The 50,950-nt window shown below is 73.2% G+C and carries 45 protein-coding genes and 1 other RNA gene; 26 read left to right on the top strand and 20 right to left on the bottom strand.

The features are described from left to right. Nucleotides 1-529: 529 nt before the first annotated feature. Complete coding sequence (gene yaaA, locus AC0693_RS08010; RefSeq protein WP_478801247.1) at nucleotides 530-1,330, bottom strand: peroxide stress protein YaaA; 801 nt, start codon at nucleotides 1,328-1,330, stop codon at nucleotides 530-532. A gap of 112 nt (nucleotides 1,331-1,442) precedes the next feature. Between yaaA and AC0693_RS08005 the strand changes: the two genes are divergently transcribed. Both AC0693_RS08005 and rnpB read left to right on the top strand, forming a co-directional pair. After that, complete coding sequence (locus tag AC0693_RS08005; RefSeq protein ID WP_478801246.1) at nucleotides 1,443-2,897, top strand: RNB domain-containing ribonuclease; 1,455 nt, start codon at nucleotides 1,443-1,445, stop codon at nucleotides 2,895-2,897. Between the two features lie 94 nt (nucleotides 2,898-2,991). Further along, an RNA gene (gene rnpB / locus AC0693_RS08000) (RNase P RNA component class A) lies at nucleotides 2,992-3,393 on the top strand. Nucleotides 3,394-3,464: 71 nt separating this feature from the next. Here the strand turns inward: rnpB and AC0693_RS07995 are convergent. From AC0693_RS07995 to AC0693_RS07980, 4 genes are all read right to left on the bottom strand, one after another. Continuing rightward, on the bottom strand, nucleotides 3,465-4,826 hold the full coding sequence (locus tag AC0693_RS07995) for a bifunctional RNase H/acid phosphatase (RefSeq protein ID WP_478801245.1): 1,362 nt from the start codon (nucleotides 4,824-4,826) through the stop codon (nucleotides 3,465-3,467). Next, nucleotides 4,826-5,569 (bottom strand): zinc ribbon domain-containing protein, encoded by a 744-nt coding sequence (locus AC0693_RS07990; RefSeq protein WP_356411259.1) that lies wholly within the window; start codon nucleotides 5,567-5,569, stop codon nucleotides 4,826-4,828. The genes AC0693_RS07995 and AC0693_RS07990 overlap by 1 nt, the downstream gene beginning before the upstream one ends. After that, the gene (locus AC0693_RS07985) at nucleotides 5,566-6,423 is read right to left on the bottom strand and encodes a Nif3-like dinuclear metal center hexameric protein (RefSeq protein ID WP_478801244.1); all 858 of its coding nucleotides are present in this window, start codon (nucleotides 6,421-6,423) and stop codon (nucleotides 5,566-5,568) included. Before AC0693_RS07985 ends, AC0693_RS07990 begins: the two co-directional genes overlap by 4 nt. Before the next feature lie 64 nt (nucleotides 6,424-6,487). Continuing rightward, nucleotides 6,488-7,519 carry an ABC transporter substrate-binding protein gene (locus AC0693_RS07980; RefSeq protein WP_478801243.1) on the bottom strand — a complete coding sequence of 344 codons (1,032 nt, stop codon included), beginning with the start codon at nucleotides 7,517-7,519 and terminating at the stop codon, nucleotides 6,488-6,490. A 208-nt stretch (nucleotides 7,520-7,727) separates the two neighbouring features. Between AC0693_RS07980 and AC0693_RS07975 the strand changes: the two genes are divergently transcribed. The 3 genes from AC0693_RS07975 to AC0693_RS07965 all read left to right on the top strand — a co-directional run bounded on the left by AC0693_RS07975 (nucleotide 7,728) and on the right by AC0693_RS07965 (nucleotide 10,760). Then, complete coding sequence (locus AC0693_RS07975) at nucleotides 7,728-9,002, top strand: hypothetical protein (protein ID WP_478801242.1); 1,275 nt, start codon at nucleotides 7,728-7,730, stop codon at nucleotides 9,000-9,002. Between the two features lie 172 nt (nucleotides 9,003-9,174). After that, nucleotides 9,175-10,008 (top strand): chitosanase, encoded by an 834-nt coding sequence (locus AC0693_RS07970; RefSeq protein ID WP_468471630.1) that lies wholly within the window; start codon nucleotides 9,175-9,177, stop codon nucleotides 10,006-10,008. Nucleotides 10,009-10,313: 305 nt separating this feature from the next. Then, nucleotides 10,314-10,760 (top strand): hypothetical protein, encoded by a 447-nt coding sequence (locus AC0693_RS07965; protein WP_478801241.1) that lies wholly within the window; start codon nucleotides 10,314-10,316, stop codon nucleotides 10,758-10,760. A 178-nt stretch (nucleotides 10,761-10,938) separates the two neighbouring features. On the opposite strand, the gene AC0693_RS07960 is transcribed toward AC0693_RS07965, so the two are convergent. From AC0693_RS07960 to AC0693_RS07950, 3 genes are all read right to left on the bottom strand, one after another. Continuing rightward, nucleotides 10,939-11,880 carry a 3-oxoacyl-ACP reductase gene (locus tag AC0693_RS07960; protein WP_469336407.1) on the bottom strand — a complete coding sequence of 314 codons (942 nt, stop codon included), beginning with the start codon at nucleotides 11,878-11,880 and terminating at the stop codon, nucleotides 10,939-10,941. A gap of 35 nt (nucleotides 11,881-11,915) precedes the next feature. After that, nucleotides 11,916-12,992 carry a Zn-dependent alcohol dehydrogenase gene (locus AC0693_RS07955; protein WP_478801240.1) on the bottom strand — a complete coding sequence of 359 codons (1,077 nt, stop codon included), beginning with the start codon at nucleotides 12,990-12,992 and terminating at the stop codon, nucleotides 11,916-11,918. Between the two features lie 63 nt (nucleotides 12,993-13,055). After that, on the bottom strand, nucleotides 13,056-13,910 hold the full coding sequence (locus AC0693_RS07950) for a MaoC/PaaZ C-terminal domain-containing protein (RefSeq protein WP_356411063.1): 855 nt from the start codon (nucleotides 13,908-13,910) through the stop codon (nucleotides 13,056-13,058). Between the two features lie 265 nt (nucleotides 13,911-14,175). Here AC0693_RS07950 and AC0693_RS07945 point away from each other — a divergent pair, with 265 nt between their 5' ends. Next, nucleotides 14,176-14,562, top strand: a complete 387-nt coding sequence (locus AC0693_RS07945; RefSeq protein WP_478801363.1) for a response regulator — start codon at nucleotides 14,176-14,178, stop codon at nucleotides 14,560-14,562. A gap of 136 nt (nucleotides 14,563-14,698) precedes the next feature. On the opposite strand, the gene AC0693_RS07940 is transcribed toward AC0693_RS07945, so the two are convergent. The 3 genes from AC0693_RS07940 to AC0693_RS07930 all read right to left on the bottom strand — a co-directional run bounded on the left by AC0693_RS07940 (nucleotide 14,699) and on the right by AC0693_RS07930 (nucleotide 20,065). Further along, nucleotides 14,699-15,886, bottom strand: a complete 1,188-nt coding sequence (locus AC0693_RS07940; RefSeq protein WP_469336402.1) for a lipid-transfer protein — start codon at nucleotides 15,884-15,886, stop codon at nucleotides 14,699-14,701. 16 nt (nucleotides 15,887-15,902) lie between these two features. After that, entirely contained in the window at nucleotides 15,903-18,035 is a 2,133-nt protein-coding gene (locus AC0693_RS07935) for an acyl-CoA dehydrogenase (RefSeq protein ID WP_478801239.1), read from the bottom strand. Between the two features lie 113 nt (nucleotides 18,036-18,148). Further along, a complete protein-coding gene (locus AC0693_RS07930; protein WP_478801238.1) occupies nucleotides 18,149-20,065 on the bottom strand; it encodes a serine/threonine-protein kinase in 1,917 nt (638 codons plus the stop codon). A 122-nt stretch (nucleotides 20,066-20,187) separates the two neighbouring features. Between AC0693_RS07930 and AC0693_RS07925 the strand changes: the two genes are divergently transcribed. Then, the gene (locus tag AC0693_RS07925; RefSeq protein WP_478801237.1) at nucleotides 20,188-22,527 is read left to right on the top strand and encodes a bifunctional serine/threonine protein kinase/MFS transporter; all 2,340 of its coding nucleotides are present in this window, start codon (nucleotides 20,188-20,190) and stop codon (nucleotides 22,525-22,527) included. A 19-nt stretch (nucleotides 22,528-22,546) separates the two neighbouring features. On the opposite strand, the gene AC0693_RS07920 is transcribed toward AC0693_RS07925, so the two are convergent. Next, nucleotides 22,547-22,807: a DUF397 domain-containing protein gene (locus tag AC0693_RS07920; protein WP_469318760.1), complete on the bottom strand. Its 261-nt coding sequence runs from the start codon at nucleotides 22,805-22,807 to the stop codon at nucleotides 22,547-22,549. Next, nucleotides 22,767-23,615 carry a helix-turn-helix domain-containing protein gene (locus AC0693_RS07915; protein ID WP_469318761.1) on the bottom strand — a complete coding sequence of 283 codons (849 nt, stop codon included), beginning with the start codon at nucleotides 23,613-23,615 and terminating at the stop codon, nucleotides 22,767-22,769. The genes AC0693_RS07920 and AC0693_RS07915 overlap by 41 nt, the downstream gene beginning before the upstream one ends. Before the next feature lie 84 nt (nucleotides 23,616-23,699). Here AC0693_RS07915 and AC0693_RS07910 point away from each other — a divergent pair, with 84 nt between their 5' ends. The 9 genes from AC0693_RS07910 (at nucleotide 23,700) to AC0693_RS07870 (ending at nucleotide 31,792) form a co-directional block, all read left to right on the top strand. Continuing rightward, nucleotides 23,700-24,164 (top strand): ATP-binding protein, encoded by a 465-nt coding sequence (locus AC0693_RS07910; RefSeq protein WP_469318762.1) that lies wholly within the window; start codon nucleotides 23,700-23,702, stop codon nucleotides 24,162-24,164. A 62-nt stretch (nucleotides 24,165-24,226) separates the two neighbouring features. After that, on the top strand, nucleotides 24,227-24,868 hold the full coding sequence (locus tag AC0693_RS07905) for a class I SAM-dependent methyltransferase (RefSeq protein ID WP_478741824.1): 642 nt from the start codon (nucleotides 24,227-24,229) through the stop codon (nucleotides 24,866-24,868). A 104-nt stretch (nucleotides 24,869-24,972) separates the two neighbouring features. Beyond that, nucleotides 24,973-25,974 (top strand): N-acetylmuramoyl-L-alanine amidase, encoded by a 1,002-nt coding sequence (locus tag AC0693_RS07900; protein WP_469318764.1) that lies wholly within the window; start codon nucleotides 24,973-24,975, stop codon nucleotides 25,972-25,974. A 174-nt stretch (nucleotides 25,975-26,148) separates the two neighbouring features. Continuing rightward, nucleotides 26,149-27,003 carry a hypothetical protein gene (locus AC0693_RS07895; protein ID WP_356411039.1) on the top strand — a complete coding sequence of 285 codons (855 nt, stop codon included), beginning with the start codon at nucleotides 26,149-26,151 and terminating at the stop codon, nucleotides 27,001-27,003. Nucleotides 27,004-27,120: 117 nt separating this feature from the next. Continuing rightward, nucleotides 27,121-28,131 (top strand): LLM class F420-dependent oxidoreductase, encoded by a 1,011-nt coding sequence (locus AC0693_RS07890; RefSeq protein ID WP_469318766.1) that lies wholly within the window; start codon nucleotides 27,121-27,123, stop codon nucleotides 28,129-28,131. A gap of 289 nt (nucleotides 28,132-28,420) precedes the next feature. Continuing rightward, nucleotides 28,421-28,984: a hypothetical protein gene (locus AC0693_RS07885; RefSeq protein ID WP_478801236.1), complete on the top strand. Its 564-nt coding sequence runs from the start codon at nucleotides 28,421-28,423 to the stop codon at nucleotides 28,982-28,984. A gap of 83 nt (nucleotides 28,985-29,067) precedes the next feature. Continuing rightward, the gene (locus AC0693_RS07880; protein WP_478801235.1) at nucleotides 29,068-29,958 is read left to right on the top strand and encodes a DUF4097 family beta strand repeat-containing protein; all 891 of its coding nucleotides are present in this window, start codon (nucleotides 29,068-29,070) and stop codon (nucleotides 29,956-29,958) included. A gap of 80 nt (nucleotides 29,959-30,038) precedes the next feature. Next, the gene (locus AC0693_RS07875; RefSeq protein WP_478801234.1) at nucleotides 30,039-31,019 is read left to right on the top strand and encodes an ATP-binding cassette domain-containing protein; all 981 of its coding nucleotides are present in this window, start codon (nucleotides 30,039-30,041) and stop codon (nucleotides 31,017-31,019) included. Then, on the top strand, nucleotides 31,016-31,792 hold the full coding sequence (locus AC0693_RS07870) for an ABC transporter permease (protein WP_356411025.1): 777 nt from the start codon (nucleotides 31,016-31,018) through the stop codon (nucleotides 31,790-31,792). Before AC0693_RS07875 ends, AC0693_RS07870 begins: the two co-directional genes overlap by 4 nt. A gap of 80 nt (nucleotides 31,793-31,872) precedes the next feature. Here the strand turns inward: AC0693_RS07870 and AC0693_RS07865 are convergent, their stop codons facing one another. Continuing rightward, nucleotides 31,873-32,514 (bottom strand): hypothetical protein, encoded by a 642-nt coding sequence (locus AC0693_RS07865; protein ID WP_469318794.1) that lies wholly within the window; start codon nucleotides 32,512-32,514, stop codon nucleotides 31,873-31,875. A 142-nt stretch (nucleotides 32,515-32,656) separates the two neighbouring features. Here AC0693_RS07865 and AC0693_RS07860 point away from each other — a divergent pair, with 142 nt between their 5' ends. Next, nucleotides 32,657-32,947, top strand: a complete 291-nt coding sequence (locus tag AC0693_RS07860) for a hypothetical protein (protein WP_469336381.1) — start codon at nucleotides 32,657-32,659, stop codon at nucleotides 32,945-32,947. A gap of 33 nt (nucleotides 32,948-32,980) precedes the next feature. Here the strand turns inward: AC0693_RS07860 and AC0693_RS07855 are convergent, their stop codons facing one another. The 3 genes from AC0693_RS07855 to AC0693_RS07845 all read right to left on the bottom strand — a co-directional run bounded on the left by AC0693_RS07855 (nucleotide 32,981) and on the right by AC0693_RS07845 (nucleotide 36,187). Beyond that, nucleotides 32,981-34,060, bottom strand: coding sequence for a prenyltransferase/squalene oxidase repeat-containing protein (locus tag AC0693_RS07855; RefSeq protein WP_468471598.1), 1,080 nt, complete (start codon nucleotides 34,058-34,060; stop codon nucleotides 32,981-32,983). Continuing rightward, complete coding sequence (locus AC0693_RS07850; protein WP_330330181.1) at nucleotides 34,057-34,791, bottom strand: class I SAM-dependent methyltransferase; 735 nt, start codon at nucleotides 34,789-34,791, stop codon at nucleotides 34,057-34,059. The genes AC0693_RS07855 and AC0693_RS07850 overlap by 4 nt, the downstream gene beginning before the upstream one ends. Before the next feature lie 88 nt (nucleotides 34,792-34,879). Next, complete coding sequence (locus tag AC0693_RS07845; RefSeq protein WP_469318772.1) at nucleotides 34,880-36,187, bottom strand: glycosyltransferase family 4 protein; 1,308 nt, start codon at nucleotides 36,185-36,187, stop codon at nucleotides 34,880-34,882. 228 nt (nucleotides 36,188-36,415) lie between these two features. Here AC0693_RS07845 and AC0693_RS07840 point away from each other — a divergent pair, with 228 nt between their 5' ends. Next, nucleotides 36,416-37,054: a TetR family transcriptional regulator gene (locus tag AC0693_RS07840; RefSeq protein ID WP_478801233.1), complete on the top strand. Its 639-nt coding sequence runs from the start codon at nucleotides 36,416-36,418 to the stop codon at nucleotides 37,052-37,054. A 930-nt stretch (nucleotides 37,055-37,984) separates the two neighbouring features. Here the strand turns inward: AC0693_RS07840 and AC0693_RS07835 are convergent. Both AC0693_RS07835 and AC0693_RS07830 read right to left on the bottom strand, forming a co-directional pair. Beyond that, nucleotides 37,985-38,218 carry a ferredoxin gene (locus AC0693_RS07835; protein ID WP_356416186.1) on the bottom strand — a complete coding sequence of 78 codons (234 nt, stop codon included), beginning with the start codon at nucleotides 38,216-38,218 and terminating at the stop codon, nucleotides 37,985-37,987. Beyond that, nucleotides 38,218-39,729: an aldehyde dehydrogenase gene (locus AC0693_RS07830; RefSeq protein WP_478801232.1), complete on the bottom strand. Its 1,512-nt coding sequence runs from the start codon at nucleotides 39,727-39,729 to the stop codon at nucleotides 38,218-38,220. The genes AC0693_RS07835 and AC0693_RS07830 overlap by 1 nt, the downstream gene beginning before the upstream one ends. Nucleotides 39,730-39,927: 198 nt before the next feature. Between AC0693_RS07830 and AC0693_RS07825 the strand changes: the two genes are divergently transcribed. The 7 genes from AC0693_RS07825 (at nucleotide 39,928) to AC0693_RS07795 (ending at nucleotide 48,071) form a co-directional block, all read left to right on the top strand. Continuing rightward, complete coding sequence (locus AC0693_RS07825; protein ID WP_478801231.1) at nucleotides 39,928-40,986, top strand: MBL fold metallo-hydrolase; 1,059 nt, start codon at nucleotides 39,928-39,930, stop codon at nucleotides 40,984-40,986. Nucleotides 40,987-41,365: 379 nt separating this feature from the next. After that, on the top strand, nucleotides 41,366-42,631 hold the full coding sequence (locus AC0693_RS07820; protein WP_478801230.1) for a prenyltransferase/squalene oxidase repeat-containing protein: 1,266 nt from the start codon (nucleotides 41,366-41,368) through the stop codon (nucleotides 42,629-42,631). Then, nucleotides 42,628-43,341 (top strand): SCO2322 family protein, encoded by a 714-nt coding sequence (locus tag AC0693_RS07815; RefSeq protein WP_478801229.1) that lies wholly within the window; start codon nucleotides 42,628-42,630, stop codon nucleotides 43,339-43,341. The genes AC0693_RS07820 and AC0693_RS07815 overlap by 4 nt, the downstream gene beginning before the upstream one ends. Next, entirely contained in the window at nucleotides 43,338-44,477 is a 1,140-nt protein-coding gene (locus AC0693_RS07810) for an energy-coupling factor transporter transmembrane component T (protein WP_469318776.1), read from the top strand. The genes AC0693_RS07815 and AC0693_RS07810 overlap by 4 nt, the downstream gene beginning before the upstream one ends. Nucleotides 44,478-44,479: 2 nt before the next feature. Next, nucleotides 44,480-46,477: an ABC transporter ATP-binding protein gene (locus AC0693_RS07805; protein ID WP_478801228.1), complete on the top strand. Its 1,998-nt coding sequence runs from the start codon at nucleotides 44,480-44,482 to the stop codon at nucleotides 46,475-46,477. Further along, the gene (locus AC0693_RS07800; RefSeq protein WP_478801227.1) at nucleotides 46,474-47,331 is read left to right on the top strand and encodes an ECF transporter S component; all 858 of its coding nucleotides are present in this window, start codon (nucleotides 46,474-46,476) and stop codon (nucleotides 47,329-47,331) included. Before AC0693_RS07805 ends, AC0693_RS07800 begins: the two co-directional genes overlap by 4 nt. 335 nt (nucleotides 47,332-47,666) lie before the next feature. Further along, on the top strand, nucleotides 47,667-48,071 hold the full coding sequence (locus AC0693_RS07795; protein WP_478801226.1) for an aggregation-promoting factor C-terminal-like domain-containing protein: 405 nt from the start codon (nucleotides 47,667-47,669) through the stop codon (nucleotides 48,069-48,071). A gap of 128 nt (nucleotides 48,072-48,199) precedes the next feature. Here the strand turns inward: AC0693_RS07795 and AC0693_RS07790 are convergent, their stop codons facing one another. Beyond that, a complete protein-coding gene (locus AC0693_RS07790; protein ID WP_356416165.1) occupies nucleotides 48,200-49,369 on the bottom strand; it encodes a steroid 3-ketoacyl-CoA thiolase in 1,170 nt (389 codons plus the stop codon). A gap of 231 nt (nucleotides 49,370-49,600) precedes the next feature. On the opposite strand from AC0693_RS07790, the gene AC0693_RS07785 reads away from it, so the two are divergent. Next, the gene (locus AC0693_RS07785) at nucleotides 49,601-50,854 is read left to right on the top strand and encodes a cytochrome P450 (RefSeq protein WP_468471614.1); all 1,254 of its coding nucleotides are present in this window, start codon (nucleotides 49,601-49,603) and stop codon (nucleotides 50,852-50,854) included. Nucleotides 50,855-50,950: the final 96 nt, after the last annotated feature.

Below are 50,950 nucleotides of genomic sequence, written 5' to 3'. Positions count from 1 at the left end.
CCCGGTCCTCAAACGCCGGACGGGCTGAACTTGCCCCGCATGACCAACCCGCGAATCCAGCCCCGCCGGGGCGGGTCCGGGCGGAGCCCGGGACGACGGCCCGCGGCCGAGGACCAACGCCGCCTGCCGCCCGCCCTCCTGGGCTCCGCCCAGACCCGGTCCTCAAACGCCGGACGGGCTGAACTTGCCCCGCATGACCAACCCGCGAATCCAGCCCCGCCGGGGCGGGTCCGGGCGGAGCCCGGGACGACAGCCCGCGGCCGCGGACCAACGCCGCCTACCGCCCAGCCTCCTGGGCTCCGCCCAGACCCGGTCCTCAAACGCCGGACGGGCTGAACTTGCCCCGCATGACCAACCCGCGAATCCAGCCCCGCGGCCGCACAACCGGGAACCGGGCCACACAACCAGCCCAGCCACCTCCAGCCCCGCCGGCGTTTGAGGCGCGGGTCCGGGCAGAGCCCGGGACGACGGCCCGCGGCCGAGGGGCGGCGCCGCACCGCACCCCGCGGGTCCGGGCGGAGCCCGGGGGTCAGTGGATCTGGGTGACGATCACGTCGAGGGACCACGCCCGGCCCGGCTTCGTCGGCGGCTCCGCCTCCACCGTGAAGCCGAGGTCCCGCAGGGCCCCCACCAGCTCGGCCGGCCCACCCGGCACCACCCCCGCCAGCAGCAGATCCCGCACCAGCCGCCCCTTGGTCGCCTTGTTGAAGTGGCTGACCACCGACCGCTTCTCGACCCCGTCCACCACCTGCGCGTGCAGCACCCGCACGGTGGCCGTCCGCCCCGCCACCTCCCCCTTCGGCTTCCACGCGGAGCCATAGGCCGCGGACCGCAGGTCCAGCACCAGCCCCTCCCCCGCCGCCTCCGGCATGACCTGCGCCATCGGCGCGCGCCAGTACGCCCCCAGCGCCCCCAGCGCCGGCAGCTTCACGCCCATCGAGCAGCGGTAGGACGGGATCCGGTCCGTCATCCGGACGGCGCCCCACAGCCCGGAGAAGACGAGCAGGGAGCGGTCCGCCAGCGCACGCGCCCCCGCGGGCAGGTCCGCCCAGCCGAGGGCGTCGTACAGCACCCCGGTGTAGATCTCCCCGGCCGGCCGGGCGGCGGCCGACCGCAGCCCCGCGTTCTTCGCGACCTCGCCCCGCAGCCCCTCGCTCAGCCCGAGCACCTCGCGGGCCTTGTCCTCGTCGGCCGCGCACAGCTCGACCAGTTCGTCCAGCACCGCCGCGCGGGCGGGCGCAAGCCCCGGCAGGGACAGCCCCTCGGCCTTCAGGGGTGCGCCGGAGCCGCCGGCGGCCTTTCCTTCGGACGGCGGCAGCAGCACGAGCACGGTGGTTCTCCTTCGGTACGGCCGGGACGGCGCGCGGCGGGGGGTGCGGCCCCCCGGCCAGCGTAGTGGCCTCGCCGCGACACGCGGCCGCACCGGCTCTAGGCTTCGGTCCATGCCACGCCGTCACCTGCACATGACCGGCGCAGACGGGGCTGCTCTGACGGCCGCGCTGCGTGACCTGCGGACCAGGCTGGAGGTGCCGCAGGACTTCCCCCCTGCGGTCCTGGCGGAGGCCGAGCAGGCCGCGAAGGCGCCCCGGCCGCCCGCCGGGGAGGCCGTGGACGCCACCGGCCTGCCCCTCTTCACCATCGACCCGCCGGCCTCCACCGATCTGGACCAGGCCATGCACCTGGCCCGCCGCCCCGGCGGCGGCTACCGGGTGCACTACGCGATCGCGGACGTGGCGGCCTTCGTCACCCCGGGCGGCGCCCTGGACGCGGAGGCCCACCGCCGGGTGACGACCCTCTACTTCCCCGACGGCAGGGTCCCCCTCCATCCCCCCGTCCTCTCCGAGGGCGCGGCCAGCCTGCTGCCCGATCAGACCCGCCCGGCCCTGCTGTGGCGCCTCGACCTGGACGCGGACGGCCGGGTGGGGACCACCGAGGTCCGGCGGGCGCTCGTACGGAGCCGGGCGAAGCTGGACTACGAGGGCGTCCAGAAGTCCATCGACGCCGGGACCGCCCCGGAGTCCCTCGCCCTGCTGAAGGACATCGGAACGCTGCGCGAGGCACTGGAGGCGGAGCGCGGCGGGATCTCGCTGAACGTGCCCGAGCAGGAGGTCGTCGAGCAGGACGGCTCGTACTCCCTGGCCTATCGGGCCCCGCTCGCCGCGGACGGCTGGAACGCGCAGGTCTCGCTGATGACCGGCATGGCGGCCGCGGACCTGATGATCGCGTCGGGCACCGGCATCCTGCGCACCCTCCCCTCGGCGCCCGACGGCGCGGTCGGGCGGCTGCGGCGGACCGCGCGGGCGCTGGGCATCGACTGGCCGCACCACGTGCCGTACGCGCAGCTGATCCGTTCGCTGGACCCGCACCGCCCGGCGCACGCGGCGTTCCTCCAGGAGTGCACGGCCCTGCTGCGCGGGGCCGGGTACACGCCGTTCACGGACGGCGAGGTGCCCTCCCCTGCCCTGCACGCGGCGGTCGCGGCGCCGTACGCCCACTGCACGGCCCCGCTGCGGCGCCTCGTCGACCGCTACGCGGGCGAGCTGTGCCTGGCCGCGGTGGCGGGGCAGGCCCCGCCGGAGTGGGCCGTGGCGGCCCTGGCCACCCTCCCGAAGGAGATGGCGGACGGCGGCCGGCTGGCCAACGCGGTGGAGCGGGGCTGCGTCGACCTGGTGGAGGCGGCGCTCCTGAAGGACCGCGTGGGCGAGACCTTCGAGGCCACGGTGATCGACGTCAAGGACCACGAACCGACGGTCGGCACGGTCCACCTGGAGGACCCGGCGGTGGTGGGCCGCGTCGAATCCCCCGCGGCCCCCCTCCCGCTCGGCTCCCGCATCCGCGTCACCCTGACCTCGGCCGACCCGGCCACCACCACGGGCGTGCAGTTCACGACGGCGTGAGCCGGGCCCGCTGACGCAGGGCGGCGTCGCGCACGTCCGCTGCGGCAAGGTCAAGCACCCGTGGGTGGCCGGGTAGCATGGTCGGAGCGCAGAACGACACAAGCGGGCGGCCGCGTCGGGGTCTTCGGATCCCGCCGAGGAACGTCCGGGCTCCACAGGGCAGGGTGGTGGCTAACGGCCACCCGGGGTGACCCGCGGGACAGTGCCACAGAAAACAGACCGCCCGGGGCTTCGGTCCCGGGTAAGGGTGAAACGGTGGTGTAAGAGACCACCAGCGCCTGAGGTGACTCAGGCGGCTAGGTAAACCCCACCCGGAGCAAGGTCAAGAGGAGTCGTCTCCGGACGGCTCTGCGCGGACGTTCGAGGGCTGCCCGCCCGAGTCCGCGGGTAGACCGCACGAGGCCGGCGGCAACGCCGGTCCTAGATGGATGGCCGTCTCCCCGGTGATCGCGAGGTCACCGGGTGACAGAACCCGGCGTACAGCTTGTGTCGGTCTGCGCGCCTACGACGGCATGCCTGTGGCCCGCACCGTTCCGGTGCGGGCCACAGGCATGTCCACAGGCGTTCTCACCTCAGGTGCGAGGTGTCGTTCAGCAGCCGCAGCGAGGCGTTGCCGTCGGCGTAGTAGGCCACGGCCGAGAGCGAGGCGGCGGCCAGTTCCATCCGGAACAGGGATTCCGGCGGGGCGCCGAGGGCGAGCCGGACCAGGGTCTTGACCGGTGTCACGTGGGTGACCAGCAGCGCCGTGCGGCCCGCGTGCGCGGCGAGCAGCCGGTCGCGGGCGGCTGCGACCCGGCGGGTGACGGTGGCGAAGCTCTCGCCGCCGCCGGTGGGGGCTTCCTTCGCGGAGTTCAGCCAGGCGTCGAGGTCGGCCGGGTAGCGCTCGCGGACCTCGCCGAAGGTGAGGCCCTCCCAGGCGCCGAAGTCGGTCTCGCGCAGCCCTTCCTCGATCGTGACGGGCAGTCCGAGCCGGTCGGCGACGGCCTGCGCGGTCTCGCGGCAGCGCCGCAGCGGGGAGCTGACGACGGCCTGGACGGTGCCCCGGGCGGCGAGCGCCGCCGCGACGGCCTCGGCCTGGCGGCGCCCGGCCGGGGAGAGTTCGGGGTCGCTGCCGCCGCTGCCGGAGAAGCGCTTCTGCGGGGTGAGGGCGGTCTCGCCGTGCCGGAGCAGCACGAAGGTGGCGGGCGTCCCGAGGTCGGGCGCCCCCCACCCGGGCGCGCCGGCCGCAGGAGCCGGAGCCTGGGGAGCCGGAGCCTCGGCAGCCGCCGGAGCCTCGCCGAGCGCGTCCCCCAGCACGTCCGCGGCCGCGCCCCCGAGCGCGTCCACCGGCGCGTCCCCGAACAGCGTGTCCGCTCCGGCCGCCGCCGGAGCAGCCGTACGGGCCCCCGCGAGCGCGGCGCGGGCCGCGGCGGCGCCGGCCGCCGCGTCACCGGGCGGGCCCGGCGGCGGCGGGGTCGCGAGCGCGCGGGCCGCCCCGTGGTCGAGGGCGGCCGAGGAGGCGGACGGCTCCCACCGCTCGCCCCGCTTGCCCGCGTCCATCGCCTCGTTGGCGAGCCGGTCGGCGTGCTTGTTGCGCTCGCGCGGGATCCACTCGTACGTCACCTGCGCGCGCGGCAGGATCCGCGCGGCCTCGGCGGCCAGCGGCTTCATGTCCGGGTGCTTGATCTTCCAGCGGCCGGACATCTGCTCGACGACGAGCTTGGAGTCCATCCGGACCAGCACCGTGGCGTCGGGGAACAGCTCGCGGACCGCGGTGAGGCCCGCGACCAGGCCCTTGTACTCGGCGACGTTGTTCGTGGCGACGCCGATGTACTCCGCCCGCTCGGCGAGGGTCTCCCCGCTCACCGGGTCGAGGACCACCGCGCCGTAGCCCGCGGGTCCCGGGTTGCCCCGGGACCCGCCGTCCGCCTCGACGACCACGCGCGGCATCAGATGCCCGAGTCCGCCGTACGGACCAGGATCCGGCCGCAGTTCTCGTGCCGGACGACCTCGTCGCGGGCCGCGCTCTTGATCTCGTTGACCTCGGCCATGTCCAGCTCCAGGCGGCAGCCCTCGCAGCGGCGCTGGTACAGCTTGGCCGCGCCGACGCCGTTCTGCTTGGCGCGGATCTTCTCGTACAGGGCGATCAGCGGCGCCGGGATCGAGGCGACGATCAGCTCGCGGTCCTTGGCGACCTTCGCCGCGTCCGCGTCGAAGGCGGCGAGGGCGGCGTCGCGGCGCACCATGGCGTCGTCGGCCTTGCCCTGGAGTTCGGTGACGCGGGCGGTCAGCTCGGCGACGCGGGCCGCGGCGGCCTCTCGGCGCTCCATGACCTCCAGGACCACGTCCTCCAGGTCGCCCTGGCGCTTGGCGAGCGAGACCAGCTCGCTCTGCAGGTTCGCCAGGTCGCGGGCGGAGACGCCGACGCCGGAGTCGAGGCGGGCCTGGTCGCGGACCGCGCGGGTGCGGACCTGGTCCACGTCCTGCTCGGCCTTGGTCTGCTCGCGGGCCGCGTCGCTCTCCTGGGTCTGCGCGGCGACGAGGAGGTCGCGCTGCTGTGTCAGGTCGCTGGTCAGGGCTTCCAGTTCGAGGTGCTCGGGCAGCGAGTTGCGCTTGTGGTCGAGCTGCGACAGCCGCAGGTCCAGGGCCTGGACGTCGAGAAGTCGGATCTGGTCGGCGGGCTCGGCGTTCAGTTGGGGGCTCCAGGGAGAGAAGGGGCGGAAACGGACGGCGCGTGCGCCGTCCAGGGGTCGGTGACCGTGCGCGAGACGTGGGTCCGCAGACCCCAGCCCCGGCGCTCGGAGATCGCGTCGAGCTGCGCGGCGGCCTGCTCGCACCAGGGCCACTCGGTGGCCCAGTGGGCGGCGTCGACGAGGGCGAGCGGGGACTGCTCGCGGGCCTCGGACACCGGGTGGTGGCGCAGGTCGGCGGTGAGGAAGGCGTCCACACCGGCGTCCCGCACCCGGTCGAAGAGGCTGTCGCCGGAGCCGCCGCTGACGGCGACGGTGCGGATCAGCGCGTCCGGGTCGCCCGCGGCGCGGATGCCCTGCGCGGTGCGCGGCAGCCGGGCGGCGGCGCGCGCGGCGAACTCGCGCAGGGTTTCGGGGTGGTCCAGGACGCACACCCGGCCCAGGCCCCGGCGGCCGTCGGGGTCGGTGGGGTCGGGCACGAGCGGCCCGGTGATGCGCAGGTCCAGCGCGCCCGCGAGGGCGTCGGAGACCCCGGGGTCGGCGCTGTCGGCGTTGGTGTGGGCGACGTGCAGCGCGACGTCGTTCTTGATCAGCGTGTGCACGACGCGGCCCTTGAAGGTGCCCGCCTCGACGGTGGTGGTGCCGCGCAGGTAGAGGGGGTGGTGGGTGACGAGCAGGTCGGCGCCCAGCTTCACCGCCTCGTCGGCGATCTCCTGTACGGGGTCCACGGCGAACAGGACCCGGGAGACCGGGGCGTCGGGGTCGCCGCAGACGGTTCCGACGGCGTCCCACTGCTCGGCCCGCGAGGGGGGCCAGAGGGCGTCCAGCGCGGCGATGACTTCGGAGAGACGGGGCACGGGCCAAGGCTACCGTCCGTGGCGCACCCCCCGCCGACCAGCGGGGGGTGCGGGGGCGGCGGGGTTACTTGACGAGGAGGCCGCGGAGGTCGTCGAGGACCTTGTCGGCGGCGCTCACGCCGAGGCCGAGGTACCAGGTCTCGTCCGGTACGTCCTTGGCCCGGCCCTGCTTGACGGCGTCAAGGTTCTTCCAGAGCGGGTTGTCCTCGGCGGAGTCCCGCTTGGTCTTGTCCTTGGCCCCGTAGACGCCGGTGAAGATCCAGTCGGCGGCGGCCTCGTCCATGCGCTCGGGGCTGACCTCGACGGCCAGTTCCTCGGCCTGCTGGTTCTGCGGGCGCGGGATGCCGGTGTCCTTGAGGATGGTGCCGATGAAGGAGGCCCCGGCGTACAGGCGGGTCTTGCCGGGCATGTAGCGCAGCATCGTGACGGTCGGCTTGTGCGCGCCGAGGTCGTCGCCGAGCTTCTTCGCCTTCGCCTGGTAGGCGTCGAGCTTGCCCCTGGCCTCGGCGGTCTTGTCCAGCGCGGCCGCGTTCAGCAGGTAGTTCTCCTTCCACGGGAAGCCCGGGCGGATGGAGAACACGGTCGGGGCGATCTTCGACAGCGCGGCGTACTTGTCCGCGGAGCGCAGCTGGCTGCCGAGGATGAGGTCGGGCTTGAGGGCGTTGATCGCTTCCAGGTTGAGGCTGTTGACGGTGCCGACGGACCGGGGGGTGCCCGCGTCGTCCTTGAGGTAGCCGGGGATGCCCTCGTCGCCCTCGGTCGGGGCGTAGCCGACGGGCTGGAAGCCGAGGGAGACGACGTTGTCGAGTTCGCCGACGTCCAGGACGACGACCCGGCGGGGGGCGGCCTTGATCTCGGTGGTGCCCATCGCGTGGGTGACCGTGCGCGGGAACTGGCCGGCCGCGGCGGTGGTCCCGAAGGCCGCGGTCTTCTTCGCGGCGTCGGAGAAGTCCTTGCCGCCCTGGGCGACGGCCTTCTTGTCGCCGCCGCCGGGCTGCAGGGACGCCGCGCCGTCCTTACCGCCGCAGGCGGAGAGGGTGAGCGCGGCTGCGGCGGCGAGGGCGACGGCGGCCGTGCCGCGGCGACGGAAGGACATGTCACAACTCCTGGAATGGGGGAAGGAGTGCGGTTAGGCATACCTAACCACGCCGCCTCACCCTAAACGCCCCGGTATCGCACAGCACAATCGCCTCCGCGGCCACGGGAGAACCACCGGGCGGCCACCCGTACGTGTGAAGCCGAGGTGGTCGTGCCGTGGGGCGGGAGCTGCGAAAACTAGCTTCCTGACCGGAGGTGACGCAGCAATGACTGCCTGTGCTGTTGAGGAGCCCGTGACGCAAGCGGCGCCGGAGGGCGGGCCGGGGACCGCGACCGCGCCGGACGCCCCCGCCGAGGGGAGCGCGGAAGCCGCGCCAGCCGTGCCCGCGCCGACGGGACCCGCGCCGGCCGGACCCGGCGGGCCGTACGCGTCCGCGGGCCCCGGGTTCGTGCTCGCCGCGGACGGCTCGTACGCCGCCCGCCTCGCCGGGGAGGGCCAGGCCCGCTACCCCGAGCGCTGGACCCTGGACGGCCCCGAGCCGTACGCCGTCCCCCTTCCGCTGGGGCAGCCCGAGGAGGCCGACTCCGAGGTCCTCCCGCTGACCGACGGGCGGGTGCTGATCCACCGCCGGGTCGCCGGGCACCACGCCTTCTCCCTGCTGTACCCCACCGGTTCGCACGCCGGGCCGCACACCGGCCCGCGCACCGGCCAGCTCCCGCTGGGCGCCCTGGAGTGCGACGGCCGCCTCACCCTGTTGCCCCCCGCCCCGGACGGGCGCAGCGCCTACGCCCTGGCGGTGGACGGGCACTCCACGACGGTCTGGCAGGTCGCCGGGGGCGCCTTCGGGCCCGAGCGGGTCGCCGAACTGTCCGGGCGCTGCTCGGGGGGCGTCTGGCTGGACCGGGAGGGCCGGCTGCTGGCCCTGGACCGGGAGCGGGAGGGGCGCACGAAGACGGTCGTGGTGGACCTGGGGCGCGGGGGCGAGGTCTCGCCGCTGCTCCAGATCACCGAGGCCAGTGACGACCGGCTGCTGCTGGCCGACCCGGACAGCGGGCTGCTGCTGATCCGCTCCGACGCGCCGTCGCCGGGCGAGGGGGCCCGTATCGGCTGGGGGGTGCTGGGGAGTTCGCGTCCGGTGCGCTTCCCGGAGTGCCTGCGGGCGGAGGGGGCTTCGGCCGTGCCCTTCGCGGTGCAGCCGGGCCAGATGCTGATGCCGGAGAGCTGCGCGGTGGCGCTGCGGATCGGCGATCCGGGTCCCGGGGCCGCCGCGGGCGCGGCCGGGATCGCGCTGTGGCGTCCGGCGGACCGGCACGTCTTCCGGCTCGGGGCGCCGATGGGCTGGGTCGGCACCGGGCTGTGGTCGCGCGAGGGCCGTCTGCGGCTGCCGTACACGACCCCGTTCGTCCCCTGCGGGGTGGTCGGCCTGGGACTTCCGCCGGGTCCGCCGCCGCCGGTGCGCTCCGAGGCCGGGCCTGCGCCCGACGCGGCGCCCGCGCCCGCGCCCCGCCCCGTGCCGCTCCAGCAGGCACCGCTGCGGTAGCGGCCCTTCCGTCACCCTCACTGACCCACGGTCACACCGTGCCGGAGGGGTGTTGGGCGTGCCCGTTTATATGATAGGTAAGTTTCCTAACATTAGCGGAGCGCACCAACCCCCCCATGGAGGCGTTGTGTTCACCCCTCATCACCGCATCATCGGCTCGCGTCGTACGAGGCTGGCCATCGGGGCCCTGCTCGGCGCGGCGGTCCTCGCCGTCCCCGTCGCGGCCCACGCCTCGCCGGCCGCCACCTCCCCGGCAGCCGCCGCTCCCCACGCGGCGGCCGCCTTCGGCGCCACCGCGACCGGCCTGGACGACCCCGCGAAGAAGGACGTCGCGATGCAGATCGTGTCCAGCGCGGAGAACTCCTCGCTGGACTGGAAGGCGCAGTACAAGTACATCGAGGACATAGACGACGACCGCGGCTACACCGCCGGGATCATCGGCTTCTGTTCCGGCACCGGTGACATGCTCGACCTCGTCGAGTACTACACCAGCGTCAAGCCGGACAACGTCCTCGCCAAGTACCTCCCGGCCCTGCGCAAGGTCGACGGCACCCCGTCGCACAAGGGCCTCGACCCGAACTTCACCAAGGACTGGGCGAAGGCGGCCACCGACAGCACCTTCAGGAAGGCCCAGGACCACGAGCGCGACCGGGTGTACTTCAACCCGGCCGTCAGCCAGGGCAAGAGCGACGGCGTCGGCGCCCTCGGCCAGTTCGCCTACTACGACGCCATCGTGATGCACGGCAACGGCGACGACTCCACCAGCTTCCGCAACATCCGCAAGCGCGCCCTGACCAAGGCCAAGCCCCCGGCCCAGGGCGGCAACGAGACCACCTGGCTGAACGCCTTCCTCGACGCCCGCGTCTGGGCGATGAAGCAGGAGGAGGCCCACAGCGACACGAGCCGCGTGGACACCGCGCAGCGGGTCTGGCTCAAGAAGGGCAACCTCGCCCTGAACACCCCGCTGGACTGGAAGGTCTACGGGGACTCCTACCACATCGGCTGATCCCCCCGGATCGGCTGAGCACACGAGTGCCGGGGGCGGTCGACAGCCCCCGGCACTCGCGCGTCGCACCCCGGAAGGAGCACCGGCTTTACCGTTGGCACCCCGTCGCGACTGGGGAATTCCCTTCGGATCACGGTCCTCGATCCGAACCCTATCGATAGTGGACGGAGGAACTGTTCAACTGCGGCCGTCGACGCCCCCGAGCCGGTCGACTACCGTGGCGAATCGCCGATCCCCCGAAGGAAGCTGGTCTTCCACTGGTGGACGGCATTTCGAAGGTTCACTTGCCGTGCGAGGGGGCACAAATGAGAATCCGCAAAGCAATTTCCGCAGCGGTCGTCGTGGCGAGCGCTGCCGTCGCTACGATCACCGCAGCCGGCGCTCCGGCTCAGGCCGCCTGGGAGTCACCGTTCAGGAAATGCACGTCATTCGACAAGAGTGGCTTCAAGGGCGAGGTCTGTGCGGACCGGTTCGGCTGGGGAGCACAGGAATTCTGGGGCCAGGGCGCTATCCAGGCATTCCCCAGCAATTGCGCCAAATTCCGGGTCGACGTCGTTGACCCCGACGGCACGGCGGTGCATTCCGTGAACAACATCCCCTGCGCCGTCGGGGCTGTTGGTACCGCTCGATATCTCACCGAGCTGCATGTGAACGGCCGGGCGTATGCCCGCCTGGTCAGCTTCGACAGTGCAGGAAACACGCTGCTGTCGGTCAACTCTGAGATCATCGTCTCCCCGTACGACCACCACTGACGGGCCAGGGCGTGTCTTAAAAATCCCGCCCGGCCTTCGACGCCTGGCACCCGCACCTCGCCGCATCGTCGACAGGACGCCTCGGCGAGGTGCGGTGGCAGGACCATCGACAGGTCATCGACGCGATCGCGTTCAGGTACCGCACCGGCACACCGTGGACGGGCCGGAGGGAAACGCCCTAGCCGTGCTTGAGGGCCAGTACCTCGGACGCCGCGAAGGTCTCGTTCGCGGGCCGGTCCGCGTAGTGCGGGGTGAGGACCTCGTCCAGCTCCTCGTAGGAGAAGGCCTCCTTGGTGGTGTCGAACTTCGCGGCCACCTTCGGCCGTTCCATCACCACCACGATCCCGCCGTGCACGACGAAGAGCTGGCCGTTCGCCTTCGCCGAGGCGGGCGACGCCAGGTAGCCCACCAGCGGGGAGACGTGCTCGGGCGCCAGCGGGTCGAGCCGGCCCTCCTCCGGCACCTGGAAGCCCGCGAAGACGTCCTCCGTCATCCGGGTCCGGGCGCGCGGGCAGATGGCGTTGGCCGTGACCCCGTACTTGGCCAGCGCGAGCGCGGTCGAGGTGGTGAGGCCGACGATGCCGCCCTTGGCCGCCGCGTAGTTCGGCTGGCCCGCGGAGCCGCCGAGGAAGGCTTCGGAGGAGGTGTTGACGATCCGGCCGTAGACCGGCCCGCCCGCCGCCTTCGAGCGTTCCCGCCAGTGCGCGGCCGCGAAGTGGGTGGTGTTGAAGTGGCCCTTGAGGTGGACCCGGATCACCGAGTCCCATTCGGCCTCGGACATCGAGAAGATCATCCGGTCCCGCAGGATGCCCGCGTTGTTGACCAGGACGTCGAGCTTGCCGAAGCGGGCGACGGCCAGCTCGACCAGTTCGCGGGCCTGCTCGAAGTCGGCCACGTCACCGAGGTGCGCCACCGCCTGCCCGCCCGCGGCGCGGATCTCGGCCGCGACCTCCTCGGCCGGGGCGGCCGAGGCCTCGCCGGAGCCGTCGCGGCCCGGCTGGCCGAAGTCGTTGACGACGACGCTCGCGCCGAGGCGGGCGAGTTCGAGCGCTTCGGCGCGCCCGAGCCCGCGCCCGGCGCCGGTGACGATCGCGGAAAGTCCCTCTAGGGGGAGCGACATGGGGCCCGTTCCTCTCGGGTGCAGGGGTGCAGGGGTCAGAGTTCGATGCAGGTGCGCAGGGCGACGCCGGTGCGCATCTGGTCGAGCGCGTCGTTGATCTCGGCGAGCCGCACCCGGTGGGTGATCAGGCCCGCCAGGTCCACCCGCCCGGCCCGCCACAGGCCGATGGTCCGCTCGTAGGACCGCAGGACGTCCCCGCCGCCGTACATCGAGGGCAGGATCTTCTTCTCGTCGAAGAACAGCGAGAACATGTTGATGGAGTAGTTGTCGTCGAGCGCGCCCGCGCCGACCACCACGACCGAGCCGCCGCGCCGGGTCATCTCGTAGGCCGTCTGCGTGGTCTGGGACTTGCCGACCACCTCGAAGACGTAGTCGAAGCCCTCACCGGCGGTGATCCGGTTCTTGGCGTCGCCGAAGGCCTCCGGAGCGACCGCCTCGGTCGCCCCGAACCGCAGGGCCGCCTCGCGCCGCGACGCGACCGGGTCCACGGCGACGATCTGCGCCGCGCCCTGCACCTTGGCGCCCTGGATGACGGAGATGCCGACGCCGCCGCAGCCGATGACCGCGACCGAGGCACCGGCCTCCACCTTGGCCGTGTTGATGGCCGCGCCGAGACCGGTCGTCACCCCGCAGCCGATCAGGGCGGCGATGTCGAAGGGCACGTCGTCGGGGATCGGTACCGCGCAGCCCGCCGGGACCACCATCTCCTCGGCGAAGGTGCCGGTTCCGGCGAAGCCGAAGATGTCGCTGTCGCCGCGCCGGAAGTTGGGGGTGGCGACGTTGCCGAACGCCTCCAGGCACAGGTGCCCCTGGCCGCGGCGGCAGGACGGGCAGTGCCCGCAGGGCGGCAGCCAGCAGACCAGCACCCGGTCGCCGATCCGGTGGCCGGTGACCCCGTCGCCGACGTCCACGATCTCGCCGGAGCCCTCGTGACCGGGGATGAAGGGGGCGGGCTGCGGCAGCACCCCGCTCATCGCGGAGAGGTCGGAGTGGCACAGGCCGGTGGCCCGGATGCGGACCTTGACCTTGCCGGGGCCGAAGCCCACGGCTTCCATGTCCTCGACGACTTCGAGCTTGTCCTGGCCTATCTGGCTCTGGAGTGCTGCGCGCACGGTGCGGCTCCTCTGCTGGAGGTACGGGTGGTGTCGCTCGTACGGTCGTGACGCCTACGGTCGTTACGCGTGCTCGACCACGGTGTCCGCGAGGACCGGCGCGTCGTCCCGCTCCGCCGCGGTCACCGAGACCAGGACGCGGCCGGGCTCCCGCCACATCCGGATGCGGAGCGTCTCGCCCGGGAAGACGATCCCGGCGAAGCGGGTGCGGTAGGCGCGCACCCGCGTCACGTCCCCGTCGAGGACCGTGTCGACCACGGCCTTCAGCGTCATGCCGTACGAGCACAGCCCGTGCAGGATCGGCCGGTCGAAGCCGGCCAGCTTGGCGAACTCGGGATCGGCGTGCAGCGGGTTCCAGTCGCCGGAGAGGCGGTAGAGCAGCGCCTGCTCCTCGCGGACCGGCCGCTCCTCCACCCGGTCGGGGGCGCGCTCGGGCGCCTCGCCGCGGACGGAGGGACCGCGGTCGCCGCCGAAGCCGCCCTCGCCGCGGACGAAGATCTGCGCGTCGCTGGTCCACAGCGGGCCGTCGGCGTCTGCGACCTCGGAGCGCAGCACGATGACGGCCGCCTTCCCCTTGTCGTACACGGCGGCGACCCTGGAGGTGGAGGTGGCCCGCCCCTTCACGGGGATGGGCCGGTGCAGCTCGATGGAGTGCCCGCCGTGCAGGACGGCGGCGAGGTCGACCTGGATGCCGGGGGCGGCGAGGCCGCCGAGCATGGCCATGCCCGCGCCCGCGACGGTCGCGAAACTGGGCAGGACGTGCAGCTTGGATTCCAGGGTGTAGCGCAGCTCGTCGGGGTCGGTGGCCGGGAGGCCGGCGCCGAGGCCGAGGTGGTAGAGCTGGATGTCCTTGTGGTCCCAGGCGATCTCCCCCACGCGGGGGTCGGCGGCGAGGGCCTTCGCGGCATCGATCGGCATTGAGGATGCTGCTCCTTGTTCGTCGTTCCACACCGTGGACGGCAGTGGAAGACCTCGGTGCGACCGTCCGCACCGTCGGCCGCACCGAGGTCGTATGCGGGTCGGCCCCGCCGCAGTAGAACGCGTTCTAGGACCGATGAAGGAATGTATAACGCACGTCCCAGCACTTGGGAAGACTCCTGACCGCGCGTCAGTTTCCGCTTTGGCCGGGTGTGTTCCACGCGCCGGGGAGCAGCGGGGGGCCTACCCTGACCCCGTGAACGAAATGCCCCGGGAGCACCGGACCGCCAAGTCCCTGCGGGTCCTGCTGGTCCCCGCGGACCCGGCGCTGGCCCTGCGGCTGGGCCTGCGGCCGGACATCGAGGTGGTGTCCTCGGCGACGGCCCGCCCGGCGGTGGCGCTGGTGGACACGCCGGACGCGGTGGCCGCCGTACACGAGGAGGACCCGGAGTGCCGGGTCCTGGTCGTGACGGGCTCGGCCCGCCCCGGCCTCCTGGACGCGGCCCTGGCGGCAGGCGCCGCGGGCCTCATCCCCCGCGACCTCCCGGACGAGTCCCTGGCAGAAGCCCTCCGCCGCACCGCCACAGGCGAAACGGTCATCGACCCGGCACTCAATCCCGCCCCGGGCAATCCCAGCCCGCCCGACGCTTGAGGGCGCCTTTCCGCCTTCCAGCCCGCCGGCACCGAAACCAGCCGCACCTGCGCTCAAAGCGGCACCAAATCAAGCCCCGCCCGGGGGCCCCTCCCAGCGGTAGCTGGGGGAGATTGAGGCGCCCCCGGAGGGCCCACTACCTGCGGAGCATCGTCACCACGGCAGCCCCCCCGAGCCCAATATTGTGCGCCAGCCCAACCCGCGCCCCCGGCACCTGCCGCACCCCCGCAGCCCCCCTCAACTGCCACACCAATTCAGCCGCTTGCGCCAGCCCAGTGGCCCCCAGCGGATGCCCCTTCGAGATCAGCCCCCCGGACGGGTTCACCACCCACCGCCCCCCGTACGTCGTCGCCCCGCTCTCCACCAGCTTCCCGGACGCCCCGTCCGCGCACATGCCCAGCGCCTCGTAGGTCAGCAGCTCGTTGACCGAGAAGCAGTCGTGCAGCTCGATGACGTCCACGTCCTCGATCCCGAGCCCCGACCGCTCGTACACCTGCCGGGCCGCCGCCGCCGTCATCGGCTTGCCGACCACGTCGATGCACGACCCCGACGCGAAGGACTCACCGGTGTCCGTGGTCATCGCCTGCGCCACGATCTCCACGGCCTGCTCCCCCAGCCCGTGCGCCTCCACGAACCGCTCCGAGACGACCAGCGCGGCCGCCGCCCCGTCCGAGGTCGGCGAGCACTGGAGCTTGGTCAGCGGCCGGTGGATGGTCTTGGCCGCCAGGATCTCCCCGACCGTGTAGACGTCCTGGAACTGCGCGTTCGGGTTGTTCGCCGAGTGCCGGTGGTTCTTCTCGCCCACCGCCGCCAGCTGCGCCTCGGTGGTCCCGTACCGCTCCATGTGCTCGCGCGCCGCGTTCCCGAAGATCTGCGCGGTCGGCGGGGTCATCTCGAAGCCGTGTCCGGCGGACATGATCCCGTAGTGCCGGGCCACCGGAGAGGTCTTGAAGTCGCCCCCGTCGGCCCCGCCGCCCAGCGCGCCCCTCTTCATCTTCTCGAAGCCCAGCGCGAGCACGCAGTCGTTCAGGCCGCCCTCGACGAACTGCCGGGCCAGCATGAGCGCGGTCGAACCGGTCGCGCAGTTGTTGTTCACGTTGTAGACGGGCACCCCGCTCAGGCCCAGTTCGTACGCGGCCCGCTGGCCCGCGGTGGAGGCCTGGAAGCAGTACCCCACCGGCACCTGCTCGACCAGGCCGTAGTCCACGCCCGCGTCGGCGAGCGCCGCGCTCCCGGCCTCCTTGGCCATGTCCCAGTACTGCCAGTCCCGCGACTCCGGCTTCTCGAACTTCGTCATGCCGACGCCCACGATGTACGACTTCATCTGACGCAACGCCCCTTCAGTCCCTGGGAAGGCCGAGAATGCGCTCGGCCACGACATTGAGCTGGACCTGCGTGGTGCCCCCGGCGATGGTCAGGCAGCGCGACATGAGCATCCCGTGCACCGCCCGCGCGCCCGCCCCCTCGCGGACCGCGCCCGCCGGTCCCAGCAGTTCGAGGGTCAGCTCGGCGGTCCGCTGCTGGTGCGGGGTCTGGACGAGCTTGCGCACGGAGGCACCCGCGCCCGGCTCCAGCCCGGACACCTGCTGGAGGGTGGTGCGCAGCCCGATGCAGGCCAGGGCGTGGGCCTCGGCGGCGAGCGCGCCGATCCGGGCCCGGCCCGCGCCGTCGAGGTCGGCGCAGCGGGCGATCAGTGCTTCGAGGCCGCTGTCGAAGGTCATCTGGTCGGCCATGTGGACGCGTTCGTTGCCGAGGGTGTTGCGGGCGACCTTCCAGCCTCCGTCGGCCGCGCCGACCAGCGCGTCGGCGGGCAGCTCGACGTCGTCGAAGTACACCTCGTTGAAGAGGGCGTCCCCGGTGATCTCCTTCAGGGGGCGCACGTCGATCCCGCGCGCCGCCTTCATGTCGACGACGAAGTACCCGAGCCCCTTGTGCTTGGGCGCGTCCGGGTCGGTGCGGGCCAGCAGGATCCCGAAGTCGGCGCTGTGCGCGGAACTCGTCCACACCTTCTGTCCGTTGACCTTCCAGGTCCCCCGCGCCGTCCGCTCCGCCCGGGTCCGCAGCGAGGCGAGGTCGGAGCCCGCGTCCGGCTCCGAGAAGAGCTGGCACCAGGTGACGTCCCCGCGCAGGGTCGCCGGGAGGTAGCGGTCCCGCTGCTCGGGGGTCCCGTAGGCCAGCAGGGAGGGCACGACCCAGGTGGCGATGCCGAGGTCGGCGATCTTGATCCCGGCCGCCCTCAGCTCCTGCTGGACGACGAGCTGCTCGACCGGCCCGGCGCCGAGGCCGTAGGGCGGGGGCAGGTGGGGAGCGGCGTAGCCGGTGGGGGCGAGGACCCGGCGGGCGGCGGCCGGGTCGAGGCCGCGCGCCGGCGCGAGGGCGGTCCGGGCCCGCTCGCGGTGCCGTTCGGCCTCGGCCGGGAGCTCCAGGCGCAGTTCGCGCCGGGCCCCGCCCGCCGCGAGCCGCACGGCCCGCACTCGGTGGCCGTCGCCGGAGCCGAGCAGCTGGCGCGCGACCAGGGCGCGCCGCAGGTAGATGTGGGCGTCGTGCTCCCAGGTGAAGCCGATGCCGCCGAGGACCTGGATGCAGTCCTTGGCGCAGCTGTAGGCGGCGTCCAGGGCCGTCGCGGCGGCCAGCGCGGCGGCCAGCGAGCGGACGTCGGGGTCCTCGTCCATCGCCTGGGCGGCGTCCCAGGCGAGCGCCCGGGCCTGTTCGAGGCGGACCAGCATGTCGGCGCACAGGTGCTTGATCCCCTGGAACTGCCCGATGGGCCGCCCGAACTGCTCGCGCACCTTGGCGTGTCCGGCGGCCGTGTGCAGCGCCCAGGCGGCGGTGCCGCAGGCGTCGGCGGCGAAGAGCGCGCAGGCCGCGTCCCGGACGAGGGCCGCGTCCAGCGCCAGCAGCCGCCCCGGCGGTACGGAGACCCCCCGCGCCCGCACCTCGGCGGTCGGCCGGGTCGGGTCGGCGCTCTCATGGGTGCGGATGTCGAGCGCGGCGGCGTCCACCGCGAACCACAGGGTGCCGTGCGCGGCCTCGGCGGCCAGCACGACGAGGTCGGCTCCGCCCGCGCCGAGCACCGGGGGCGCGGTCCCGTCGAGCAGGTGGCCCCCGCCCTCGACGGCCACGGCCGTCAGCGTCCCGGCCGCCAGGGCCACGGCCCCGGTCCGCCCCTCCAGCGGCTCGGCCCCGGCCCGCTGCAGGAGTACGGACGCCAGCGCGCTCGGCAGGTACGGCCCGGGCAGGGCCGCCCGGGCGGCCTCCTCGACGACGACGGCCAGGTCGAGCAGGGTGCCGCCCTCCAGGTGCGGCGCGAGCAGCCCGGAGGCGGCGAGCGCGTCCCAGTAGAGGGGGCGTCCCGTGGCGTGCGGGGCGGTGTCGAGCAGCTTGCGCACTTCCTCGGGCGGCACGGCGCGCGCCGCCCAGCCGCGCATCGCGTCGGCCAACTCCCGCTGTTCCTGCGTGATTCCGATGCCCATGCGCGGCAGAGTAGAACACGTTCCATTCTGACGGAAGGTCAGAAGTGAAACGTGTTCTTCCCCCGCGACGGCCGCCCGGACGGCCATCCGGACGGCCGCCCGGGCCCGCCGGATCAGGAGCGCTGGTAGTAGTACCCCTCACCGTGCGAGGGACCCACGTTGTGCTGGATCCCGGACGGATCGCTGCGGGTGAAGAACGACGGGTCCAGGGGCTGGCAGAAGCTGCCGGTGGACTTGCTCTTGTCCACCGCCGCCGTGCCGACGTTGATCCGGGCCCCGCCGGAGCCCACCGAGACCACCTTGGCGATGTACTCGCAGTGACCCATGCTCGCGTCGCTGATCAGCCGGACGCCCCCGGACCGCGCGATGACCACCGTCTCCGGCTGACCGATGTTGAACTGCCCTGCGTAGGTCCATGAGCCCGCGAAGTACGAGGGGACCCCGTCACCGGCGGAACCCCCGCCGCTCGGCGCGCCGGAGCCGCCCGGGGTCGCGCCCGAGCCGCCGCCCGGCACGCCGCCCCCCGCGCCGCCCGCGCCGGAGCCCTTGGCCGGATCGCTCCCCGTACCGCCGGCCCCGCCCGGGATGCCCGAGCCGCCGCCCGGCGCACCCGCTCCCGAGCCGCCCGCCGCGGCCGCGCCGCCCGCCGCCGCGGCCCCGCCGCCCTGGGCCTGCCCCGGCACGGAAGGACTCGGCGAACCGGACGCGCCCGCGGTCGGCGAGCCCTGCGCCGTCGAAGGCGCGCCCACCGCGCCGCCGGACGTCACCGGAGCGCTCGCGGCCGGGGGCGAGGCCTTCGCTGCGTCCCCGCCGTCGCTGCCGAAGGGCTGGATCAGCGCCACCGTCCCGCCGCCGACCGTGAACACCAGCACCGCCGGCACCGCGACCGTCCACCGGCGCTTCCCGCGCCGCTCCCCCGCGGCGCTGGTGCCCCCGGCCACCGGCGCGACCAGCGGTCCGGCCCCCGGATCTCCCGCCGTGTCCGCCGCGCCGCCGGAGCCGCCCTTCGCCCCCAGGTCCAGCGTCGCCCGGTCGACGGGCCCCGCGGCCTCCGGCGCCGCGCCCTCGCGCCGGGGCTCCGCCTCGGCGTCGAGCAGCCGCGCCGCCTGGCTGGCCAGCCGCGCCACCACCTTGGGCGGCAGCCACGCCCCGCCGCGCTCGGTGGGCCGGACCCGATCGGGGTCCGCCAGCAGCGCGTCCACCCCGGGCCGTTCCCCGATGTCCTTGACCAGGCAGCGGGCGATGAACGCGCGCAGCGCCTCGTCCCCGACCTTCTCCAGGTCCGGCTCGCCCTCCACGATCTGGAACATCACCGCGTGCTGGTTGCTCGCGCCGTGCCCGAAGGGCAGCGCGCCCGTGGCCGCGTACATCAGGACGCAGCCGAGGGTGAACACGTCGCTCTTCGCCCCTGCGCGCTGCCCGCGGACCTGCTCGGGCGACATGAACCCGGGCGAGCCGACGGCCATGCCGGTGCTGGTGAGGAGCGACTCGACGGAGGTCTCCAGCGCGCGCGAGATGCCGAAGTCGATGACGCGGGCGCCCTCGACGGTCAGCATCACGTTCGACGGCTTGAGGTCGCGGTGCACGATCCCGGCCGCGTGGATGTCCTGGAGCGCGCGCAGCAGCCCGTCGGCCAGGGCGTGTACGGAATCCACCGGCAGCGGGCCGAAGCGGCGCACGATCTGCTCCAGCGAGAGCCCGGGCACGTACCCCGTGGCCACCCACGGCAGGTCGGCGTCGGGGTCCGCGTCGAGCACGGGCGCCGTGTACCGCTCGCCGACCTTGCGCGCGGCGTCGATCTCGCGCCGGAACCGGGCCCGGAACTGCGCGTCCGACACCAGCTCCTCGTGCACCACCTTCACCGCGACCGTCCGCCCGCCCTCGGACCGGGCCAGGAACACCCGCCCCATGCCCCCGGCCCCCAGCCGCCCGAGCAGCAGGTACGGCCCGATCCGGCTCGGGTCCCCGGCCGCGAGCGGCTTTATGCCCCCCTCGACATTGTCGTCGTCACTGCGCGCACCGCTGCTCATGCTGCCCGTCCCCCGCTGGTCCCTGTGGTCATGCCGGTCGAACCCGCCACAGAATAGGGGGATTTGCATGCAGGACGAAGACAAGGCCGCGGCCCGCCGACGGCCTCCGCTAGATTCCTGGCGTGGACTCGCTCACCCCCGAAGACCCGACGCACATCGGCCCCTACCGCCTGATCGCCCGCCTGGGCGCCGGCGGCATGGGCCTGGTCTACCTCGGCCGCTCCGACGTCGGCCGCACGGTCGCCGTCAAGGTCGTGCAGACCGAGTACGCCGCCCACCCCGAATTCCGCAGGCGCTTCGCCCGCGAGGTGGCCGCGGCCCGCCGGGTGGGCGGCAGCTGGACCGCGGACGTCCTGGACGCCGACACGGACGCCGACGTGACGGTGCCGTGGGTGGCCACGCAGTACATCGCCGGGCCCGACCTGACCCGGGTCGTCGCCCGGGACTTCGGCCCGCTGCCCGAGCAGTCCGTCCGCGTGCTCGCCAACCGGCTGTCCCTCGCGCTGGAGGCCGTGCACGCCGCGGGGCTGATCCACCGCGACCTCAAGCCGTCCAACGTCCTGGTGACCGTCGACGGCCCCCGCGTCATCGACTTCGGCATCGCCCGCGCCATGGACAGCCTGAGCGGCGACAGCCTGCACACCCGCACCGGCATGCTCATCGGCTCGCCCGGCTTCATGTCGCCGGAACAGGTCCGCGGCCTGGCCCTCACCCCGGCCAGCGACGTCTTCTGCCTCGGCGCCGTCCTCGTCTACGCCGCCACCGGACGCCTCCTCTTCGGCGCCACCGGCACCGGCCTGAACGCGCACCTCTTCCGGATCGCCGAGGAGGAGCCCGACCTCACGGGCGTACCGGAACCGCTCCTCGATCTGGTGCGCGCCTGCCTGGAGAAGGACCCCGCCCTACGGCCCACCCCGGCCCAGATCGCCGAGCGCACCGCCGGGGACGGCCCCGGCGTCTGGCTGCCCGGCGAGGTGCTGGCCCAGCTGGGACGGCACGCGGCCCAGCTGCTGGACTACGTACCGGCGGCCCGGCCGCAGCCGCCCGCCGCGGCCCCCGCGACGGAGACGGCCCCCCGCGACGCGGCGCCCGCGCCCACCGAGGCCGCCGCCCCCACCCCCACCACCGCGGACCCCGCCCCCGCCCCCTCGCCCCGCCGCCGGTGGCACCTGGCCGTGCTCGTCCTGGCCCAACTGGCGGTGCTGCTCGGGCTGGGAGACCCGGAGTCCTTCCGCGCGGGGCGGGTCGCCCCGGTCTTCGTCATCTGCTGTGTGGTCCCCTTCGCGGCGCTCCTGCTCCTCGGCGGCCACGTCGTCGACCGCATCGGAGGCAAACGCACCCTCATCACCGGCCTGGCGGGACTCGCTGCGTCCTCCGCTCTCGGCAGCGCGGTCGACGCCTTCACCCCCGAGCCGCTGCTCCTGGCCCGCTTCGCACAGGGCGCGTCCGGCGCCCTGGTGACCGCCGCGGCACTGACCCTGCTCGGCACCGGTTTCCCCGAACCCAGGCAGCGCACCAGGGCGTTGGGAATCTACGCCACGGTTTCCGTCGCCGGACCGGTGCTCGGCCTGCTCCTGGTCGAAGGGACGAACTGGGGGCCGCTCCTGGGGATCGTCACGCTCCTCGCCCTGATCGCCCTGGCGGGCACCCGCGTCCTGCCGCACGACCGCCCGGAGCGCCCCGGCCGCTTCGACCTGCCGGGCGTCCTGCTCGGCGCCCTGGGCATCGGCGGCATCGCCCTCGGCTCCCTGGGGGTGTCGCAGAACCGGAGCGAGCCCGCCGAGATCTGGGGCAATCCCGTGGTCTTCGGGCCGCTCGCCGGGGGCGTCGTCCTGTTCCTGGCCTTCCTGGTGTGGCAGCGCAGCGCCTCGGCCCCGCTCCTGCCGCCGTACGTCCTCGCGGACCGCGGCAGGCTCGTCGGCTTCCTCGCGATGCTGCTCGCCGGGGCCGCCTTGCCCTCCCTGACCGGGCTGCTGGGGCAGACCCTCGGCTACTCCACGGCCGGCGCCGCACTGGCCATGCTGCCCGTGGTGGCCGGTCTCGTCATCGGCTCCACGCTGGTCGCGCCCCTGCTGCTGCGTCGCGGCGTGGCGCCGCGCGTCCTGATCGTGACGGGACTGCCGGTCACCGCGCTCGGCGTGGCGATGACCATTTTCGGCATCGGTGGCGGCGGCGGATACCCGTCCCTGCTGCCCTTCATGGCCCTCGCGGGCCTGGGCCTCGGCCTCGCCTTCGTGCCGGTCCTTGCCACCGCGACGGCCACCGTCCTCCCCTCGCACGCGGGGGCGGCCTCGGCCGTCGTCATCACGGCGCAGGCCGTGGGCGTGGGGATCGGCACGGCGCTGGTCAACAGCCTCCAGGTCATGCCCTGGTGGGCGGTCGGCTGCCTGCTCCTCGCCACCCTGATCGCCCAGCTGACGGCGCCGTCCACGGCCCCGGCCGCGACTCCTCGTCACGGCTAGGGCCGCTCGGGCCGCGCGGTCAGAGACCGCGCACGAACTCCGCGAAGGCGGCGGGGCTCACGGTGAAGGCGGGCAGCTCGGGGTTCTTGGAGTCCCGCACGGCGATCCGGTGGGGCTGCGCGGCGACCTCGACGCACTCGCCGCCGGTGTCGGAGCTGTACGAGGACTTGTACCAGTCGGCCCCGCCGAGGGGTGCGCACTCGACGCACTGACCGCCGGTGTCACCGCTGTACGACGACTTACGCCACCGAGCGCCCGACAGGTCCTGGATGGTGTCCATAGCGTTCCTCCATTACACGGGCGATCCGCGCCGCCGAGTCCTCCACGGAGAGGGCGGCGGCCTGCAACTGATCGTATCGGAGCGAACCCTCCTTGAAGGATTGCGGATTGACCGTCATGTGGCCCTGGACGAAGTCTTCCGTGTAGACGAGATCATGGTCGTTCTCGAACCGCAGCAGGTTGAACGACCCCATCACTCCGGCATGGGCACCCACCTCGAAGGGCAGGATCTGTACCTTCACCCACTCCCTCTCTTCCACTGCCAACAAGTGGGCGAGTTGCTCCCGCATGACCTCCGCGCCGCCGATCTCCTGATGAAGCGCGGCCTCGCTCATGACCACCCACATCAATGGCGGATGCTCACGTTGGAGGATGCGCTGGCGGTCCATGCGGGCCTCCACTTGCGCGTCGAGCCCTTTTACCGACCGCCCGCCCAGCAGGGCCCGCGCGTAGCCAGGGGTCTGCAACAGCCCATCCACCAACTGCGACTGGAACGACGAGATGTACGCCGCCCTCGCCTCCATCTCGGCGTACGCCTGGAACCACACCGGGAGTTGGCTCCGCAGCACCAGGCCCACCAGCCGGGAGAACATCCCGTCCGTGCCCAGCGCCGCGTCCACCCGTTCCGAGAAGTCCCTGGTCGGGACCTTGTGCGCCGTTTCGATCTGCCCGATGAGCGAGCCCGTGCAGAAGATGATGCTGCCGAGCGCCTGCTGCTTCAGCCCGGCTTCCTGCCGTAGGCGGCGCAGCTCGGCGCCGTAGTAGTCCAGCGGAGAGGCGCTGGGATCCAGATCGCGGATGTTGACCATGAAGCGGTCACCCCCAAGTACACGCCGTGAGGCGTTCGTTTCGGTCCGTAGCCGAGCGTAGTCAGATCGCCCCACTCTGGTGCCGTGAATCACGTAACTGACTTCTCCGCCGCCGAAGTTGACGGGACCTACCGGATGGGCTTCACCGTGGGTGAGCACTCCGCCCGGCACATGCGGCGGATCCTGCGGATACTGCTGGGCCGCTGGGAGCTGGCGTCGCTGTCCGAGGCGGCCGAGCTGGCGCTGACCGAGCTGGTCGCGAACGTCGTCCGGCACGTGCCGGGGCGCGGCTGCGCGGTGGTGATCCTGCTGCGGCCGCAGGGGCTGCGGGTGGAGGTGGCGGACGGCTCCCCTTCTCCCCCGCGTCCGGATCCCGGCCCGGACCCGCTGGCCGACGGCGGGCGCGGGCTGCTGCTGGTCGAGGCGGTCACGGACCGCTGGGGCGCCGAGGTGGGCGCGTCGGGCAAGACGGTGTGGTTCGAGTGCGACCGGCCCGGGCCCCGCAAGGCCGCGCGCGGGACCCGGCCGTGGCGTCCTACCGGGCGGTAGGGCAGCATGGGCCGCCACCCGCCCCGCGGCCCCGCACGCGCAGCACCACCTGGAGGAACACCATGGCCAGCCCCAAGCCGGAGACCCTCGCCGCCTTCGAGGCGGCCAAGGGCTTCATGCCCGTACGGGAGGGCCTCGCGCTCCACGAGGCGGCCACGGCGGCCGCCGCGCTCGGGCTGCCGCTGCTGGAGGTGGGCACGTACTGCGGGCGTTCCACGATCCTGCTCGCCGACGCGGCCCGCGAGGCCGGGCTGTGCGCGATCACCGTGGACCACCACCGGGGCAGCGAGGAGCAGCAGCCGGGCTGGGAGTACCACGACCCGACGGTCGTGGACCCGGAGGTCGGACTCATGGACACCCTGCCCACCTTCCGCCGGACCCTGCACAAGGCGGGTCTGGAGGAGCACGTGATCGCGGTCGTCGGCCTGTCGCCGAAGGTCGCGGCGGCCTGGGGCGGCCCGCTGGGCCTGGTCTTCATCGACGGCGGGCACACCGACGAGCACGCCACCGGGGACTACGAGGGCTGGGCCCCTCACCTCGCGCCCGGCGGGACCCTGGTCATCCACGACGTCTTCCCGGACCCGGCGGACGGCGGGCAGGCGCCGTACCGGATCTACCTGCGGGCGCTGGCCTCCGGGGCCTTCGAGGAGGTCTCCGTGACGGACTCCCTGCGCGTCCTGCGCCGCACCGGCACCGGCATCTGACCTGCGCGGACGGGGGGCGCGGGGACTCCATCCGGGCGTGCGCCCGGCCCTCGGACGGGTCAGGGTCCGGACGCGGGGCCGGCCCGGGGTCTAGCATCGCCGACGTGCCGTACGACGACAGTGCCCCGCAGCCCGAGTCCGCCTCTTCGGTCAGCCCCGACCGGCCGTGGTTCACGCGCCGTTCCACGCTGGCCGTGGCGGTCGCCGCCCTCGCACCGATCTGCCTCGCCGGGTGGGTGCTGGTGGAGGTGACGACCGGGGCGGGCGCCGACGACGGCCGGCCCCCGGCCGCCGCGCGTCCGCCGGCCGCCCCGCCGTCCTCCCAGGCGCGCGCCCAGGGCAGCGCCTCCGCCACGGCCGGCGCCTCCCCGTCTGCATCCGCTTCCGCTTCGGCTTCCGCGAGCGGGTCCCCGGCGGCGGCTCCCGGCAAGGGGCCGGTCGCCGGACGGGTCGTGGTCATCGACCCCGGGCACAACGCGGGCAACTTCAAACACACGAGCGAGATCGACAAGCAGGTCGACATCGGCACCACCCGCAAGGAGTGCGACACCACCGGCACGACGACCAACGCCGGTTACCTGGAGGCCGACTTCAGCCTCGACGTCTCGCGGCGGCTGGGCGCGATCCTGCAAGCCCAGGGCATCAAGGTGGTGTTCACCCACCAGGCCGACCGGCCGTTCGGCCCGTGCATCGACGAGCGGGCCCGGATCGGCAACGCGGCGAACGCGGACGCGGTGGTCTCGGTCCACGCCGACGGCGTCTCCTCCGGCAACCGCGGCTTCCACGTGATCCTCCCGGCGAAGGTCAAGGGCGGCGCCGCGGACACCGCGAAGATCGTGGGTCCGTCGAAGGAGCTGGGCGAGCGGATCGCCGGGAACTTCACCCGGACGACCGGCTCCGCCCCCTCCAACTACGTGGGCGGCGGTACGGGCCTGGTCGTCCGCGACGACCTCGGCGGTCTCAACCTCTCCACCCGCCCCAAGGTGTTCATCGAATGCGGCAACATGCGCGACGCCAAGGACGCGGCGCTGCTGACCAGTCCGGAGTGGCGGGAGAAGGCGGCTCAGGGCATCGCCAACGGCATCGTCGGCTTCCTGGGCGGGTAACGGTCGGGTAGAGGAGGGGCCCGGGTACGGCCCCTGACCTCTCGGACGCGCGAAACGTCCGTACGATGGTGCCCGCCCGCCCCGCACCCGCGTCCGCACGCGGACCGCGGACCGCGGCACCGTCGGCACCACGAGACGACGAGACGACCGAGACCGAGAAGGACACACATCCAAGTGAACATCCGCTCCCTCACTCGAGGCGACGGCGTGGTGATCGGAGCAGCGGTGCTGCTGTTCATCGCCTCGTTCCTCAACTTCTACTCCGTCGACTGTTCCGGGCTCGCGGCCTGCGAGGCCCGCATCCCGAACGCGTGGGACACGGAACGGCTGAACATCGTCCTCCCGTCGATCTTCCTGACCGGCATCGCCGCCGCCGCGCTGATCATCACCACCCGGCTGCTGCCGTCGGGCCGCAAGGTCGCAGGTCAAGGCCTGGAGGTCTGGGGCACCGGCCTCGCCGTCGCCGCCGCGTGGTCCGCGCTGTGGGCGCTGATCGTCAGCCCGCCCGGAGCCGGTCTGGGCGCGGGTTCCGTGATCGCGTTCCTGGCGACCTTCGCGCTCGCCGGTGTCGCCATCGCCGGTACGAAGATCCCCGCGCTCGCGGGCCCGCTGGTGCCGGAGCCGAAGCCGCAGGCCGCGGCTCCGTACGGCGGCCAGCCGCAGCCGGGCGCCGGGTACGGCTACCCGGGCGGCCAGCAGCCCGCGCCGTACGGCACGACCCCGCAGCCCGCGCCGCCGTACTCCGGTCACGGCGGCCCGGCGCCCGCCCCGGGGCCGCAGGCTCCGCAGGACGCGCAGCCGCAGGCCGCGGGGCCCGCGCAGGGCGGCGAGTTCACCCCGTTCTGGTTCGCGGTGCCGGTGGCCCGCCCGCTCTTCGGCGAGGACGGCTCGCCGAGCCCGATCGCCGAACTGGCCCCGGGTACCTGGTACCTGGCCGTGGAGCAGCGCGGTCCGTCCACCCTGGTGGCCCAGACCCAGGACGGCCGCCGCGGCGTGCTGAACGACACCTCGGGCATCCAGCGCGGCTGAGCGCCCGGACACCCGTACGACCGACGGCCCCCCGCCCTTCCGGGCGGGGGGCCGTCGGTCTACTCTCTCCTGACGCTACTGACGCCCCGTCAGATCTAGCTCCGGGAGGGACCGTACATGCGCCTCGGACTCGCACTCGGCTACTGGGGCCGCGGCCCCAACCCGGCCCACCTGGACCTCGCGCGCGAGGCCGAGAACCTGGGCTACGACTCCGTCTGGACCGCCGAAGCCTGGGGCTCGGACGCCTTCACCCCGCTGACCTGGATCGCCGCGCACACCAGCCGGATCCGGCTCGGCACCGCCATCGCGCAGATGGCCGCCCGCACCCCCACGGCCACCGCGATGCACGCGCTCACCCTGGACCACCTCTCGGGCGGCCGGATGATGCTCGGCCTCGGCCTGTCGGGGCCGCAGGTGGTCGAGGGCTGGTACGGGCGCCCCTTCCCCGCGAGCCCGCTGACGGCCACCCGCGAGTACGTCGACGTCATCCGCCAGGTGCTGCGCCGCGAGGCGCCGGTCGCGCTCGACGGCCGCTTCCACAGCCACCCGTACCGCGGCGCCGACGGCACGGGCCTCGGCAAGCCACTGCGCCCCATCACCCACCCCCTGCGGGCGGACCTCCCCCTCCTGCTGGGCGCCGAGGGCCCGAAGAACATCGCGCAGACGACCCGGATCGCGGACGGCTGGCTCCCCCTGTACTGGTCCCCCACCCGCACGGACGCCTACCAGGCCTCCCTGACGGACCTCCCCCCGAACTTCATGATCGCGCCGATGGCCCGCGCCCACGTCTGCGACGACGTCGCGGAGGGCCTCCTCCCGGTCAAGGCCATGCTCGGCTTCTACATCGGCGGCATGGGCCACGCGGCCCGCAACTTCCACGCGGACCTGATGGCGCGCATGGGTTACGAGGAGGAGGCCCACCGCATCCAGTCCCTCTTCCTGGCGGGCCGCAAACAGGAAGCGGTCCTGGCCGTCCCGGACGCCTTCGCGGACGAGATCTCCCTGATAGGCCCCCGCGCCCGCATCGCGGAACGCCTGACCGAATGGCGCAAGGGCCCGATCACCGACCTCCTCATCACCTCCCCAGACCTCCCCACCCTCCGCACCCTGGCGGACCTGAACACCTGACCCCGAACGGCCCCACCCCCAGCCCCACCGGCACTCAAGGCGGCACCCCCTCCAGCCCCGCTGGCGCCACGCACCACGGACGGACCAACTCCAGCCCCGCCGGCGTTTGAGGCGCCCCCGGAGGGCCCACAAGCGCCAGCGTCCCCACGACCGCAAGGGCCACCCACCCCGCCCCGGAGGGGCGCCCAAACCCCCGGCGGAGCCACATGGCACCACCCCCAACCAAAGTGACACCACATTGGCGCCACAAACACTGGCAATGGCGCCACTCATGTGCCATTCTTAAGCCATGGACCTCACGCCCTACGTCGACCACCTCAGAAACGAACTGGCAACCGCCGCAGAGGCCGGCGGCCCGGAATCCCGCGCCCTGGCCGACCGCCTCACGGCCCCCCTGGAGTCGGCGGCCAGACTGACCCTCCTGAACGCCTTGTCCGCCGCCATGGGCGAGGTGACCCAGGACCTCGCCCCCGGCTCGGTCGACGTACGGCTCCGCGGCCTCGACCCCGAGTTCGTCGTCACCGCCCCCCCGGCCGCAGAGCCCTTCGCGTACGGCGACCCCACCGCCCCGCACCCCACCCAAGCCGTCCCCCCGGCCGCACCCCCCGCCCCCACGACCCCGCCCCCCGAAGGGGACGACGGCGGCACGGCCCGCATCAACTTCCGCCTCCCCGCGCACCTGAAGAACCGCGTCGAGGACGCCGCCGGCCAAGAGGGCCTCTCGGTCAACGCCTGGCTGGTCCGGGCCGTCGCGGCGGCCCTGGAGCCGACCACCCGCCCCGCCCCCGCCCCCGCGGCCCCCACCTCGGGCCGCTCCCGCGGCCCCCAGGGCTTCACAGGCTGGGTCCGCTAACCACCCACACCGCACCCCCACGCCCACACCCACACAGCCCCACCCACACCTTCCGCTCCACGAGCCAAGAGGACGGCACAGCCATGTCTCAGCCCCAGACCTCCCACAACTCGGAGACTTCCCACAACTCGGAAATCTCCGAGACCTTCAAGACCCCCGACCCCATCTCCGCCACCGTCGAGTTCGACCTCGGCACCCTCCGCGTCACCACCTCCCCCCGCACCGACACCGTCGTCGACGTCCGGCCGAGCAACCCGGGCGCGGAGGCGGACGTCCGGGCCGCCCAGCAGACCAAGGTCAGCTACGCGGCGGGCCGGCTCCTCGTCAAGGGCCCGCGCAAGCGCTCCCTCTTCGGCCGCAGCGGCTCCCTCGACATCACCCTCGCCCTGCCCGCCGGATCCGACCTCCGCGGCGACAGCCCCATGGCGGACTTCCTCTGCTCCGGACCGCTCGGGCAGGCCCGGATCAAGACCTCCCTCGGCGACATCCGCATCGAGGAGGCGTCCGCCGTACTCCTCTCCACGGGCCACGGCACGACGCACGTCGAAACCGTCACCGGCAACGCCGAACTGTCCGGCTCGGGCCGGATCCACGCCGAAAGCATCGGCGGCGCCGCGATCGTCAAGAACTCCAACGGCGACATCGTCGTCGGCGAGATCCAGGGCGATCTGAAGGCCACCACGTCCAACGGTTCCGTCAGCGTCGGCACCGCGCACGCCGGCGTCGAGGCCAAGTCCGCCAACGGCCACATCGAGGTCGGCGAAGTGGCCCGCGGCCAGGTCGCGCTCCAGACCGCCGCGGGGAACATCTCGGTCGGCATCGCCCCCTCCACCGCCGCCTGGCTGGACGTGAACACCCGCGTCGGCAGCGTGCGCAACACCCTCACCACCACCGACGGCCCGGCCGCGACCGACGAGACCGTCGAGGTCCGCGCCCGCAGCGGGGCCGGGAACATCGACGTCCACCGCGCCTGAGCCACCACCGCCCACCACCCCAGCAGCCCCACCACAGGCACCAGCCCCACCCCCGCCCCTCCCAGAGGAGAGAACGCCCCATGACCACAGCCGTCGCGACAGCGACCGGGCCCACCGCCGTCACCTCACCCGCGATCAGCGTCACCGGCCTCACCAAGTCCTACGGCGACAAGAAGGTCCTGGACGGCATGGACCTGCGCGTCGCCCCCGGCACCGTCTTCGCCCTGCTCGGACCCAACGGCGCGGGCAAGACCACCACCGTGCAGATCCTCACCACCCTCATCCCGGCCGACTCGGGCGAGGTCCGCGTCGGGGGCCACGACCTGGCCCGCTCGGCCGCCGCCATCCGCACCGTCATCGGCGTCACCGGCCAGTTCTCGGCGGTGGACAACCTGCTCACCGCCGAGGAGAACCTGATCCTGATGGCGGACCTGCTCCACCTCGGCCGCCGGGAAGGCCGTCGCCGCGCCGCCGACCTGCTGAGCCGCTTCGACCTCACCGAGGCCGCCCGCAAGCCCGTCTCCACCTTCTCCGGCGGCATGCGGCGCAAGCTCGACCTCGCGATGACCCTGGTCGGCGACCCGCGCGTGATCTTCCTGGACGAACCGACCACCGGACTCGACCCGCGCAGCCGCCGCACCATGTGGGAGATCATCCGGAACCTGGTCAGTGAACAGGGCGTCACGATCTTCCTCACCACCCAGTATTTGGAGGAGGCCGACCAACTCGCCGACCGGATCGCCGTCCTGGACCACGGGAAGCTGGTCGCCGAGGGCACCGCCGAGGAGCTGAAGCGGCGCATACCCGGGAGCCACATCCGCCTGCGGTTCGCGACCCTCCCCGAACTGGACGCCGCCGAGGCCCTGTTCGCCTGCCTCGCCGTCGACCGCGAGGCGCTCACCCTGGACCTCCCCGGCGACGGCAGCCCGGACACGCTGCGAGCCGTCCTGGACATCCTGGAGCACGCCTCGGTCCCCGCCGAGGAGCTGTCCGTCCACACCCCCGACCTCGACGACGTATTCCTCACCCTCACCGGCCCGAAGCGGGAGAACGCGCGATGACCACCCTGGCCCACTCCGTCGGCGACTCGGCGACGATGCTGCGGCGCAACCTGCGCCACGCCCTGCGCTACCCGTCGATGACCATCTCCGTCGCGGTCATGCCGGTGATGATGCTGCTGCTGTTCAACTACGTCTTCGGCGGCGCCCTCGGCACCGGCACCGGCTCGGAGCACTACATCGACTACATCGCCCCGGGCGTCATCCTGATGTCGGCGACCGCCGGCGCGGTGGCCACGGCCGTCGGGGTCAGCGTCGACATGACCGAAGGCATCGTCAACCGCTTCCGTACGATGCCGATATCCAGGGCCTCGTTCCTGACCGGGCACGTCGTGGGCGGGGTCATCCAGACCCTGATCAGCGTCGCGCTGGTGACCGGCATCGCCCTGCTCATGGGCTTCCGGCCCTCCGCCACCCCCGTCGAGTGGCTGGCCGTGGCCGGGCTGCTGACCGGGCTCGTGTTGGGCCTCACCTGGCTGGCCGCCGCCATGGGTCTGGTCGCCAAGACCCCCGAGACCGCCAGCAACATGCCGATGCCGCTCCAGTTCCTGCCGCTCCTCGGCAGCGCGATCGTCCCGGCGGACTCGATGCCGGCCGGCCTGCGCTGGTTCGCCGAGTACCAGCCCTTCACCCCGGTCATCGAGACCCTGCGCGGGCTGCTGATGGGCACAGGGATCGGGAACAACGGGATCATGGCCCTCGCCTGGTGCGTGGCGCTGACCCTGCTCGGCTACCTGTGGGCGCGGTCGGTCTTCAACCGCGACACGACGCGCTGATGCCGTACGCACCACGTGGTGATGACCCGCCGGTCGCCCGGCGGGTCATCACCATGTCGTGCGTCCGGGGTCCCCGGGGCTCAGCGACTCAGCTGGGAGGCGCTCGGAACCTTGTCGGTGACCGGGGCGCCCGCGCTCTTGCCGGCGTCCTTGACCCCGTTGATCATCTGCTCGAAGGAGCTGACGTCCGCGTCGTTCGCGTCACCCTTGCGGAGCTTGCTGCCCAGCCCCTTGAGGGATTCGATGCCCGAGGTGAGCGGACCCATCGCCTTGGACAGCAGCGGGTCGCCCTTGGCGTTCTCGGACGCCGCCTTGAGCCGGTTGTAGGCGAAGGCGCCCGCGAGGCCGGCCTTCACCAGGGCGAAGGTGCGACCGCTCGCGCCCTTCTTGAACTTGCCCGCGCGGTACGGCTTGATGATCCACTGGTAGGCGGCGCCGGCCGCGAGACCGGCGTTGGCGACGAAGCGCGTCTTGGCGAACTTCTGCTTCTGCGCCTCAGTGGACGGGCTGGGCGACGGTGCGGCCTCGGCGGCCAGCAACGCCTCCTCGGCCGGGTCGGCCGCGACCTGCTCCGCGGCGGCCGGGGCCCCGCGGACCTGGGCGTCCGTACGGCCGGCGCTCCGGTCGCCGCCGCTGCCGCAGGCGGTGGCGCCTCCGGCGAGCAGGGCGGTGGACAGGACCAGCGCCGTGACGCCACGGCGGAATCGGGCGGTTCTGGGTATGGACACGGTTTCCTCCGGGGAATGAGGTGTCCCCCGCAGCCTCACCCCGCCCCGCCGACTGCGCTACTCGGGGCACCCGTTCGGGTTTGGCCCCCACCGCAGCGGCAAGACGCATGACATGCCCACACACACCGGAGCACACATGCGAGCAAGAACCCGGGGAAGCAGCTCGGTCGGTCGCGCCGTCGCGATCGTGGCCGACGTCATGGCCTTCGTGATCATCGCTTGGATCCTGCTCTACCTGCTGGACGCCAACCGGGGCAACGCCCTGGTCGACCTCGTCCACGACGCCGCCACCTGGCTGGCGACCTGGTCGTACGACCTCTTCACCTTCGACCGTGACTGGGTCCAGGTCGTCGTCGGCTACGGCATCGCCGCCGTCGCCTACCTCTTCATAGGCCACGCCCTCGCGGGCTGGCTCTCGCGCCGCTGATCCACCGCTGATCCACCCGTCCGGGCGGATCAGCTAGCAGCAGTCGGGGTCGAGCCCGTCCGGCAGGGTGAGACCCCCGAAGACGGCCGTGGTCGGCTCGTCCCCGCCGAGCGCGGCCACGGCCAGCAGCAGGGACGCCGCCGTCCAGGTCGTCTGCTCCACCGGCCAGACCTTCTCGTCCTCGAAGACGTACCCGGTCCAGTACATGCCGTTCTCGGCCCGCAGGTGGGTGATCGAGCGCAGGATCTCCAGCGCCCGGTCGGACTCCCCCGTCGCCCAGAGCGCGAGCGCGAGTTCACAGCTCTCGCCGCCCGTCACCCACGGGTTGGGCAGCACGCAGCGCACGCCCAGTCCCGGCACGACGAACTCCTCCCAGCGGCTCTCGATCCGCGCCTGCGCCTCGCTTCCGGTCAGCGCCCCGCCGAGGACCGGGTAGTACCAGTCCATCGAGTAGTGGTTCTTGTCGAGGAACCGCTCCGGGTGACGGCGCACGGCGTGCCCGAGCGCTCCCGCGGCCACCTCCCAGTCGGGCTGCGGCTCCTCACGGCACTCGGCGATCGCCAGCGCGCAGCGCAGCGCCTGGTAGATGGAGGAGGAGCCGGTCAGCAGGCCGTCGGGGACCACCGTCCCGTCCGCCTCGCGCTTCCAGCCGATCTGGCCGCCGGGCTGCTGGAGCCCGAGGACGAACTCGACGGCGGCGAAGACCACCGGCCACATCCGGTCCAGGAACGGGTCGTCACCGGTGGCCAGGTAGTGGTGCCAGACCCCGACCGCGATGTACGCGGTGAAGTTGGACTCCTTGCTCGCGTCCTGCGGCTCCCGGGTGTCCACCCCGTCGGGCCGGTCGGCGTAGGCGGCGTACCAGGAGCCGTCCTCGTTCTGATGGGCCGCCAGCCACGCGTACGCCCGCTCCGCGGCCTCGTGCTCGCCCGCCACGTCCAGGGCCATCGCGGCCTCGGTGTGGTCCCACGGGTCGAGGTGGTGCCCGCGGAACCACGGTATGGCCCCGTCCGCGCGCTGCGCGGCGAGGATCCCGGCGACGGTCTGCGCGGCCTGCTCGGCCGTCAGTACGCCGTCCAGGACGAGGTGCTCGGTGCGCCCGGGCGAGGTCACTTGGCCGCGCCGACGGGCAGGTGGGGCTTGGTCGCGTAGGCCACGAAGCTCTTGCCGATGACCGGGTTGAGGGCCTGCTCGGCGAGCCGGGTCGCGAGCGGCTTCTTCATGATGTCCCAGACCAGGAGCTTGTGGTACGCCTTCACCGGCAGCGCCTTGTCGTTGTCCACGCCGAAGGCGCACTTGAGCCACCAGTAGGGCGAGTGCAGGCCGTGCGCGTGGTGCGTGCCGTACGGCTTGAGACCGGCCTGCTCCATCTTGCCGAGCAGCTCGTCCGCCTTGTAGATGCGGATGTGGCCGCCCTCGACCTCGTGGTAGGCGTCGCTGAGCGCCCAGCAGATCTTCTCGGGGCCGTAGCGCGGGACGGTGATCGCGATGCGGCCGCCGGGCTTGAGCACCCGGACCATCTCGGCGAGCACGCCCTTGTCGTCGGGGATGTGCTCCATGACCTCGGAGATGATCACGACGTCGAAGGAGTCGTCGGGGAACGGCAGCGCGAGCGCGTCGCCCTCCATGGCGGTGGCCGTGGCCCCGGCCGGGGCCTCACCGGCCTCCTTCATGGCGGCGAACCACTTGGCGACCTCGCGGATCTCCTCGCCGTTGCGGTCCACGGCGACCACGTGGGCCCCGCGCCGGTAGCACTCGAAGGCGTGCCGGCCCGCGCCGCAGCCCAGATCGAGCACGCGGTCGCCCGCGGCCAGCGGGAACCTGGAGAAATCGACGGTCAGCACGCGGACCTGCCTTCGCGGTCGAGGTGTGGGGAGTTGACGGACTGCATGACGGAGTGCGGGGACGGGGGGTGCATGGCCTTCGTGAACCTCATCGACCGGCGCGCGCGGCCCGTTCGATGGCGGCCCGGTAGTGCACCACGGTGCCCTCGGCGGCTCTGGCCCAGGTGAACCGCTCCAGCACCCGTGCGCGCCCGGCGCTGCCCAGCCGGGCGCGCAGGGCGGGATCCTCCAGGAGCCGGCCCAGCGCGGCGGCCAGGGCCCCCGCGTCACCGGGCGGCACGGCCAGGCAGGTCTCGCCGTCGGCGCCGGTCACCTCGGGGATCGCCCCGCCGGTGGTGGCCACCAGCGGGGTGCCGGTGGCCATGGCCTCGGCCGCCGGGAGCGAGAAGCCTTCGTAGAGGGAGGGCACGCAGGCGACTTGGGCGCTGCGCACCAGGTCGACCAGCTCGGCGTCGGTGATGCCCTTGACGAAGCGGACGGCGTCCTGGAGCCCGTACGTCTCGATCGCCCTGGCGACCGGCCCGCGCTCGGCGCGCTTGCCGACGACCACGAGGTGCGCCCCGGGCTGCTCCGTGCGCAGCTTGGCGAGCGCTTCCACGAGGTGCACCAGGCCCTTGAGCGGTACGTCGGCACTGGAGGTGGTGACGATCCGGCCCGGGACCTCCGCGACGGAGGGGTCCGGCGACCACACGTCGGTGTCCGCGCCGATGTGCACGACGTGGATCCGGTCGCCCCGGACGCCGAGGTGGTCGGCGATCTCCTGCTGCGAGGAACCGGAGACGGTCAGGACGGTGGGCAGCCTGCGGGCGACCCGGCCCTGCATGCGGGTGAAGCCGTACCAACGGCGCACCGAGAGGCGCTTCCTGCGGCCCTTGGCGGCGGCGAGGTCGAGCCCCCGGTCCACCGTGATCGGGTGGTGGACGGTGGTCACCAGGGGGGCGCCGAGGTCGGCCAGGAGGCCGTAGCCGAGGGTCTGGTTGTCGTGGATGACGTCGAACTCGCCGCGCCGGGCCGCCAGGTGGCGGCGGGCGCGCAGCGAGAAGGTCAGCGGCTCGGGGAAGCCGCCGGTCCACATGGTCGCGACCTCCAGCGCGTCGATCCAGTCCCGGTACTCCCCGCGCTTGGGGGTGCGGAAGGGGTCGGGGTGGCGGTAGAGGTCGAGGCTGGGCAGTTCGGTGAGCGTGGCGCCGGTGTCGAGGACCGGGTAGGGCTGCGCGCCGATGACTTCGACGGAGTGCCCCAGGCGGACCAGTTCCCGCGCGAGGTGGCGGACGTAGACGCCCTGGCCACCGCAGAACGGGTTCCCCTTGTACGTGAGGAGTGCGATGCGCAACGGGCGGTCGCCGTCAGTGGCGGATCCCCTGAAAGGGCTCGTCACCATGGCCTCAGCGGTCACTCCCGGCCCCCTTCTCACTGCACTTTCGCCGGAGCGTAACCGCTCGGATAATGTAGAACAAGTTTCAGACTTGATCCGTTGAAGACCATTGAATCTACCGGCCGGAAACCACACCGTAAGAGCCGGAGCAGGTGATTCGCGCCACGGCTGCACTGCCTGCCATGCTGACCACGGAACAGCCTCGGAGCGGTGCGGATGCATATTTCGGAACGCCAGGGAACGGGACACATGACAGCGGAAGCCAAGGCCCTCGCCACGTCGGCGTCCCCGCCCCTGACGGAGCGGCAGGAGGCCCGCCGCCGCCGGATCCTGCACGCCAGCGCCCAGCTGGCCAGCCGGGGCGGGTTCGACGCGGTCCAGATGCGGGAGGTCGCCGAGGCGGCCGGTGTCGCGCTGGGCACGCTGTACCGGTACTTCCCCTCCAAGGTGCACCTCCTGGTCGCGACCATGCAGGACCAGCTCCAGCACATGCACACGACGCTGCGCAAGCGCCCTCCCGCCGCCGACACCCCGGCGGAAGCGGTCGCGGAAACCCTCATGCGCGCCTTCCGCGCCCTCCAGCGCGAACCGCACCTGGCCGACGCCATGGTCCGCGCCCTGACCTTCGCGGACCGCAGCGTGAGCCCCGAGGTGGACACGGTCTCCCGGCTGACCACGGCGATCATCCTGGACGCGATGGGCCTGGACGCCCCGCCCACGGCCGAACAGCTCTCGGCGGTCCGCGTCATCGAGCACACCTGGCACTCCGCCCTGATCACCTGGCTCTCGGGCCGCGCCTCGATCGCCCAGGTCAAGATCGACATAGAAACGGTCTGCCGCCTGATAGACCTCACGGCCCCACCGGGGTCGCCGACGTCGGCGGGCTGAGGATCGGCTGAAAGGCGCCGGGTGGGGGCTCCGCCGCGAGGGGGTAGGTTTCGAGCGTCGGGGTCGGGGTGGTTCCGGGGGCTGCCCGTCAGTTCCACTGTCTTCCCGTGCCGGGGCGTCCTGTCAAGAGCGCTCCTTCGTCGCGTCGCTTCGCGATGGCCTACGGCCACTCTTGACATGCCACCCCGTCCCGGAAAGCCAAGAACTGTCGGGCCGCCCCCGGGGGGAGGCAGGGGGGAGGGTCCCCGTTGCCTGAGGCCCGGCGCCCGGCCGAAGGCCGATTGGGGCCGATACGCCGCCCTTTGGGCGGAAAGAGCGCCCCTAATCGCTACGCGCTTCGCCGAGAGAAGCGTCAGCGGGCTGCGTGGGGCTGAGACTTCGGTCAGATGGGTGTTGGTCCGGGTCTGATGCCCGGCCGCCCCAGAAGTGGAGATAAAACCGCCACAAAAGGGACTTCTTGAGCGGCTGTTGAGTCTCGACGGCTCCTTGACCCTAGTGAACTCTCGTCAGGCCGAGCTTTGAGCCCCGCCGCACCCCTCACCAGCCCAAAACAACCCGCAGACGCCTCTCTCGGAGAAGCGCGTAGCGATTGACTGCGTTCTTGCCGCCCGCAGGGCGGGGCATCGGGCCCACTCGGCCTGCGGCCGGGCGCCGGGCCCCAGGCAAGGGGCAGCCTCCCCCATGCCTCCCCCCGGGGGCGGCCCGACAGTTCTTGGCTTTCCGGGACGGGGTGGCATGTCAAGAGTGGCCGCAGGCCATCGCGCAGCGACGCGACGAAGGAGCGCTCTTGACAGGACGCCCCGGCACGGGAAGACAGTGGAACTGACGGGCAGCCCCCGGAACCACCCCGACCCCGGACGCACGAAGCGAAACCCACGAGCGGCGCAGCCGCGACCCGACGCAGCCGGGCCCCCCACACCACACCACACCTCACTCCTCCGGCGGAAACACCACCTCCCCGCTCCCCGCCAAGGTGATCGTGATGGCCTCGACCGGGCAGCCCTCCGCTGCCGCCAGGACCGGTTCGCTGGCGTCCGTGTCCGGGGAGTTGGGGTGGGACTGGCGGGCCGTGTCCAGTGCGAACGAGGCCGGGGCGTGGTTCACGCACATGCCCGAACCGATGCACACGCCCCGGTCGACCTCGACGTGCCAGCGGTCACCCATCACTCACCACCCGACACACCGTCGGAGACACCCGCACCGGCACCCGCACCACTAGGCGGCTGGTACCCACCCGGCAGGCAGATCATCTTCGCCTCCAGGTACTCGCTCAGGCCCTCCGGGCCGAACTCGCGGCCCAGGCCGCTGTTCTTGTAGCCGCCGAAGGGGCCGAGCATGTCCAGGCTGAAGGTGTTCACGTTGAAGACGCCGGTCCGAATGCGTCGGCCGAAGTCGATGCCGTGCTCGACGTCGCCGGTCCACACGCTGCCGCTCAGCCCGAACTCCGAGTCGTTGGCGATCCGTACCGCGTCGGCCTCGTCGCCGTACGGGATCAGGCAGACGACCGGACCGAAGATCTCTTCCTGGGCGATCCGCATCGAGTTGTCGACGTCCCCGAAGAGCGTCGGCTCGACGTACCAGCCCCGGTCCATGCCCGCCGGGCGCCCGCCGCCGGTGAGGATCTTGGCGCCCTCCTCCTGACCCAGCTTGATGTAGTCCAGGGAGCGCTGCTGCTGCCGCTGGGCCACCAGCGGGCCGAGCTGGGTCGCCGGGTCCAGCGGGTCGCCGACCACCAGGGCTCCGGCCGCGGCAGCGAGCGCCTCGGCGATCTCGTCGTAGCGGGCGCGCGGGGCCAGTACGCGGGTCTGGGCCACGCACGCCTGCCCGTTGTTCATCCAGGCGGCCGGGACGATCCCGGCGATGGTGCTCTCCAGATCGGCGTCCGGCAGGATCACGGCGGCGGACTTGCCGCCGAGTTCCAGCGTGACCCGGGTGAGGTTGCGGGAGGCGACCTCCATGACGCGCCGGCCCGCCCCGACGGAACCGGTGAAGGACACCTTGTCGATGCCCGGGTGCCCGACCAGGTACTCGCTGACCTCGCGGTCGGCCGGCAGGATCGACAGCACGCCCTCCGGCAGCCCGGCCCCGCGGGCGATGTCGGCGAGGATGTACGAGTCGAGCGGGGCCTCCGGCGACGGCTTGAGGATGACGGTGCAGCCGCTCAGCAGCGCGGGCGCCAGCTTGGCGGCGGCCACGAACTGCGGGACGTTCCAGGGGATCACCGCCGCGACCACGCCCACCGGCTCGCGCCGGACCATGATCGGGCTGAGCGCTCCCTGCCGGTGCTCCTCGTACGGGAAGGCGCGGGCGACCGTGATGGCGGCGTCGTAGACCATCATCGGGCCGAGCGCCTGGGCGAGGACGCTCCAGGAGTACGGAGAGCCGTTCTGCGAGCTGATCGAGCGGGCGATCTCCTCGTGCCGCACGGCGATCGCGTCCTTGATCCGGGCCACGACCTCGATCCGCTCGTCCAGCGACATCCGGGGCCAGGGCCCTTCGTCGAAGGCCTTGCGGGCGACGGAGACGGCGCGGTCGACGTCGGCCCGGGAGGCGTGCGGGACGCGGCCGATGACCTGCTCGGTGTGGGGCGAGACGACGTCGATGGTGTCGCTGCCCAGCGGATCGGTCCACTCGCCGCCGATGAACAGCTTTCCGTGTTCCACGAGCTCGGTCATGGCTGATGCCTCCTGCGGTTCCGAACCGGATGCCAGAACTGATACCAGTTCTAGTTCCAGGAGTCCACGGCGCAGACAGAACGCCGTCCGAAGAGCCCGGAGCGAGCTACGACGTAGCCGACGACTGGTCAGGAAGCCCCGAAGATGGTCGACTTGGGCTACTACTGCAACAAGTTCTCGTTACCTGGGGGCCACCACATGTCAGCAGCCGCATCCGAGTCGCCCGGCGTCACCGATCACGGCGGCGGCGTGTGGGGGATCAAGGTCCCCATCCCCGACAACCCGCTCGGCCACACCCTCGTCCACGTCGTGGAGACCGGCCGCGGCCCCGTCCTCGTCGACACCGGCTGGGACGACCCGGACTCCTGGCACACGCTCGTCGCCGGGCTCGGCGCACTCGGCATCCCCGTCGCCGAGGTCCACGGCGTGGTCATCACCCACCACCACCCCGACCACCACGGCCTCTCCGGCCGGGTCCGGGAGGCCTCCGGCGCCTGGATCGCGATGCACGCCGCCGACACCGAGGTCGTCGTGCGCACCCGCGGCTCCGACCCCGCCGTCTGGCTCGACTACATGCGCGAGAAGCTCCTCGCCGCGGGCGCCCCCGAGGCGCACCTCGCCCCGCTGCGCGCCGCCCGCGAGAGCGGCCGCGCGCGCCCCCTGCCCGGGATGCACGCGGCGGTCCCGGACCGCGAGATCGTCCCCGGCGAGCTGCTGCCGCTGGCCGGGCGCAGGCTCCGGGCGATCTGGACCCCCGGCCACACGCCCGGCCACGTCTGCCTGCACCTGGAGGAGGAGCACCCCGCCCGCCTGCCCGGGAACGGCCGCCTCTTCTCCGGCGACCACCTGCTGCCCGGCATCTCCCCCCACATCGGGCTGTACGAGGCCCCCGAGGACCTGATGGCCACCGACCCCCTCGGCGACTACCTGGACTCCCTCGAACGCATCGGCCGCCTCGACCCCGCCGAGGTGCTCCCCGCCCATCAGCACGCCTTCACCGACGCCCCGGCCCGGGTGCGCGAGCTGCTCGCCCACCACGAGGAGCGCCTCGTGGGTTTGTGGGAGCTGCTCGCGCGGCCGCTGACCCCCTGGGAGCTGGCCGAGCGGATGGAGTGGAACCGCCCCTGGGCGCAGATCCCGTACGGCTCCCGCACCATCGCCGTGTCGGAAGCGGAGGCGCACCTGCGGCGGCTGGTGAAGCAGGGCCGCGCCGAGGCCGTCCCCGGCAGCGATCCGGTGACGTACCGGGCGCTGTGACCGCGAGCGGGGGCGGGGCAAGGGGTGGGGCAGGGCGGCCGGAGCGCGAGCGGAAGGCGCGCCTCCGCCGGAACCGGAGCCGGCCGGTAAGGGGCGCTACGGGCCGCCGCCCCCCGGTGCGCGGACGGCGGGCCGGTAGAGTGAGCAGGTCGTCAACACTTCCGTACGGGGGGAAGCCGGTGTGAATCCGGCGCTGACCCGCAACCGTGTCCCGCCTCCGGCAGCGCCGGGCGGGGAGCCGGATTGCCCCGTAGCGGAGGTGCGCGGCTCGCGCCGCCGGGTCCTCCGGTGGCCGGCACCGTCGAGGTAAACGGAGCCGGAGCCCGGTACTCCCCGTGCCCGTCTCCCGCTCCCCAGCAGGAGAGGCACCCGCCCCGCCATGAACGTCCGCCGTAGCGCCGCCGCGCTCGCCGCCACCGCCGTGCTCTGCGCCGGTGCCGCTCCCGCCGCCCTCGCCGCCCCGTCGCCCTCACCGGCTCCCGTGATCCCCTCCGGCCTGTTCGGCAAGGAGGACCCGACGTACGACGGCGTGTGGCGCCAGTCCTTCGCCCTGCTCGCCCAGCACGCGGTCGGCGTGTCCCCCGCGCCGCAGGCCGTCCAGTGGCTGGCCGGCCAGCAGTGCGCCGACGGCGCCTTCGCCGCCTTCCGCGCCGACTCCGGCGCGCCCTGCGACGCCAAGACCGTGCTCGACACCAACGCCACCGCCGTCGCGGTGCAGGCCCTCAAGGCGCTGGGCGGCCATGACGCGGCCGTCAAGAAGGGCGCCGACTGGCTGAAGTCCGTACAGAACGAGGACGGCGGCTGGTCCTACAACCCGGGCAGCCCGAGCGAGGGCAGTTCCACCGCCGTCGTGATCAGTGCGCTGGCCGTGGCCGGGGAGAAGCCGGCCGAGGTGAAGTCGAAGGCGGGCAAGTCGGCGTACGACGGCCTGCTCTCCTTCCAGCTGGGCTGCGCGGCCGAGCCCGCCGCCGACCGCGGCGCCTTCGGCTACCAGCCGCAGGCGGGCACCCTCCCCGCGAACGCCGACGCCTCGGCCGCGGCGGTCCTCGCCGCCCTCGGCACCGGCCCGGTCGTGACCCCGGCCGCCACGGACACCCCCGCCGCGGCCCTGGCGTGCCCGGCGGGAGCCGCGGACCCGGCGGCCGCCGCCCAGGGCGCGGCCGGTTACCTGGCCGAGGCCCTCAAGAAGGACGGTCACCTGACCGCGAAGACCCCGGGCGCCGAGACGGTCACCCCGGACGTCGGCAACACCGCCGACGCGGTGATCGCGCTGGCGGCCGCCGGGCACAAGCAGTCCGCCGCGGGCGCGCTGGAGTGGCTGAAGGGCAACACGGCCGCCTGGTCCAAGGGCAACCCGGCCGCCCTCGCCACGCTGGTCCTGACCGCGCGCGCGACGGGCACCGACCCGAAGTCCTTCGGCGGCGCCGACCTGGTGGCCGCGCTGAACGCGACCGGCCCGGTGGACGCGGCCGCGAACCCGAAGGGCTCCGCGTCGCCCGGCGCCGCGAAGTCCTCGGACTCGGCGGACTCCGACTCCTCGGACTCCTCGAACGGGAACGTCTGGTGGATCATCGGCGCGGGCGCCGCGGCCGGCGTCGGCATCGGCTTCCTGCTGAGCGGCCGCAAGAAGAAGCAGCAGCCGTGATCCGGGGCCGCACCGTACCGCCGGCCCGCCGGCTGACGCTGCCGGTGGGCCTCGTCCTGGCCCTCGGCATGGCGCTGACGCTGCTGGGCGGCGCGCCCGCGCTGGCGGCCGGTTACCGCTACTGGTCCTTCTGGGACGGTACGCGCGGCTCCTGGACGTACGCGACCCAGGGCGCCTCCCTGGTCCGGCCCGAGGACGGCTCGGTCCAGGGATTCCGCTTCGCGGTCAGCCAGGACGCTGCGGACCAGTCGGCGAAGCCGCGCGCGGCCGCCGACTTCGCGGCGGTCTGCTCGGACACCGCACCGGTCGGGGGCCGCAAGCGCGTCGCCGTGGTCGTCGACTTCGGCGTCCCGGCGGACGCCCCGTCCGGCGAGACCCCGCCGCAGGCCGCGCCCCGTACGGCGTGCGCCGTGGTGGCGCCGGACGCGACGGCCGCCGACGCGCTGGCGGCGGTGGCGAAGCCGCTGCGGTACAACAGTTCGGCGCTGCTGTGCGCGATCTCCGGTTACCCGAGGCAGGGCTGCGGCGACCAGGTCTCCGCGACCGGGACCGAGCCGTCGGATTCCGCTTCCGCTTCTGCCTCCGCGCCGGCCGCCGCCCCGGCCGCCGACGGCGGGGGCGGTCCCTCCGTGGGCCTCGTGGCGGGCGCCCTGGCCGTGCTCGTGCTGGCCGCGGCCGCCGTCTGGCAGTCCCGCCGCCGCGCCCGGTGACCCACCCCGCGCGGACGCCGTACGTCCGGGCCCGGCGGCGCGAGCGGTGGGCGGCTCCGGCGGCCGTGCGCCGCAACGCGCTGCACGCCGGCGCGTGGTGGCTCTGGGCGCTCGGGCTGGCCACGGCCGCGTCCCGGACCACCAATCCGCTGCTGCTGGGCCTGATCGTCGGCGTCGCCGGTTACGTCGTCGCGGCCCGCCGGACCGCCGCCCCCTGGGCCCGGTCCTATGGCGCCTTCATCAAGCTCGGGCTGGTCGTCATCGGCCTGCGGTTGGTCTTCTCCATGCTCCTGGGCTCGCCCGTGCCCGGCTCGCACACTCTCTTCACGCTGCCCGAGGTGCCGCTGCCGGCCTGGGCCCAGGGCATCCGCTTCGGCGGGAAGGTCACCGCCGAACAGCTGGTCTTCGCCTTCTACGACGGCGCCAAGCTCGCCGCCCTCCTCGTCTGCGTCGGCGCGGCGAACGCCCTGGCCAATCCGGCCCGGCTGCTGAAGTCGCTGCCCGCCGCGCTGTACGAGGTGGGCGTGGCCGTCGTCGTCGCCATGACCTTCGCGCCGAACATGGTCGCCGACGTGGTCCGGCTGCGGACCGCCCGCCGGCTGCGCGGGCGCCCCACCGGCGGGATCAGGGCGATCCTCCAGATCGGCCTGCCGGTCCTCGAAGGCGCCCTGGAACGCTCGGTGGCCGTGGCCGCCTCGATGGACGCGCGCGGCTACGGCCGTACCGCCGCGGTGCCGCCCGCCGTCCGGCACACCACCAACGCCCTCACCCTCGGCGGACTCCTCGGCGTCTGCGCCGGTACCTACGGACTCCTCGCCGCCCAAGGCGCCCGTTACGGGCTCCCGGTCCTCGCCATCGGCATCGCGCTGGCCCTGGCGGGCCTGCGCCTGGGCGGGCGGCGCAGCGTCCGCACCCGCTACCGGCCCGACCGGTGGGGGGCGCGCGCCTGGCTCGTGTCCGGGTCCGGTGCGGCCGTCGCCGCGCTGATGATCCGCGCCGCGTCCCTCGACCCCGGCGGGCTGACGCCGGGCGTGGTCCCGCTCGTCGCGCCCGGCCTGCCGCTGTGGCCCGCGGCGGCGGTGCTGATCGGTCTGCTCCCCGCCTTCGTGGCGCCCGTCCCCCCGAAGGAGGGGTAGTCGTGATCCGTTTCGAACAGGTCTCCGTCACCTACGACGGCCGCACCGAACCGTCGCTGCGGAACGTTGACTTCACCCTCCCCGAGGGCGAACTGACCCTCCTGGTAGGCCCGTCGGGCGTCGGCAAGTCCACGCTCCTGGGCGCGGTCTCCGGACTGGTCCCGCACTTCACCGGAGGCACCCTGAGCGGCCGGGTCACGGTCGCGGGGCGCGACACCCGTACCCACAAGCCGCGCGAACTGGCCGATGTCGTCGGCACGGTCGGCCAGGACCCGCTGGCGCACTTCGTCACCGACGTGGTCGAGGACGAGCTGGCCTACGGCATGGAGTCCCTTGGCCTCGCGCCCGCGGTGATGCGGCGCCGGGTGGAGGAGACGCTGGACCTCCTCGGCCTGAACGAACTGCGCGACCGGCCCATCGCCACGCTGTCCGGTGGCCAGCAGCAGCGCGTCGCCATCGGCTCGGTCCTCACCCCGCACCCCAGGGTCCTCGTCCTCGACGAGCCGACGTCCGCGCTGGACCCGGCGGCGGCGGAGGAGGTGCTGGCGGTGCTCCAGCGGCTGGTGCACGACCTGGGCACGACGGTCCTGATGGCGGAGCACCGCCTGGAGCGGGTGGTCCAGTACGCCGACCAGGTCCTCCTGCTCCCGTCCCCGGGCGCGGCCCCCGTCCTCGGCCCCCCGTCCGCCGTCATGGCCGTCTCCCCGGTCCACCCCCCGGTGGTCGCCCTGGGCCGCCTGGCCCACTGGTCCCCCCTCCCCCTCTCCATCCGCGACGCCCGCCGCCAATCCACCCCCCTCCGCACCCGCCTCTCCAACCCGGCGGCCTCCGGCGGGCCCTCAAACGCCGGGCAGGCTGATAACCAAGATCCAGCCCCGCCGGCGTTTAAGGCGCAGCCAACTCCAGCCCCGCCGGCGTTTGAGGCGCAGCCAACTCCAGCCTCGCCGGCGATTGAGGCGCCGCCGGAGGCACAGCAAGCCGCACCGGCCCACGCACCGCACCCAAACCCAGCCCCACCGGCAAGCGGCCCCCACCCAAATCCAGCCTCGCCGGCGTTTGAGGCGCCGCCGGAGGCACCGGAAGCCGCACCGGCGAACAAGGCGCGGGCCCGGGCGGCAGCCCGGAAGAGGGGCCGGGGGCTGCGCGGCCTGCTCCGCCGGACCACCGGAGCCGGGTCCGGGTCCGGGCCCCGGCCCGGCGAAGCCACCGCCCCCGGAACCCCTGCCCCCGCAACCGCCACCCACCTCACCCTCAGACGCCAGGGCCAAGACGTCCTCCACGACATCACCCTCACCCTCGCCCCCGGCGAAACGGTCGCCCTCATGGGCCGCAACGGCGCCGGCAAGTCCACCCTCCTGGCCACCCTCGTCGGCATGCTGGAACCCACCTCCGGCCACCTCCACGTAGGCGGCGTCCCCCCGCACCGCACCCCGCCCGCGGACATGGTCCGCCGCGTCGGCCTCGTCCCGCAGGACCCCCGGGACCTCCTGTACGCCGACACGGTGCGCGCCGAGTGCGAGGCGGCCGATGCCGACGCCGGGGCGCCCCCCGGCACCTGCCGCGCCCTCGTGTCGGCCCTGCTGCCGGACGTCCCCGACGACACGCACCCCCGCGACCTGTCCGAGGGCCAGCGCCTGGCCCTCGCCCTGTCCCTCGTGCTGACCGGCCGGCCCGCCCTGCTACTCCTGGACGAACCGACCCGCGGCCTGGACTACGCCGCGAAGGCCCGCCTGGTAGGCACCCTGCGGGACCTCGCCGCCCGCGGCCACGCGATCGTCCTGGCCACCCACGACGTGGAACTGGCCGCCGAGCTGGCCCACCGCGTCGTGATCCTGGCGGGCGGCGAGATCGTCGCGGACGGGCCGACGGCCGAGGTGGTCGTCTCCTCCCCCGCCTTCGCCCCGCAGGTCGCGAAGATCCTGGCCCCGGCCCGCTGGCTCACGGTCTCCCAGGTCGCCGCGGCCCTGGCCGCCCAGGAGACCCCGGGGGCCACGACGTGAGCGGCCGCCCCGTCCGCATCGGCCCCCGCGGCGCCGCCGCCCTGGTCCTCGTCACCCTCGTCGGCATCGCCGCCTTCGGCTGGCCGCTGCTCGCGGACCGCGGCTCCGGGCTGGCGCACTCCCAGGACGCCCCGTGGCTGTTCGCCGCGCTGCTCCCGCTGCTGGTCGCCGTCGTGGTGGCGACGATCGCCGACAGCGGCATGGACGCGAAGGCGGTGGCCATGCTCGGCGTGCTGGCCGCGGTGGGGGCCGCGCTCAGGCCCCTGGGCGCGGGGACGGCCGGCCTGGAGCCGATGTTCTTCCTGATGGTGCTGAGCGGCCGGGTCCTCGGGCCGGGCTTCGGCTTCGTCCTGGGCTCGGTGACCATGTTCGCGTCCGCGCTGCTCACGGGCGGGGTGGGGCCGTGGATGCCGTTCCAGATGCTGGCGCTGGGCTGGTTCTCGCTGGGCGCCGGGCTGCTTCCATGTCCGGAGCGGATCCGGGGGCGGGCGGAGCTGGTGATGCTGTCGGCGTACGGGTTCGCGGGGGCGTTCGCGTACGGCACGATCATGAACCTCCAAGGCTGGGTGATCCTTCAGGGCATGGGCCAGGGGGTCTCCTTCCACCCCGGCGACCCGGTGGGTGCGAACCTCGCGCGGTTCCTCGCGTACTGTCTGGCCACCTCGCTGGGCTGGGACCTGGGCCGGGCCGCGCTGACCGTCGTACTGACCATGACGCTGGGGGCCACCCTGCTGAAGGCACTGCGCCGGGCGACGAGGAAAGCTGCCTTCGACGCGCCCGTTTCCTTCGATCCCGGGGCCGAAAGTGCGCTGGGACACACACCTCAAAGGGATACGGGCGACCACAGAGCGTGAGATCCGGGCCCTGTAGCGGTGACCCGCCCCACAGGACCTCGGTCACATACGGCCCGGAATAGTAGCCCTCGCGCCATGCCCACCCACCCCCTCAAACCGCCTCCGACCTGCCCCGATCCCTCCCTTCCCGGATAGGGGCCGTGGACCCCCGGCTGCGATGGCGGCTAGTAAGAGCGGGCGTTGCCAGGCCCTCGGCGGCCTGGCTAACTGGTGATGTCGCCAAGGCGGCAGGGGTGCTTCACCCCCCGCCGACGAACCCCCCACCTCCGCGTGAGTGGCTCCCGCACGCTTCGGCGTGTGAGCGACCGTCCCCCGTTCCCTACGGAAGGTTTTCCGTGTCCAACGCCGTCATCCGCCGCATCGCCGCCTCCAAGAAGACCTTCGCCGGTTCCGTGCTCGCCCTGGGCGTGGCCGGTTCCATGCTCGCCGCGATTCCCGCTCAGGCGGCCCCGATGGACGCGAAGTCCATCGCGCAGCAGATGATCAAGGACCCGGCCCAGTACGCGGCGTTCGCCAAGATCGTCTCCCGCGAGAGCGGCTGGGACCACACGGCCACGAACTCCTCTTCCGGCGCGTACGGCCTGGTCCAGGCCCTGCCGGCCTCGAAGATGGCCTCGGCGGGCTCGGACTGGAAGACCAACCCGGCCACCCAGATCAAGTGGGGCCTGGACTACATGAACTCCCGCTACGGCAGCCCCGTGGGCGCGTGGAACTTCTGGTCCAGCCACCACTGGTACTAAGCCGGCACAGGCAGCGCAGCACCGCGCGCCGCCCCGGCGCGTGCGAAGGCCCCGACGGCCGACCTCCCCAGGTCCGGCCACCGGGGCCTTCTGTTTCCCATCCCACGGGGGCGCGAAGCCCACGGGGCTCAGAGGCGCTGGATGATCGTGCCGGTGGCGAGCGCGCCGCCCGCACACATCGTGATCAGCGCGAATTCCTTGTCGCGGCGCTCCAGCTCGTGCAGCGCGGTGGTGATCAGGCGGGCGCCGGTCGCTCCGACCGGGTGGCCGAGCGCGATCGCCCCGCCGTTGACGTTGACCTTCTCCATGTCCTGGCCGAAGACCCGCCCCCAGCTGAGCACCACCGAGGCGAAGGCCTCGTTGATCTCGACGAGGTCGATGTCCTTCAGCGACATCCCGGCCTTGCCGAGGACCGCCCGGGTCGCGTCGATCGGGCCGTCCAGGTGGTAGTGCGGGTCGGCGCCGACCAGGGTCTGGGCGACGATCCGGGCGCGCGGCTTGAGCTTGAGCGCGCGGGCCATCTTGCGCGAGGCCCACATCACGGCGCAGGCGCCGTCGGATATCTGCGAGGAGTTCCCCGCCGTGTGCACGGCGGTCGGCATGACCGGCTTGAGCCGGGCCAGCGCCTCCATGCTGGTGTCGCGCAGGCCCTCGTCCCGGTCGACCAGGCGCCACATGCCCTGCCCGGCGGCCTGTTCGTCCTCGGTGGTCGGCACCTGGACGGCGAAGGTCTCGCGCTTGAAGCGCTCCTCGGCCCAGGCGGCGCGGGCCCTTTCCTGGGAGAGGACGCCCAGGCGGTCGACGTCCTCGCGGGTGAGTCCGCGGTGGCGGGCGATCCGCTCGGCCGCCTCGAACTGGTTGGGGAGGTCGACGTTCCACTCGTCCGGGAAGGGCTTGCCCGGGCCGTGCTTGGAACCGGAGCCGAGCGGCACCCGGCTCATGGCCTCGACGCCGCAGGCGATGCCGATGTCCATGACCCCGCCGGAGATCATGTTGGCGACCATGTGGTTGGCCTGCTGCGAGCTGCCGCACTGGCAGTCCACGGTGGTCGCGGCGGTCTCGTACGGCAGGCCCATCGCGAGCCAGGCGTTGCGGGCGGGGTTCATCGACTGCTCACCGGCGTGGGTGACGGTGCCGCCGACGATCTGCTCGACGCAGTCGGGCTGGATCCCCGTACGGGCGAGCAGCTCGCGGTAGGTCTCACCCAGCAGGTAGGCGGGGTGGAGGTTGGCGAGCGCGCCTCCCCGCTTGCCGATGGGCGTGCGTACGGCTTCGACGATGACGGGTTCCGCGGCCATGAGCTCGTCCTCTCCTTCACAGCGGCGGCCGTCCCGGCGGCGCGCCTGAACTAGTACGCGTTCTAGTTCTCTGGCAGTTTTATGACCTGTGGGCCCCGCACGCAAGGGTCTTGCACACGCCTTGCACGGATTCCACACGCAACAGTTGCCGCGCCGACCCTTGTCACTTGTAGAACTCGTTACTACCTTCGAGCCAACTTCTGATGGGCCGTCAGACCTTGGAGTTGCCGAATGTCCTGCCCCGCGCTGCCCGACGGCTTCGACGCCACCGACCCCGATCTGCTCCAAGACCGCGTCCCGCTGCCGGAATTCGCCCAGCTCCGGCAGACCGCTCCGGTGTGGTGGTGCCCGCAGCCCCGGGGCATCACCGGCTTCGACGACGAGGGCTACTGGGTCGTCACCCGGCATGCGGACGTCAAGTACGTGTCCACGCACCCGGAGTTGTTCTCCTCCACCACCAACACCGCGATCATCCGCTTCAACGAGCACATCCAGCGCGAACAGATCGATGCCCAGCGCCTGATCATGCTGAACATGGATCCGCCGGAACACACCCGGGTCCGCCAGATCGTGCAGCGCGGCTTCACCCCGCGCGCGATCCGCGGCCTGGAGGCGGCCCTGCGCGCCCGGGCCTCGAAGATCGCCGAGGAAGCGGCCGCGGCGGCGGGCGCCTCGGCGGACGGGAGCTTCGACTTCGTCACCCAGGTCGCCTGCGAACTGCCGCTCCAGGCCATCGCCGAGCTGATCGGCGTACCGCAGGAGGACCGCGCGCGGATCTTCGACTGGTCGAACAAGATGATCGCCTACGACGACCCCGAGTACGCGATCACCGAGGAGGTCGGCTCCACGGCGGCGATGGAACTCATCGGCTACGCCATGAACCTCTCCGCCGCGCGCAAGGAGTGCCCGGCCAAGGACATCGTCACCCAGCTCGTCGCCGCCGAGGGCCAGGGCAACCTGGGCTCGGACGAGTTCGGCTTCTTCGTGCTGCTGCTCGCGGTGGCGGGCAACGAGACCACGCGCAACGCCATCAGCCACGGCATGCACGCCTTCCTCACCCACCCCGAGCAGTGGGAGCTGTACAAGGCGACCCGGCCCTCGACGGCGGCCGAGGAGATCGTGCGCTGGGCCACCCCGGTGGTGTCCTTCCAGCGCACCGCCACCCAGGACACCGAACTGGGCGGCCAGAAGATCTCGGCGGGCGACCGGGTGGGGCTGTTCTACTCCTCCGCCAACCACGACCCCGAGGTCTTCGAGAACCCGGACGCCTTCGACATCACCCGCGACCCGAACCCGCACCTCGGCTTCGGCGGCGGCGGCCCGCACTTCTGCCTGGGCAAGTCCCTGGCCATCATGGAGATCGACCTGATCTTCAACGCCCTGGCCGACACCCTCCCGGACCTCCGCCTGGCCGGCCCCCACCCCCGCCGCCTACGAGCCGCCTGGCTCAACGGCATCAAGGAACTCCGCGTAACCCACCCCTGACCCCACCCCCGGGCAGGGACCCCAAACCCCTGCCCGGGGGGCACATCTAGCCCGCCCGGCGCTTGAGGGCAATCCCACCCCGCCACATCCAGCCCG

The sequence above is a fragment of the Streptomyces sp. NPDC043876 genome (assembly GCF_056435825.1).
This window is presented reverse-complemented; position numbering and strand designations above follow the sequence as displayed.

What these genes read in the sequence shown, in the direction of transcription:
- AC0693_RS07830 (WP_478801232.1), bottom strand. Translation starts at nt 39,729, where the DNA reads ATGACCGAGCTCGTGGAACACGGAAAGCTGTTCATCGGCGGCGAGTGG.
- AC0693_RS07945 (WP_478801363.1), top strand. Translation starts at nt 14,176, where the DNA reads ATGCCCCGGGAGCACCGGACCGCCAAGTCCCTGCGGGTCCTGCTGGTC.
- AC0693_RS07995 (WP_478801245.1), bottom strand. Translation starts at nt 4,826, where the DNA reads ATGCCGCGCGTGGTCGTCGAGGCGGACGGCGGGTCCCGGGGCAACCCG.
- AC0693_RS07890 (WP_469318766.1), top strand. Translation starts at nt 27,121, where the DNA reads ATGCGCCTCGGACTCGCACTCGGCTACTGGGGCCGCGGCCCCAACCCG.
- AC0693_RS07790 (WP_356416165.1), bottom strand. Translation starts at nt 49,369, where the DNA reads ATGGCCGCGGAACCCGTCATCGTCGAAGCCGTACGCACGCCCATCGGC.
- AC0693_RS07915 (WP_469318761.1), bottom strand. Translation starts at nt 23,615, where the DNA reads ATGGTCAACATCCGCGATCTGGATCCCAGCGCCTCTCCGCTGGACTAC.
- AC0693_RS07940 (WP_469336402.1), bottom strand. Translation starts at nt 15,886, where the DNA reads ATGAAGTCGTACATCGTGGGCGTCGGCATGACGAAGTTCGAGAAGCCG.
- AC0693_RS07835 (WP_356416186.1), bottom strand. Translation starts at nt 38,218, where the DNA reads ATGGGTGACCGCTGGCACGTCGAGGTCGACCGGGGCGTGTGCATCGGT.
- AC0693_RS07905 (WP_478741824.1), top strand. Translation starts at nt 24,227, where the DNA reads ATGGCCAGCCCCAAGCCGGAGACCCTCGCCGCCTTCGAGGCGGCCAAG.
- AC0693_RS07840 (WP_478801233.1), top strand. Translation starts at nt 36,416, where the DNA reads ATGACAGCGGAAGCCAAGGCCCTCGCCACGTCGGCGTCCCCGCCCCTG.
- AC0693_RS07975 (WP_478801242.1), top strand. Translation starts at nt 7,728, where the DNA reads ATGACTGCCTGTGCTGTTGAGGAGCCCGTGACGCAAGCGGCGCCGGAG.
- AC0693_RS07960 (WP_469336407.1), bottom strand. Translation starts at nt 11,880, where the DNA reads ATGTCGCTCCCCCTAGAGGGACTTTCCGCGATCGTCACCGGCGCCGGG.
- AC0693_RS07950 (WP_356411063.1), bottom strand. Translation starts at nt 13,910, where the DNA reads ATGCCGATCGATGCCGCGAAGGCCCTCGCCGCCGACCCCCGCGTGGGG.
- AC0693_RS07870 (WP_356411025.1), top strand. Translation starts at nt 31,016, where the DNA reads ATGACCACCCTGGCCCACTCCGTCGGCGACTCGGCGACGATGCTGCGG.
- AC0693_RS07860 (WP_469336381.1), top strand. Translation starts at nt 32,657, where the DNA reads ATGCGAGCAAGAACCCGGGGAAGCAGCTCGGTCGGTCGCGCCGTCGCG.
- AC0693_RS07885 (WP_478801236.1), top strand. Translation starts at nt 28,421, where the DNA reads ATGGACCTCACGCCCTACGTCGACCACCTCAGAAACGAACTGGCAACC.
- AC0693_RS07935 (WP_478801239.1), bottom strand. Translation starts at nt 18,035, where the DNA reads ATGGGCATCGGAATCACGCAGGAACAGCGGGAGTTGGCCGACGCGATG.
- AC0693_RS07980 (WP_478801243.1), bottom strand. Translation starts at nt 7,519, where the DNA reads ATGTCCTTCCGTCGCCGCGGCACGGCCGCCGTCGCCCTCGCCGCCGCA.
- AC0693_RS08005 (WP_478801246.1), top strand. Translation starts at nt 1,443, where the DNA reads ATGCCACGCCGTCACCTGCACATGACCGGCGCAGACGGGGCTGCTCTG.
- AC0693_RS07930 (WP_478801238.1), bottom strand. Translation starts at nt 20,065, where the DNA reads ATGAGCAGCGGTGCGCGCAGTGACGACGACAATGTCGAGGGGGGCATA.
- AC0693_RS07920 (WP_469318760.1), bottom strand. Translation starts at nt 22,807, where the DNA reads ATGGACACCATCCAGGACCTGTCGGGCGCTCGGTGGCGTAAGTCGTCG.
- AC0693_RS07825 (WP_478801231.1), top strand. Translation starts at nt 39,928, where the DNA reads ATGTCAGCAGCCGCATCCGAGTCGCCCGGCGTCACCGATCACGGCGGC.
- AC0693_RS07880 (WP_478801235.1), top strand. Translation starts at nt 29,068, where the DNA reads ATGTCTCAGCCCCAGACCTCCCACAACTCGGAGACTTCCCACAACTCG.
- AC0693_RS07965 (WP_478801241.1), top strand. Translation starts at nt 10,314, where the DNA reads ATGAGAATCCGCAAAGCAATTTCCGCAGCGGTCGTCGTGGCGAGCGCT.
- AC0693_RS07875 (WP_478801234.1), top strand. Translation starts at nt 30,039, where the DNA reads ATGACCACAGCCGTCGCGACAGCGACCGGGCCCACCGCCGTCACCTCA.
- AC0693_RS07785 (WP_468471614.1), top strand. Translation starts at nt 49,601, where the DNA reads ATGTCCTGCCCCGCGCTGCCCGACGGCTTCGACGCCACCGACCCCGAT.
- AC0693_RS07820 (WP_478801230.1), top strand. Translation starts at nt 41,366, where the DNA reads ATGAACGTCCGCCGTAGCGCCGCCGCGCTCGCCGCCACCGCCGTGCTC.